Below are 44,688 nucleotides of genomic sequence, written 5' to 3' on the forward strand. Positions count from 1 at the left end.
TGCGGGTGCGGGTGCCTTCCACGACTTTCGTTTCCACGCGGATGGTGTCGCCGGGGCGGAACTCGGGGGCGTCGGTCTTGATGTGGGGCTGCTCGACGGCGCGCAGAATGGCGCCACGGTTCGCTTTGATTGCGTGCTGCATGATTGACTCCTTCGGGCAGCGGACCGTCCCACCATCCCACTGTCTGCGGGCAGAGACGTTCATGCTCCTGGGTGAACAGGTCGCCGCCAGGGGCAGTCGACCGGACCGTAAGAGTATAGCAGGTGCCAGGCCACTCCGGGCAAGTGAGGGGCCGCTCACCTTATGAGAATGGGGGGCGGGTCAGTCTGCCTTTGATATGGATCACGTGAAGGAAACGTTAGGCAGCGCGCTGGTTGATGTCCGCGAGGATTCTCTGAGGCAGCGCCGCCGCGTGTCGGAATTCCGGGCGCGTGAGCATGTCGGCGCGGCCGGGTGGGCACAGACCAGCGCGCTGGAAGCCATGATCCGCGCGGGCCGTGAGGGACTGGCCGCCACGGACGCGCTGCGGCAGGTCGTGCACCTGACGACAGAACAGTTGCGCACACTACCGCTGAATGCGTCAGGCCCGGAGAGAAGTGCGCAGTCTGAGGCGCTAGGGGATATCCTGCAGAGCAGCCAGGCACAGTTCACGGCGGCGCAGGCGATGGACGTACTGGTCAGCGAGGCGCTGGACGCCGTGGCGCACACGCCCGTCGATGACCTGAGCGTGGCACGCCTGAAAGCCATTCATGGGCGCGTGCGCGAACAGGTGGCGACCCTGGAGACGATCATCCAGTCGGCGCAGGTGCAGGCCCGGACGCTGGATCAGATTGGTGAATTGGACCGCGTGAGCGCCGAATTCCACGACCGCGTGGTGGGTCTGAAGCGCCTCAGCGAGCAGGAACAGGTGCAGACCCTGGCCGAGGAAGGAGAGCATGTCGTGGAACTCATCGGGGCACTGGACGGCGCCGCCCCGCAGCAGGTGGATGCCCTGAGCCGCATCGGGGAAGCTGTGGCCGAGGAGATGACCGGCACGGGTGCGTCACCCGAAACCCAGGCGCAGGCGCTGGAGGAACTCGCGCACCTGATGGCGGAGAAGGCGCAGGGGGTGCGTCAGGACTGATCGTCCCGGCCCCGTCCAGGCGGGCCGGACGCGCCTGACCAGCACGGAGCGTAGGATTCACCACGTTTACTGGTCAATTCGGCCCGAACACCCGCCTGCGACACGATAAAAGGCCAGCTGCGCAGCGTACAATCCCCGCATGACGCACGCCCCCTTCGACGTTCTGGACCTCGGCGTCACGCCGTACCGGGACGCCTGGGACCTTCAGAAACGACACCACGAGCGGGTCGTGGCCGGGAGCCGCCCGGCGCTGCTGCTCGTGGAACACCCCCCCGTCCTCACGCTGGGCCGCAAGGCCCGTGAGGGAACCAACATCATCGTCACGCGCGACTACCTGAAGGCGCAGGGCATCGAGGTGCTGGAAGTCGAACGCGGCGGCGACGTCACGTACCACGGTCCCGGCCAGCTGGTCGCGTACGCCATCTTCCCCGTTGGTCGCCGCGTCGCGGACTTCCTGCGCCTGCTGGAAGGAGCGACCATCAGCGCCCTGCACGACCTGGGCCTCCCGGACGCGCGCCCCAACCCCGGGTACGCTGGCGTGTACGTCTCGGAACGGGACGTGAACGGCCTGACGTACGACCAGAAGATCGCGTCGTTCGGCGTCGCCGTGCAGCGCAACGTCGCCCTGCACGGCCTCGCGCTGAACGTGAATCCGAACCTCGGGCACTTCGACCTGATCGTGCCGTGCGGCCTCACGCAGACGCACATGACCAGCGTGCAACGCGAGTACGACCTGCGCGGCCTGGACAGAACGCCCAGCATGCAAGACGCCCGGGCCGCCCTGACGCGCGCCTTCCACACCACCTTCGCCCAGTACGACTGGACGCTGCCCACGACCGCCGCAGCAGGGAGCTGAGCATGACCCAGGAGAACACCCCCAAGGAACCCAAGTTCATCAAGAACGGCATCTACCGCAAGGGGAGCGTGCCGGTCCGCGAGAAGAAACCCGAGTGGCTGAAAGTCACCATCCCCACCGGACAGGTCTTCACGGAAGTCCGCAAGATCGTCAAGGAACACCGCCTGCACACCGTGTGCGAGGAAGCCATGTGCCCCAACATCGGGGAATGCTGGAGCCGCGGCACCGCCACCTTCATGCTGATGGGCCACATCTGCACCCGCGCCTGCCGCTTCTGCGCCGTGGACACCGGCAACCCCATGGGCAAACTCGACCTCGACGAACCCCAGGGCGTCGCCGAGAGCGTGCAACTCATGGGCCTGAAGTACGTCGTGCTGACCAGCGTTGACCGCGACGACCTGCCCGACGGCGGCGCGTACCACTTTGCCAAGACCGTGCAGGCCATCAAAAAACTCAACCCCGAAACACGCGTCGAGGCCCTCACCCCCGACTTCAGTGGTAACACCCACTGCGTGGACCTCGTGCTCGACAGCGGCGTGGACACCTACGCCCAGAACCTCGAAACCGTGCGCCGCCTCACGCATCCCGTCCGCGACATCCGCGCCGACTACGACCAGACCCTGAAAGTCCTGGCGCACGCGAAACAGGTCCGCCCGGACGTCATCACCAAGACCAGCATCATGCTCGGCCTGGGCGAAACCCGCGAGGAACTCACCCAGACCATGCGCGACTGCCGCGCCGCCGGCGTGGACGTCCTGACCTTCGGGCAGTACCTGCGCCCCACCATGCACCACCTGCCCGTCGAACGCTACGTCTCCCCCGCCGAATTCGACGAACTGCGCGGCCAGGCCATGGCCATGGGCTTCCTGGAAGTCGTCAGCGGCCCCCTGGTGCGCTCCTCCTACAAGGCCGAGCAGATCGTCATGGACCGCCCCGGCAACCTGCCCGACCACCTCGCGCACCTGGGCGAAGGCAGCGAACTCAGCCTGATCTGATCCGGACCCGGAGAGCTACGCCGACCAGCGAGCAGCAGAGGAACGGAGGTTGGCACAAGGCATACTCTGTCTATTCCCACCCGCTCTGCGGGACAGGTCATACGGATTCCGCTCCACTGCGCCACAGTCGGAAAAGCGCCGCCTGTGGCTCCATACCGCGAAACCCGTCTGCTATTCCTACTCGCGTCCGCTCGGATTGATTCAGAACTGCACCGAATCAATCGGAATCCGTATCAGATTGTAGAACAGCTCTCATGAACAGCCGGGGCCAGTGCGTGCCCCGGCCGCTTGCAGACCGTAACGCCCCGCTAATCCGCTCGGCGCACGCTGCGGGCAGGAGGTTTGACCACATGCCGGAACCCAGACTCGTGCAGGATGCCATGCACCGCCCCGCCGTGACCATCGGCGCGCATGAACCACTCAGCGCCGCCGTGGTCGCCATGCAGGAACTCGGCGTGAAACGCCTGCCGGTCGTGCAGGACGGCCGGGTGGTGGGCATCGTGACGGACGGCGAGGTGCGCCGCGCCCTGCCCGCCCTGAGCGAGGGCCTGAGCCCCTGGGCGTTCACGGACCGCGTGGGTCGCGTGCGCGTCGGCCAGACTATGCGGCAGCCCGCGCTGACCACCACGCCCGGCACGCCCCTGACGGCCGCGATCCGCGTGATGCTGGACCGCCGGGTGGGCGGGCTGCCGGTCGTGGACCCCGACACGGATGAACTGCTCGGCATGCTGACCCTGACAGACGTGCTACGCAGCGAGGCGCACCGACCCCGGTTGCAGTGGGGGTCGGCCGATCAGCACATGACCCGGAATGTGATGACCGTAGGCGCCGATGACCCCCTCAGTGACGGCGTGGACCGGCTGCACAGGGCGCGGCTGCGGGTCCTGCCGGTCATGGACGGCACGACCCTGGTGGGCGTGCTGCACGAAACCGATGTGGCAGCGGCCCTGGACCGCGCAGCGGGAGCGCAGGCATCCACCGTACTGGGCACGCAGTTGCTGGTGCCAGAACAGAAAGTCCGTGACCTGATGCGGCCTCCCAGCGGTTACCTGCTCGAGGGAACGCCCATGCGTGACGCCCTGACCCGCATGCTGGAAACCGACGTGCACGGCCTGCCGATCATCGACAGCGGCGGTGAACTGCTCGGCGTGATCACCATCAGCGACGTTCTGAGAACCCTTCTGGGCGAGAGACCGCCCGCCTGATCTCACGCTCTAGCCAACACGCTGGCGGATGCATATCATACGGATTCCGCTCCACTGCGCCACAGTCGAAAAAGCGCCGCCTGCGGCTCCATACCGCCCAATCCGTACATTGTTCCCACTCACGTCCGCTCGGATTGATTCGGAACTGCACCGAGTCAATCGGAATCCGTATCAGCACGCCCCGCAGGTAGAACGAGAGAACCCCGTCAGTGACGGGGTTTCTGTCTTTGGTGCGGATGCCCAGACTTGAACTGGGGACCTCACGCTTATCAGGCGTGCGCTCTAACCAGCTGAGCTACACCCGCGCACCAGTATTGACGTTGCGCTGCCCTCTCAGGCAGGCGGGCATAAATGTATCAGGGGGCCGGGAAGCTGTCAACTGGCGGGGTGTGGTGCGGTCAGCGGGGCCAGGTGGTGGGGGTGCCGGTGCCAGTCAGGGCGGCGTGCATTTCGAGGGCGTAGCGGTCGGTCATGCCGGCCAGGTAGTCGCAGATGGCGCGCGGCACGCCGCTCGTCTGGGCAAGGTCGCGGTAGCTGGGGGGCAGCATGCTGGGGCGCTGCTGGAGGGCGGTGAACAGGGCGGCAAGGACGCGGGTGGCCCGCTCGACCTGCATTTCGACCCGCCAGTGGCGGTACAGGTTGTCGCGCAGGAAGGTGCGGGCGCCGCTCAGGAGCGCCTGCGTGGCGGGGCTGTAGGTGATCAGGCCGCCGGGGTGGGCACGGACCCCGGCAGCGGTGCTGACGCCGCTCGCGGTGATGGCGTGGTCGCTGGCGTGGGTCAGGTCGCGGATCAGCCAGCCGAGCAGGTGGCGGTGCAGGGTGCGGCGGCCCTGTTCGGTCAGGGGGTGCGGGTGAACGCGGGTGGTGGTCAGGAGTTCCTGCCAGAGAGGCAAACCTGAGAGCTGGTCGGGGGTAATCAGGCCGCTGCGCAGGCCGTCGTCGAGGTCGTGGGCGGTGTACGCCAGGGCGTCGGCGGCGTCCACGAGTTGCGCTTCGAGGCTGGGCTGGCCCAGGCCGCCTCGGTGGTGTTTGTTCAGGCCGTCGAGGGTATCCAGGGTCAGGTTCAGGCCCGCGTACTCGCTTTTGGGGTGTTCGAGCAGCGTGACGATGCGCCGCGCCTGGAGGTTGTGGTTAAAGCCACCGTCGCCTTGCATCAGGGTGTTCAGCACGCGTTCTCCGGCGTGCCCGAAGGGAGGGTGCCCCAGGTCGTGGGCCAGGGCGATGGTTTCGGCCAGGGTTTCGTTCAACCCGAGGCTCAGGGCGACGCTGCGGGCGACCTGCTGCACTTCCAGGGTGTGGGTCAGGCGGGTGCGGTAGTGGTCCCCGGCGGCCGAGAGGAACACCTGCGTCTTGGCTTCTAGGCGGCGGAACGCGGTGGTGTGCAGCACGCGGTCCCGGTCGCGCTGGAAGCCGGTGCGGGTGTCGCTCTCGGCTTCCGGGTGCTCGCGGCCGCGGTGGTCTCGGCTCAGGGTGGCGTGGGGGGCCAGGGTGCTGGCCTCGCGGGCTTCCAGGTCGCGGCGCGTGATCATGCGGTCAGTGTGGCAGACGGCGCGGGGGCGCGGGGTGCGGGTTGGGAGCAGGTGCTTTACAGTCTGGGCATGAGCGGAAGTCAGGACGGGCCGGGCGCGGCGGGCACGCGGGTGGTGTTCGACGGGCACATCGTGCGCCTGGAAATCATGGACGGCAAATGGGAGATCGTGCGGCACGCGAGCGCCGTGGCGGTCCTGGCCCTGAACGGGCGCGGCGAGATGCTGTTGGTGCGTCAGGCGCGGCGGGCAGTGGGCGCCGTGACGGTAGAGGCTCCGGCGGGCCTGATCGACGCGGGCGAGGACCCGGTGGGCGCGGCGCGGCGGGAGCTTCAGGAGGAAGCGAAACTGGACGGGGACATGGAACTCCTGACGCGCTTTTACTCCAGTCCCGGCTTTTGCGATGAGGAACTGTTCGTGTTCCACGCGACGAACCTGCGGCAGAGTAAGTTGCCGCACGACGAGGACGAGGAAGGCATCGAGGTGCTGTGGCTGCCGCCCTCGCAGGTACTGTCGGGCCTGCGGGACGGGTCGCTGATCGGAAGCGCCTCGACGGTAACGGCGGCCCTGTACGGCCTTCAGGTGCTGGCCGGGGGCGCCGGGCAGGAGCTGTCGTGAAGACGTACGTCTCCCCTACCCAGCGCCCGGACACGGCGACGGTCGTGGCAATCGGGTCGTTCGACGGCGTGCACCTGGGTCATCAGGCGCTGATCGCGCAGTTGAAAGCCAAGGCGCGCGAGCACCGCGTGCCGAGCGTGGTGTACACCTTCGACCCGCCCACGCGGGTGCTGACGCAGGGCGTGGAGTTCCTGTCCACCCTGCCCGAGAAACTGGACCTGCTGGACCGCTACGGGATCGACGAGACGATCGCGGCGTCGTTCACGCCGGAGTTCGCGTCCCGGCCCAAGGAGGCGTTCCTGGACGACCTGCGGCAACTGCGGCCGCGCACGGTCGTGGTCGGCGAGGACTTTCATTTCGGGCGGGGCCGGGCGGGCGGCGTGGACGATCTGCGCCGGGTCGCGCCGGAGGTGGTGACGCTCCCGATGCATCAGCTGGGCGGTGAGGACATCAAGAGCACCCGCATCCGCGAGTACCTGCGGGCCGGGGACGTGGTGGGCGCGGGCCGCCTGCTGGGCCGCCACTACGACGCGCAGGGCGTGGTCGTGCAGGGCGACCGCCTGGGGCGCACCATCGGCTGGCCCACCGCGAACATCCGCGTGCCGGACGGCAAGGCCCTGCCGCTGGGCGTGTTCGCAGTGGTGGCGGTCGGGGACCCGGCATTGGAAGGCGGGGGACGCTGGCACGGCGTGGCGAACGTGGGCTTCCGCCCGACCGTGAACGGCGTGGACCGGCGCTTCGAGGTGCACCTGTTCGGGTACAGCGGCGACCTGTACGGGCAGGAGTTGCAGGTGAAGTTCTTCACGCACCTGCGCGGCGAACAGAAGTTCAGTGGACTGGACGAACTGAAAGCCCAGATCGCCCGCGACGCCGACGCCGCGCGCCACGCCCTGAAAGACGTGCGCTAAGTTCACTGCGTTTATCTTGCGGATAAACCGCGCGGAGCGCGGAGCAGAAGAAAGTACGTTGGAGCGGGAATGGAGAGGTTCCGGCGCTTTCCCGCTCCAACGTATTTAAGCGGCGCCCGCGACCCTCTTCCCCAAGGGGCGGCCGTCCATCGCCGCAGAAGGCGGGACGGTATATGGCGGGCGGGAGGGTAGCTGGGCTCGCGTTCCGCGTGGGCAGCCGGGCGTACCCTGGGCGGCATGAGTCAGGCTGCCCCCTCTCCCCTAAGTGACCTGCCGGCGGTGCTGGACCTGGGGTACTCGCTGTGCCCGAACGACACGTTCATCTTCCACGCGCTTCACGCGGGCCTGGTACAGGGGCCGCTGCCGGTGCGCGAGGTCCTGGAGGACGTGCAGACCCTGAACGACTGGGCCACGCAGGGCCGCCTGCCCATGACGAAAATCAGTTACCGCGCGTACTTCGGCGTGATGGACCGGTACGTGGCGCTGCGCTCTGGCGGGGCGCTGGGCCGGGGTGTGGGCCCGCTGATCGTGACGCGCGGGGACGTGCAGGACCTGAACGGCCGCACGGTCGCCTCGCCGGGCGCGCTGACCACGGCGGAACTGCTGTTAAGGCTGGTCTTCCCGCGCGTGAACGTGATCCGCATGCGCTACGACGAAGTTATGCCCGCTGTGCAGCGCGGCGAGTACGGCGGGCAGCCTATCGACGCGGGTCTGATCATTCACGAGTCCCGCTTCACCTTCCATGAGCACGGGTTGACCCGCCTGCTGGACCTGGGTGCGTGGTGGGAGCGGGACACCGGGCTGCCCCTGCCGCTGGGCGCGATCCTGGTGCGCCGTGATCTGCCGCTGGCCGCGCAGCGCGGTCTGAATGCGGCGGTGCGCGGCAGCCTGGAGTACGCGTACACGCACCCGGAAGCGTCACGCGGGTACATCCGGCAGCACGCGCTGGAAATGTCGGACGAGGTCATGCAGGCGCACATCGACCTGTACGTGAATTCCTTCAGCCTGGACGTGGGCGAGGAGGGCGAGCGGGCCGTGCGGGAACTGCACCGCCGGGCGGTGGCGGTGGGCGCGGTTGCCGATTCCGCCCAGCCGTTGTTCGTGCCGCTGGCCTGAATTCCACCCACATGACCCCGCCCGGGCCACGCAGGTAGGAGTCCCCTGAAGCGTTCCTGAAGGCGCTCTTGGCCCGGCCGGAAGCGAGTTCTCAGATGGTGACGGACGCCAGCTTTGGTGGGGGACTCTGTGCGGATGCTTTCAGGCGGAGGATTCACCCGATGCCCCATACCCCCCTGTCCGTGTTCACGGCGGTCCTGACGGCCGCCCTGACATCTGCCCTGGCGTCCGCGTCCCTCGCCCAGACTGCGGTGCCCACTCCCCGACCGATCGTGCCGGGAGAGCCCCCGGTGACGGTCACCGCGACCCGCAACGAGCCCACGCCGCTGGAATTCACCCCGGATAAGTTACAGCGTCTGAAAGTTCCGGCCGGATTCACGCTGAAGGTCATGGCGACCGGGCTGGGCAACGCGCGCATGCTTCACGTCATGCCGGACGGCGGGATCTACCTGTCGCGCCGCGCGCAGGGTGACGTGTGGTACCTCAAGGACACCAACCGCGACGGGCAGATCAGCGCCACCGAGCGGCGTCCGGTCGCGCAGAACCTCAAGCTCGCGCACGGCATGGACGTCAGGGACGGCCGGTTGTTCGTGGTGGGCGAGAAGACCATCTGGGTGATGGACATCGCCCGCAACGGGTCGCTGAGCGTGCCGCGCGTGTTCGCGGATGGCTTTCCGGACGCCGGGCAGCACCCGGCCCGCACCCTGAAATGGGGCCCGGACGGGTATCTGTACGCCACCTTCGGCGCCACGAACAACGACGCCCCCACCCCCAACCCCGAGGAGGCGACCATGCTGCGCATCAGCCCGGACGGCAAGACCCGTGAGATCTTCGCGCGCGGCCTGCGGCACACCATCGGTTTCGGGTGGCATCCGGTCAGCGGCGTGCTGTACGGCGCGGATCAGGGCAGCGACTGGCACGGCGACAACATCCCGCCCGAGGAACTAAACGTGATCGAACGCGGCAAAAACTACGGCTGGCCGTTTTGCTACGGTGACCGGCAACCCGACCCGTACGTGAACGTCGGCAACATTCCCGGCAAGATCACCAAGGCCGAGTACTGCGCGGGCACGCAGGGCAGCGTCCTGAACTACACGGCGCACGCGGCGGCCATCGCCATGAACTACTACACCGGCACCCAGTTCCCGGCCGAGTACCGCAACGACGCGTTCATCGCCTACCGCGGTTCCTGGAACCGCAGCGAACCCAGCGGGTACCAGATCGCGCGGGTGGTGTTCGACGCGCAGAACAAACCCGAGCGGATCGAGCCCTTCATCACGGGCTTCGTGTACCAGGACGGGGACGTGTGGAAGCAGTTCGGGCGGGTGGCGGGCGTCGCCACGTACACGGACGGCAGTCTGCTGTTCACGGACGACCAGAGCGGCGTCCTATACCGCGTGCTGTACACCGGGGGGAACTGACATGCAGCGCAGCGGAGCAGGGCAGGGCAGGACAGGAAAGCGCACGCGGATCACGGCGGCGCTGCTGGGCAGCGTGGTCCTGACAGGCGCGGCACTCGCGGGCGCGGGAATGGCGGGTAGCGCTGGCGTGCCCATGCCCGCTCCTGCCACCACGCCCCTGAAGGCCACGGCGGCCCTGCGTGACCCAGCTGGTCAGGTGCTGGGCACGGCCACCTTCGAGCAGCGGGGTGCGGGCGTGCGGGTCACGGTGGACGTGACTGGCCTGGCGCCCGGCCAGCACGGCCTGCACGTTCACGAGTTCGGCCGCTGCACGCCGGGCGTGGACGCCGCCACGAACACTGTTGTGCCCTTCGGCGGGGCTGGGGGTCACTTCGACCCCGGCATGAGCCGCAACCACGATGGCCCCCAGACGGACAACCGCCTGGGTCACGGCGGCGACCTGCCCATGCTGAACGTCGCCGCCGACGGCCGGGGCCGCGCGACCTTCACCACCACGAAACTCAGCCTGACCGGCGTGACCGGCATCCTGAACCGCTCGCTGGTCGTGCATGCCCGGCCGGACGATTACAAGAGTGATCCGGCCGGCATGACCGGCGCGCGGGAACGCTGCGGGATCGTCACGCGTGACAACTTCAGCGTGCGCGACTACCCGCTGCCCGGCGCGCAGACCTTCCCGGAAGGCGTGGCGGTCGATGCCGCCCGTGGCGTGGCGTACACAGGGAGCGCCGCGACGGGCACCATCTACGCCGTGAACCTGAACAGTGGGGCCGTGTCCACCTTCGCCGAGGGTGGCGCTCAGGTCCGCACCGCCGCGCTGGGCCTGAAGGTGGACTCGCAGGGCCGCGTGTGGGCGGCAGGCGGCGCGAGCGGCACCGTCAGCGTCCTGCGGCCTGACGGGTTCCCGCTCGCGATCCTCAACACCCCCAAATCCCCGAACGCGTACGTGAACGACCTGAGTCCCGCGCCGGACGGGAACGTGTACGTCACCGATTCCACCCGGCCCGTCATCTTCCGGGTCACGCCGGACCTGAAGCTCAGCGCGTGGCTGGACCTGAACGCCACGCCCATCCGCTACGCGCCGGGGGTCAACCTGAACGGCATCGTCGCCACGCCGGACGGCCGCGCGCTGCTGACCGTCCAGCTGAACACCGGTGAGCTGTGGCGCATCGACCTGCGCACGAAGGCCGTGCGGCGCGTCATGACCGGCCTGACGCGCGGCGACGGCCTGCTGCTCGACGGCCACACCCTGTACGTGGCCCGCAACGCCGAGCAGGTCATCACGAAAGTCAACCTGAACGCGGAGTACACGGGCGGGCAGATCGTGGCCCAGGAGCCCCTGGCGGGCCTGCGCTTCCCGACGACCCTGGCTGCCGTGGGCGGCGACCTGATCGTTGCACAGGGCCAGCTGGACAAACTGCAGGGCGGCACGCCCGAAACACCGTTCCGCCTGACCCGCTTCAAGAAATTCTGATCCCCACGGCGCGCGCAGCGGCCCTCCAGGGCCAGGAGAAGAGAAGAGCCAGGAGAAGAGGCACGGGCAGCCGGACGCAGAGTTGGCGACCCCGCGTGTCTCCGGGTTGGCCACTCCACGTCCGGAACCGGCCCTGCTCCCACTCGCTTCGCTCGGATTGAATGCTCCTTGCAGCCCACTCAACCCGGGGTCCGTGTAATACGTCCGTATAGATGCGTGGGTTAGGCTGTGCAGGTGACGAAGCAAGGTGCGCCAGCTATTCCGGCCATTGAGGTCCGGGGGCTGTACAAGAAATACGGCCAGAACAGTGTCCTGGAAGACGTGTACCTGACCGTAAAGCCTGGTGAGGTGTACGCGTTGACCGGGCCGAACGGTGCAGGTAAAACCACCCTGATCCGGACCATGACCGGCCTTGCCTTCCCCACGGACGGCGAGGTACGGCTCCTGGGCCGGGACGTACATACCGACGGGCAGCGCGCCCGCGCCTACCTGGGCGCGGTCGTTGAGGCCCCCGCGAAGTTCTATCCGCAGTTCACGGGCACGCAGAACCTGCAGGTGCACGCGAACCTCTCTGCCATGGCGCCGGGCGGCCGCAAGATCAGCCGTGACCGCATCCGCGAGGTGCTGGCCCTGCTGGAACTGACCCGCATGGCTGACCGGCGCGTTCAGGAGTACTCGCTGGGGCAGCGGCAACGGCTGGGCGTGGCGAGCGCCATGCTGGCCGAACCCAGGGTCCTGATCCTGGACGAACCCACCAACGGCCTCGACCCGCTGGGTATCGGGCTGATCCACCGGATCGTGACCAGTCTCGCCACCGGCGGCTGCGCGGTCGTGCTGAGCACCCACCACCTGCGGGAGATCGCCACGTACGCCCACACGGTCGGCATCCTGACAGGTGGGCGACTGGTGGACACCGTGGACCTGCGCGCCCGGCAGGCCGCGTACCGCTTCCGGGTGGACGACCCGCTCGGCGCGGCCGCCGTACTTGAGCGCCTGCCGTTCGTGCGCCGCGTCAGCACCCGCACCCCGTACGCCATCGCGCACCTGGGCGGCGAATCCCGCGTGCCCGACGCCCTGTCGCATCTGAGTGCCGAAGGCATCCGGGTGTTCGAGGCCAGCCCGGACCACTTCGACCTGTACGAGTACTACCGCGAACGCGTGGAGCAAGCCTGATGATCCCTGACCTGACCCATGACCGCAGCGGCCGGGGGAGCGCATGCTGACCCTGCTGTCCCTGGAGTTGCGCAAGCTGTTCGGGGCGCGCAGCGTCCACCTGGCGCTGCTGGTCACGTTCCTGATGCCGCTGCTGTGGGCGTTTGCGCCGCGCCTGAGTGCCCTGATTCAGGTGAATCTGGTCAGCGGGTGGCAACTGCCGGCCGTGAGTATCGGCGTGACCATCGGGTACCTGCTCCCGCTGTTCATTGCCGTGACCGTCGCCGAGATGATCGGTGCGGAAGTCGCGCAGGGCACCCTGGCCCCGCTGCTGCTGCGCCCCGTGGACCGGACCAAGGTCATTGCCAGCAAGCTGATCACGGCCCTGACCTACCCCTTCTTGCTGATCCTGACCACGGTGCTGGGATCGCTGCTGGCCGGCATTCCACTGGGCTTTGGGACGTTCACGGGCGGCACCGGGCTGGGACCGGGCCTGTTCGTGGGTGTGGGGCAGCTGAGCAGCGACGCCGCCTTCGCCGAGGTGCTGCGAGGCTCCCTACTATCGGGCGTGGTCCTGATGCCCATCGCGGCGCTCTCGCTGCTGTTCGGGGTGCTGTACCTGAACACCGCCGCCGCCGCCCTGGCGACCTTCGCGGCGCTGATCGTCATGCGCCTGCTGGTCGTGTTGCCCGAAACCATTCAGCGCATCCTGCTGACCAGCCACCTGGGCCTGTACGTGCAGCAGGGCGACATCACGCAGTCACTCGTGCTGCTGCTGATCTACACCGCCGGTTTCGGCCTGATGAGCATCTTCGCCTTCGACCGCCGCGACGTGTGATACGGACTGCGATTGATTCGCTGCAGTTCTGAATCCATCCGAGCGGACGCGAGCAGGAAGGGCAGACGCCCCTTCCCGCCTGCGGCGCAGTGGAGCGGCAGTCCGTATAAGCCGGTTGATTCGGTGTAGTTCTGAATCAACCGAAGTCCGGATCACAGGGACGAGGACCCTGCGCCGGTCGCGTTGAGGCGCTACTGTGCGGGCATGACGGCTCCCCTCTCGCTGACCACGGGCGGCAGCCTGTATGACCGGATCGGGCCGGAGGCGCTGGCCGCACTGGTGTCGCGCTTCTACGACCTTGTGGCCCGGGAGCCGCTGCTGAGGCCGATCTTCCCGGCGGACCTGACCCTGACGGCCGAGAAGCAACTGGCGTTCCTGAGCGGCTTTCTGGGCGGCCCGCCGCTGTACCACCAGCGGTTCGGACATCCGCGCTTGCGGGCGCGCCACCTGCCATTCCCGATCACTCCGGAGCGCGCGCAGGCGTGGCTGGCGTGCATGCGGGCCGCGCTGGACGCCACGCCCGCGATCAGTGAGGCCGACGGGCAGGAGTTGTTCACGGCGCTGTCGCGGGTGGCGGCGCACATGGTGAACACGCCGGCGCAGGCGGGCGCGGCAGAGGCCTGACCGGCGGCTTGGGGAGCAGTGCCGGGAGCCGCAAACTGGACAACTCTTTGCAATTGACTAGTAGGGTTCGTGCGCGTTCATGGGCCCGTTTTCTACACTGCGCAGCATGACCCAGTCGCAACCCAACATCGAAACCCTCCGCGCCGAGGTCGATTCGATCAACCGTGAACTCTTGACCCTGCTGTCCCGCCGGGGCGCCGTCGTCGCGCAGATCGGTCACGCCAAGACGCAAGAAGGCCGCCCCAACCACTACGACCCGGCCCGCGAGGAACAGCAGCTCAAGGAAATCGAGTCCCTGAACCCCGGCCCGTTCACCGGCGCGGCCGTGAAGGCGATCTTCAAGGAGATCTTCAAGGCCAGCCTGGCGCTGGAGGAAAGCAACGACAAAAAGCAGCTGCTGGTCTCCCGCAAGGTCAAGAGCGACGACACCGTGCTGGACATCGACGGCGTGCGCATCGGCGGGAACGCCGCACCCGTGATCATCGCCGGGCCGTGCAGCATCGAGAGTGAAGAGCAGATGGAACAGACGGCCACGTACCTGGCGGGCAAAGGGATCAAGATCCTTCGCGGCGGCGCGTACAAGCCCCGCACCAGCCCCTACGGCTTTCAGGGCATGGGCGTGGACGGCCTGATCATCGGGAACCACGTGGCAAAAGAACACGGCATGCTGTTCATCACGGAAGTCATGGACACCCGCGACGTGGAGATCGTCGCCGAGTACGCCGACATCCTTCAGGTCGGGGCGCGCAACATGCATAACTTCGCGCTGCTGCGCGAGGTGGGCCGCGCCCGCCGCCCGGTTCTGCTCAAGCGTGGCCTGAGCGCCACCATCGAGGAGTGGCTGTACGCCGCCGAGTACATCCTCTCGGAAGGCAACAACGAGGTCATCCTGTGCGAGCGCGGCATCCGCACGTACGAGAAGTGGACCCGCAACACCCTGGACCTGAGCGCCGTGGCCATCGCCAAGCAGGAAACGCACCTGCCCGTGATCGTGGATGTCACGCACGCTGCCGGCCGCCGTGACCTGCTGATCCCCCTGGCAAAAGCCGCGCTGGCCGTGGGCGCCGACGGCATTCACGTCGAAGTGCACCCCAACCCCGCCACCGCCCTGAGCGACAACGAGCAGCAGCTAGACTTCGCCGGCTACGACAAGTTCAGCGACGCGCTGGCCAGCATGCTGAAACTGCCTACTACCGTCTGATACACCTTCCAGGCTGATACGGACTCCGGTGAAATGGTTTGACACACCATCGCACCGGAGTCCGTATCAGCTGGGTGCGACTTCGCGGGCGTGGCGGGTGTCGGTGGAAGGGCCGGCCAGCGGGAAGGTGTGGAGTTCCTGCACCTCGCCGCGTTCCTCGCGGGTCAGACTCAGGGCCTGCACGGTGAAACTGGTCAGGGGCGGCTCGAACTGCTGCACCTCGTTCCACAGGTACCCGGCCGCCCAGGGCAGCACGCCCAACGCCAGGGTCAGGTGCGGGCGGTACAGGTCGCCGTCGTACTGGGCGCGGCTGGACGGCCCGACCTGCATGCAGCGCTCGTGCAGGTCTCGCAGGTCGCTGCTCAGGTGGCACTCCAGGAAGATCACGCCCTGCAACTGTTTCCAGCCCTTGATCTGCACGGTCAGTTCGCTCTGGCCCCGCAGCGCCTCCCGGCATGCCCGGACGAGTTCCGGGCCGCTCAGGGGCGTCTGGAAGGGCGCGCGGAGGTTCAGGTGCGGGAGGCCGAACCCGCTGACGTTCAGGCGTTTCTGGGTGCGGCGCATCCAGGTGTCCAGCGCTTCGGGAGGCCACGCGACGATGGAGTGCAGCGCGCCGGGTGCGGGGTCGGCCCTGGGCGTGGTCATGGGGTGGGCGAACCGACCCGGTAGCGGCAGTTACCCTGCCCGCAGGCCATGCGGGTCTCGCGTTCCACCGGGACGCCCAGCAGCGCGGCGTACAGGGTCTGCTCGGCCGCGCACAGCTGCGCGTACTGCCGCGCGACGGTCAGGTTCGGGCAGTTGCGCTGCGTGAAGTACCACTGCTCGCCTTCCTGGTGGACCACGGCGTCGAAGCCGTGCCGGTTCAGGCGGGTCACGAGGCCCTGGATGCGCTCACCCAGCGGCAGGTGGGCCGGGACGTCCTGCACGAAGTGCGAGATGATCTCACTGTTGCGGGCGTCCAGAACTTTCAAGACGGCGCCCTCGCCGAACAGGCGCTCGATGTGCCGCAGGACGTCCACGCACAGGCTGGAGTACGTTTTCGGGAAGGCGGCCTCGCCGCGCTCGGTCAGGACGAACACGTGCTGGGGTCGGCCCCGCCCGCCGGGACGCTCGGTGCGCGCCTCGATCAGGCCCTGCTCCTGCAGGTCGCACAGGTGCCGGCGGGCTGCCGGGACGCTGACCTCCAGTCCCTGCGCGAGGTCCTGCGCGGTCTGCGGACCGTGACGTTTCACGAGTTCCAGCAGGCGGGTCTTGGTGCGTTCCGGCGGGGCGGGTGGGGGGGCGGCCAGGGCGGTCATACGACGGTGAGTTGATCGGGCAGCTCAGCCAGGGACTGCGACAGGGCGCGGACACTGACCTGCCCGGCGAGATTGCGGGCCACCTGGATCAGGGCCTGGGCGGCCACCGATTCCGGGTGGGCCAGGACGGCCGGGGTGCCGCGGTCGCTGTCCTGACGCACGTCGATGTCGATGGGCACCTCGCCCAGCAGCAGGTACTCCTCGCCCAGCTTGCGGCTGCCGCCCCGGCCGAACAGGTCGTAGGTGTGCCCGGTGTCGGGCGCCACGAAGTAACTCATGTTCTCCACGACCCCCAGCACGGGCACGCTGGCCTTGCGGAACATGTCGATGGCGCGGGCCGCGTCGATCAGCGCGACGTCCTGCGGGGTGGTGACGATCACGGCGCCCGTGACCTGAATGGTCTGGGTGAGCGAGAGCTGCACGTCCCCGGTGCCCGGGGGCAGGTCCACGATCAGGTAATCGAGTTCGCCCCAAGCGGCGTCCTTCAGGAACTGCTGCACGGCCGAGTGCAGCATTGGGCCGCGCCACACCAGCGCCTGACCGGCCGGCGAGAGGTTGGCCATGGACACGAATTTCACGCCGTGCGCCTCGATGGGCTGCATCTTGCGCTCCGCATTCGCGGTGACTTTCGCGCCGCCCTGACCCATCATGTGCGCCACGCTGGGGCCGTACACGTCGGCGTCCAGCAGGCCCACGCGCGCGCCGTCCCGGGCGAGGCTGGCAGCGACGTTCACGGAGACGCTGCTCTTGCCCACGCCGCCCTTCCCGCTGCCGATCAGCAGGACGTGTTTCACACCGGGCAGGGCAGGCTGGGCGGGGGGGCGAACCATGGCCCCGAACGTCACATTGACGCCCGTGACGCCGGGGACGGCCATGACGGCCTCGCGGACGTCGCCCTCGATCTTGCCTTTCAGGGGGCAGGCGGGCGTGGTGAGGTTGACCTTCACGCTGGCCACACCCGCCTCGACACTGACCTGCTCGATCATGCCGAGGGAAACGAGGTCACGGTGGAGTTCCGGATCATTCACGGTGCTCAGGGCGGCCATCACGGCTTCACGCATATCCCGCAATTAGTACCGCATACGCGGGAGCGCGGCAAGCCACGCCGTCACAGTACGCTCATATGATACGGACTACCGCTGCATTCCACCACAGTCGGAAAAGCGCCGCCTGCGGCTCCATACCGCGAAGGGGCGTCTTCCCTTCCTCCTCGCGTCCGCTCGGATTGATTCAGAACTGCAGCGAATCAATCGCAGTCCGTATGACCGGCTCCTGCAGGCTCGCGGGGCGGCCGGTGGGGCGCGCGTGGAGGCGGGCACAGCGGCCCTTATAATGACCGGCGTGAAGCCCATAGGCCCTTACGTGGCCGCCCGCGAACTGCCGGGCCGGACAGGCAGTCCGGTCCGCACGCTGCGCGCCACCGACCGACTGACGGGAATGCCGGTGCTGCTGCACGTGCTGCCCTACCCGCTGACCCTGCCGGACCTGCCGGACCACCCGGCCCTGCTGAGCGTCGTGGACAGCGGCATGGACGGTGATCAGGCGTACGTGGTGACGGAATTGCCGCTTCAGGCGCGCCCCGCCGACGACGCCCTTCTGACGGCGCGCGGCGCGCTGGCCGCCCTGAGTGCCCTGCACGAGCGCGGCCTGACGCACGGCGGCCTGCACGCCGCGCAACTCTGGAGCGTGGACGGGCGCGTGCTGCTGGCCGGGGCTGGCCTGCCCTGGGGCGGCGACCCGCTGCCCAGCGACGACCTGTACGCGCTGGGTGTGCTGCTGGCCGGGATGGGCAGCCTACCGGCCGCGCTGCGCCCCCTGACCGAGCAGCCGGGTTACCTGAGCGCCGCCGCCGCACTGGCCCGCCTGAACAGCGAGGCCGACCACCCGCCCACGCCACAGGCAGTGCAGGAGCAGGGACCGGCAGAGCAGGAAGCCGGACCCTCACAGGCGTGGCCGCAGAGGCCCGCCATCAGCACGGTCAGCCCTGCCAGCGCGGCCACGCCTGAACCGCAGCCGCCATTGGGGGACGGTGCGGGGAACTTCAGGCGCGGACAGGGCCAGGATACGGATGCGGACGCGCCTCTTCCCCCTGCCCCGGTCAGTCCTGCCACGCCGTCGCCCGCGCCGGAACGACCCGAGGCGGGCGGGCGCGGCACCGCGACGGCTGACGACGTACCCGCCGAGCTGGCTCCCGTGACGCCGGACGAGGTCCTCCCCGGTCCAGTCGCGCCTGACCCGGTCACTCCTGCTCCCGAGGCCGCTGCTCCTGCCGCGCCTGACCCGGTCACGCCCAACCCAGTCACACCTAGCCCAGTCACGCCCAGCCCGGCGGGGGACGGGGCGGCCATGACGGCTCCGGGTACGCCTGAAACCCCCCAGGAGCGGCGGCGACGGCAGAACGAGGAGCGGCGCGCGCAGGCGATCCTGGACGCGCAGGCGGCGGCGGCGCGCAAGGCCGAACGGCTGCGGGCCGAGCGTGCCCAGCGACTGGCTGACGGTGGCGGTCAGGATACCCCCATTCAGATCGGGGGCGGACCGGTGGGTGCCGGGGCGGCTGTCGCCCTGGGTGGGGATGACCTGCCCGCCTGGGACGGCCCTTCCGTGGACGGTGAGGCCGCGCCGCGCCCGACGCTGCGGATGCGGGACGTGGACCGCCTGCCGCCGGGCCTGCGCCGCGAGCCTCTGCCGGAACCCGACCCGGAACCGAGCCCGCGTCTCCCGGCCCGCCGAGCGCCAGGTGATCCGATCCGGATCGGCTGGGACGAGGATGAATCCTGGCGGGTGGTGCGCGAGGCTCCCGCCACACCACAGCGCACGCGGCCCCGCCTGCCCCGCTGGACGCTGCTGGTCATGGCGGCCGCGCTGCTGGGCGGGGTGTGGTGGGCGCTGGCTGCCCTGCCGGACCGTGCGCCAGCCCAGCAGGGCAGCCCGCAGCGGGTCACGCCCGCAGTGGAAAGCGCCGCGCAGACCGCCAGCGGAACTGACACTGTGGCGGGCAAGGCGGTGGGCAAGGCGGCGGGCACTGCGGCTCGGAACACGTCAGGCAGCGCAGACGGTTCCGGGTGCTGCCGGGTCGAGTTCCGGTTGCGGGGCGCGCAGGGGCGCACGGTGGGCCTGACGGTGGAGGCCGCGCCGCCCGGAGCGAACCTCGCGCCGGGCGAGGTGCTGGGCCGCGCGCCGGGCACCGTGCAGTTTCCGCTGCCGGGCACGTACCGCCTGCGCGCCAGCGTCAGCGGGTATACGCCAGCCACCCTGAGTGTCACGGTCCCCACGACCAAGCCGCAGATCATCGATCTGGAAAATTGATACGGACTCCGATTGAATGGACTGCAAAGACCGTTCAATCTGAGCGAAGCGAGTGGGAGCGGGGCGGGTTCCGGTCGTGGAGCTGGCAACCTGGTGACGTTCCGGGTTGTCAGTGAAACAAACGGAGCCCGTATGAGACAATCGGTGTGATGAGCGTTGTCATTCTGGATTTCGGCAGTCAATTCACGCGCCTGATCGCGCGGCGGTTCCGTGAACTCGGGGCGTACAGCGTGATCCTTCCCGGCAGTGCGCCGCTGGAACGCATCCTGAGGGAGAACCCGCAGGGAATCGTTCTGTCGGGCGGGCCGAGCAGTGTCTACGACGAGAACGCCCCGAAGCCCGCGCCGGGCGTGCTGGACCTGAACGTGCCGGTGCTGGGCGTGTGTTACGGCATGCAGTTCCTGGCGCAGCAGGCGGGCGGCGACGTGAAACGCGCCGGGAAACGCGAGTACGGCAAGGCCGACCTGACCGAGTACGGCGGTCAGCTGTTCGCCGGGATTCAGGGGGAGTTCGTCGCGTGGATGAGCCACAGTGACTCGGTCACGAACCTCCCAGACGGGTACGAGGTCGTCGCCCGGACCGCCGACACGCCTGTCACGGCCATCGAGAACGCGGTCGCACGCCGCTACGGCGTGCAGTTCCACCCGGAAGTAGTGCACACGCCCAAGGGCGGGCAACTGCTGGGCAACTTCCTGGAGATCTGCGGCGTCACGCGCGACTGGAACGCCGAGCACATCATTGACGAACTGATCGGCGGTGTGCGCACGCAGGTCGGGGACGGCCGGGTGCTGCTGGCTATCAGCGGCGGCGTGGACTCCAGCACGCTGGGCCTGCTGCTGGCCAGGGCGGTGGGCGAGCGCCTGACCGCCGTGTTCATCGACCACGGCCTGCTGCGCCTGGGTGAACGCGAGCAGGTCGAGGCGGCCCTGCGTCCCCTGGGCGTGAACCTGATCACCGTGGACGCCCGCACCGAATTCATGGCGGCGCTCAGTGGCGTGTCGGACCCCGAGCAGAAACGCAAGATCATCGGCCGGGAATTCATCCGCGCCTTTGAACGTGAGGCCCGCACGCACGGCCCGTTCGACTTCCTGGCGCAGGGCACCCTGTACCCGGACGTGATCGAGTCCGCCGGGGGCGAGGGTGCCGCGAACATCAAGAGCCACCACAACGTGGGCGGCCTGCCCGACGACCTGGCGTTCAAGCTGGTCGAGCCGTTCCGCACGCTGTTCAAGGACGAGGTCCGCGAGATCGCGCGCCTGCTGGGCCTGCCGGACGCCGTGCGCATGCGCCACCCCTTCCCGGGACCGGGCCTGGCGATCCGCTGCCTGGGCGCGATCAGCGAGGAGAAACTGGACATCCTGCGCCGCGTGGACGACATCTTCATCAGCGGACTGCGCGAGTTCGGGCTGTACGACGGCTGTTCCCAGGCGCTGGCGATCCTCACGCCGATCAGGTCGGTGGGCGTGATGGGCGACGAGCGCACGTACTCGTTCACGGCGGCGCTGCGGGCCGTTACCACCGACGACTTCATGACCGCCGAGTGGGCCAGACTGCCGTACGACTTCCTGGCGACCATGAGTAACCGCATCGTGAATCAGGTGCACGAGATCAACCGCGTGGTGTACGACATCACAGGCAAGCCCCCGGCGACCATCGAGTGGGAATGATACGGATTCCGATTGATTGGGCGCAGTTCTGAAGCAATCCGAGCGGATGCGAGTAGGAACAGCATACCGATTGGGCGGTATGGAGCCGCAGTCCGTATGACACGAACCCTGGTGTACTGATAGGGACTGCGGTTGAATGGTCTGCAAAACCATTCAACCCGAGCGGACTCTGAGGGCTGCGCCGCAGAGCGGGCACGAGAAGAGCGGGTTCTGGCGGTGGAGCGGGCCACAGCACCGGCCTTGCCTGCGACTGTAAGGAACTGCTCGTCATCGGCCGCGGAACCGCAACGCCCCAACGGGCGCCGGTGCCCGTCCGGGGAACTGCGGTAAACTCTCAGGGTTGCCCCGCGCCTGGCTGGCGGGTGAAGGAGTCGAAATCATGGGTCTTGCTATTGGAATTGTGGGTCTGCCGAACGTCGGGAAAAGCACGCTGTTCAACGCCATCACGCGCGCCGGGGCGCTCGCCGCGAACTATCCGTTTGCGACCATCGAACCGAACGTGGGCCGGGTCACGGTGCCTGACGAGCGTCTGGCCGCGCTGAGCCGCGTGTTCACCAAGGGTGATCGCGTGCCGCCCATCGTCCCGACCTTCGTGGAGTTCGTGGATATCGCCGGACTGGTCAAGGGCGCCAGTCAGGGCGAGGGCCTGGGCAACCAGTTCCTGGCGAACATCCGCGAGGCGGACGCCATCGCGCACGTCGTGCGCTGCTTCGAGGACGGAAACGTCATTCACGTGGCGGGCCGCGTGGATCCCATCGACGACATCGAGACCATCAACACCGAACTGATCCTCGCGGACCTCGGCGGTCTGGAAAAACGCCTCCAGAACCTCCAGAAGAAAGCCAAGAGTAACGATAAGGAAGCCAAGGAACAGGCGGCGCTGGCCGAGCAGATCCTCGCCGTGCTGGGCGACGGCAAACCCGCCCGCGCCGGCACGTACGACGCGCCCATCCCCAAGGAATTCGGCCTGATCACCACCAAACCCGTCATCTACGTGGCGAACGTCGGCGAGGACGACCTGACCCGGGACAACGAGCACGTCCTGAAGGTCCGCGAGTACGCCGCCGCCGAGGGAGCGCAGGTCGTGAAGATCAGCGCGCAGATCGAGGGTGAACTTGCCGAGATGCCCGAAGAGGACGCCCGCATGTTCCTCGATGAACTGGGCGTGCAGGAAAGTGGCCTGGACCAGCTCGTGAAGGTCGGGTACGAGACGCTGGGCCTGATGACCTTCATCACCAGCGGCGAGAAGGAAGTCCGTGCCTGGACCATCCGCCGCGGCGAGACCGCCCCCGAAGCGGCCGGCGAGATCCACAGTGACCTGCAACGCGGCTTTATTCGCGCCGAGGTTATCGAGTGGGAAAAGATGGTCGAAGCCGGAGGTTGGGCCGCCGCGAAAAGCAAAGGCTGGGTGCGTACCGAAGGCAAGGACTACGTCATGAAAGACGGCGACATCATGAACGTCCTGCACAACATGTGAGACGGACTCCGGTTGATTCGGTGCAGTTCCGAAGCAATCCGAGCGAATGCGAGGAGGAACAGCATACGTCCCTTCGCGGTATGGAGCCGCAGGCGGCGCTGTTCCGACCCCGGCGCAGTGGAGCGGAATCCGGATGAGACAAAGAGAACAGCTGAAGGTGGAGCGCTCCGGGCAGGTTGGAGCGCTCCACTTTCATCTTCTCGTTGTTCCCACCGCCTACCGCTTACGTCGCACTTACTTGCCGACGCAGAAGTTACGGAACACGGCGTCCACGATGTCTTCCTGCACGTCGCGGCCGGTCAGTTCGGCCAGGGCGCGCAGGGCTTCTTCCAGTTCGTAGCTGGCGAGGTCGTCCGGGGCGTGTTCGGCGGCGTGGATGTGGTCCAGGGCGCGGCGGGCGGCGTCGGCCTGCCGTTCGGTGGTCAGCCACGCCTCGCCGCGTGCGGCGTCGCCGAGCAGGGCTTCACGGATGGCCCCGCGCAGGTCGTTCAGGCCGGTGCCCTTCACGGCGCTGACGTCCAGGGCGCCGGGGTCAGTCCAGGCGGGGTTCAGGTCGGCCTTGGTGCGCACGCGGATGACGCGGGGGCCACTGCCCGGGTCCAGGGGAAGGGGTTCGCGGGGGGCGCTGCCGTCTTCGAGGGCGAGGATCAGGTCGGCGGCCCCGGCGAGGCTCAGGGCCTGGCGCACGCCGGCCGCTTCGATGGCGTCGGCGGTGTCGCGGATGCCCGCCGTATCGACCAGCGTGACCGGTACGCCCGCGAGTTCCAGGCCTTCTTCGAGGTAGTCGCGGGTGGTCCCGGCCAGGGGCGTGACGATGCTGCGCTCAAAACCCACCAGGGCGTTCAGGAGGCTGCTCTTGCCAGCGTTGGGTCGGCCGATCAGGGCCAGTCGGGCGCCGCGCGTGGCGACCTGCCCGGCACGGGCGGTGCGCAGCAGTTCAGTCAGGTCGTGCGCGGCGGCCGTGAGCGGCTGGGCGCGGTCCTCGTCGGGCACGCCTTCTTCCGGGTAGTCCAGCATGGCCTGCAGGGCGGCCAGGGTGCGGGTGACGTTCACGGCGATCCCCTCCACCCGCCCTGCGAGCGCGCCGGTCAGGCCCAGGGTGGCCTGACGCCGCGCAGCGTCGGTCTGCGCTTCGATCAGGTTCAGCACGGCCTCGGCCTGGGCGAGGTCCAGGCGGCCGCTCAGGTAGGCGCGTAACGTGAACTCGCCGGGGCGGGCGGGGCGGGCGCCGAGTTCCAGGGTGCGGGCCAGCACGCGGGCCAGGACGGCGGGGCTGCCGTGCGTCTGGAGTTCCGCGACGTCCTCGCCGGTGTAACTGCGCGGGCCCCTGAAGATCAGGCACAGGCCCTCGTCGAGGATCTCGCCGTGGTCGCCGGTCAGGTGCCCGAACAGGAAGCGGCCGCCGGGCGTGCGGGACGGGGCGCGCCGTCCCCGGAACAGCCCGTCCGCGACGCGCAGGGCGTCCGGGCCGCTGACACGCACGATGCCCACACCGGCGCTGCCCGGCGCAGTGGCAATGGCGGCGATGGTGTCGGACAGTCCGGAACGCGTCACCCGCGCAGGCTAGCACCGCGCTGGCAGGCGTCACCAGAGCCGCGTGCATGGAGGGGGATGCACGGCGCCTCCGCGTGCAGGTGCCTCCGCGTGCAGCTGCCGCCGCGTGCAGGGGACTGTTCGGCCCTCACCGGGATTCCTTCAGCGGGGTTCCCGGGGGTTCATAGTCGCCCCTCATGGTGTGGCCCTAGCATGCGGTCATGCGTTCAACCGTGCCTTCTGCCCCGCGTCCGGGGCTGCCGTCCAAGCTGTCTGCGCCTCGTGTGTCTGCGCCTTGTGTGTTCCCGCGCGCCGCGCTGCTGGGCGCGCTGCTGTGCGCTCCTGCACTGGCCCAGACCACCCCGGCCGCCACCCCGGCGGCCCCGGCCGCCACTCCGGCCGCTCCGGTCAAGGGCGCGTCGTCGGCGGCCACCAACCGCCCGGTCAGCGCCCTGGCGGTCGAGGTCAGCGCGGTCGTGGGCGGCCGCATCGTGTCCTGCCCGGCGGCGTTGAAGCTCAGCGTGAACGCCGTGTGCCTGTACTCGCAGTCCGGCGCGGCCACGCTGCGCCCCCTGCTGAAAGGCAAACTGGCGGGGCGCGCCGGCGACTGGAAAACCACCGGGAAATCCAGCCTCCTCAGGGCCGCTCCGGCCGCCGGGGGCGCCGCGAACGCCTTCGTGCTGCTCAGCCCCATGAGCGACAAGGAAACGCTGGTCGTGGTGGATAGCCTGAACGTCGTCGCTGCGAGCCCCGCGAAGCTCACGGTACCGGCCGGCGTCACGAAGGGTCAACCGTACGTGCTGGGCAGCGACCTGCTGGGCGTGGTGAAGGTCACGCCGCTGGGCGGCGGAAAGTACCGCCTGAGCACCGAGGACGACGGCCTGCTGACCGTCACGGTCGGGCAGAAGGCCGCGCAGGCCGCCGCTGGCACAGTGGAACTGCCTCTGGCGCCCGCCACGGACGGCAAGAACCTGATCTTCCCACTGGCCGGACTGCGCGCGCTGGGATGCACGGTGACGCCGGAAGGCACCAACCTGACGGTCACCTGCGGGGCCGACAGCGTGGGCCTGCGGCCTATCGTGTTCTGAACCCATACCGGCCCCACGGTGCCGGGTCTCCAGCAACCGTTCAATCCGGGTGCCGGCAGGCCGGATGACCGGCGGATGCAGCCAAACGGGCCGCGTTTACACCCCCTTCATATCCAGCGGGATGGGGGTGTCACCTGCTCCCGCTGGGGGCCTGAAAGCGTCATGATAGGCGGCGAGCCCACACCAACCGGCCCGAGCCCCGGACCGCTTGCGGCGAGCGCCGGGCCGAACTCCCAGGAGGAACCACCATGAGCATCCTTGACCGACTGTCCCGACTGCTGCGCGCCAACGTGAACGACCTGATCTCCCGCGCCGAGGATCCCGGCCTGATCATCGAGCAGGCCCTGCGTGACATGCGCGCCGCGTACGCCGAGGCCCGCAGCGAAGTGGCCGACGCCATGAGCCAGAACGCCAAGCTGGACCGTGAGGCGGGCAGCAACCGCCGCATGGCCGCCGAGTACGAGAAGAAAGCCGAGGAAGCCCTGCGCGGCGGCAGCGAGGACCTGGCCCGTGAGGCGCTGAGGCGCGCCCAGAACGCCAAGGACCTCGCGGCGGGCTTCGAGGAGCAACTCTCGCTCCAGAGCAGCACGGTCGAGCAACTGAAAACGCAGTTGCGCGCCCTGGAAGCCAAGATCGACGAACTGGAAAGCAAGAAGAGCCTGCTGGCCGCGCGTCAGAAGACCGCGCAGGCCAGCGCGACCCTGGACCGCGTGTCGGGCTTCGACAAGGCGGGCGGCGCGGTGGACGCCTTCGAGGAGATGGAAGCGAAGGTGTCGGGCATGGAAGACCGCAACCGCGCCATGGGTGAACTGCGTAAGGACAATGACTTCGACGCGCAACTCAAGGACCTGGGCCGCACCCAGGCGCTGGACGACGCCATGGCGGCCCTGAAGGCCAAGGTGTCGGCCGACAAGAGCTGACCCCCCCATGAAGGGGCAGGCGGGGCGGCGGCCCTGGCCCCCCTGCCCCTGCTGCTGCCGCCCGCCGCCTTGCCGGGTGGTGAAGGAGGCGGGCGGCTCCCTTCGCGTGCCGATCCATGATCGCCTGCTCCTTTCCCTCTGATGGCGCTGGTGCCAGTCCAGGTTGCTTGCTGCACGGGCTGTCTCCGCACCGGGAATGCCGGGCACGGTTCGGGCGCAATCGGCGTTATCAGGCAGATGTCATGTTTCCTGACAGAATAGGTCGGATGAAGCGGTTTACCCTGAAGGACATGCGCGGCCTCCTCCGTTCCCGACCTACCCCTGCCCCGCGCCGGTTCCCGAAACCGGGGGCGTGGGTGTCGTCCCTTCTGGTCCCGGGGTTCCTGCTGCCAGTCCTGCTGGGAGCCTGTGCTCCGGCCACCACGTCGCCGGGCACGGTGCAGGCGAGTACTCCCGTGGCCGACGTGTCGTTCTACCCGCTGGAAAGCGGCCTGGCGTGGTCGTATCTGCTGGAGGGCGAGGTGACAGGCACGGCGCCGTACGTGCTGCGCTCGCTGGGGCCCACCGTGTTCGCGGGTCAGAAGGTCCTGTCGTTTCAGTTGACGGGGCGCGGCGCGGACCAGACGTGGTTCCGCACGGTCAGCGCGGGCGGCGTGCAGCTGCTGGGCCTGCGCAAGCCCGGCGTGAACGTCCGGCTGGACCCGCCGTGGCAGGAATTCCCGGCCGAGGGCGCGTGGCGGCCGGGGCTGACCTGGCAGGGCCAGAGCGAGATCACCATCAGCGGCGATGACGGCGCAGTACAGAAAAAGGGCGTGCTGACCTACAGTTACGTGGTGCAGGAACGGCGGACCGTGCAGACGCCGGGCGGGAAGTTCGACGTGTGGGCCGTGACCCGGCAGATCAGCGATACGGTGGGCGGCCTGTTTCCCGCCACGCAGCAGCTGTGGTTCGCGCCGTTCGTGGGTGAGGTCCGAACGCCCGAGGGCCTGCTGCTGACCGCCCGTAATTTCGCTGCTCGCCCAGGAGGTCAGTAAATGAGCCCCGAGTTCATCCTTCCGTCTGCTTCCAGTACCCCCCTGCTCGACCGCGTGAATAGCCCGGCCGACCTCAAGCGTCTGTCGCGTGAGCAGTTGCCCGCGCTGTCGCAGGAACTGCGCGACGAGATCGTGCGGGTCTGCTCGGTGGGCGGCCTGCATCTCGCCTCCTCGCTGGGCGCCACGGACCTGATCGTGGCGCTGCACTACGTGCTGAATTCCCCGCGTGACCGGATTCTGTTCGACGTGGGGCATCAGGCGTACGCGCACAAGATCCTCACGGGCCGCCGTGACCAGATGGCGACCATCAAGAAAGAGGGGGGCCTGAGCGGCTTTACCAAGGTCAGCGAGAACCCGCACGACGCGATCACCGTCGGGCACGCCAGCACCAGTCTGGCCAATGCGCTGGGTATGGTCATGGCGCGTGACGCGCTGGGCCAGGATTACAAGGTCGCGGCCGTGATCGGTGACGGCAGCCTGACCGGCGGCATGGCCCTGGCGGCACTGAACACCATCGGGGACATGGACCGCCGCATGCTGATCATCCTGAACGACAACGAGATGAGCATCAGCGAGAACGTCGGCGCGATGAACAAGTTCATGCGGGGCCTGCAGGTGCAGAAGTGGTTCCAGGAAGGCGAGGGCGCGGGCAAGAAAGCCATGGAGGCCGTCAGCAAACCGCTGGCCAGTTTCATGAGCCGCGCCAAGAGCTCCACGCGGCACTTCTTCGATCCGGCCAGCGTGAACCCCTTCGCGGCGATGGGCGTGCGCTACGTCGGCCCGGTTGACGGGCATGACGTGCAGGAACTCGTGTGGCTCATGGAACGCCTCGTGGATCTCGACGGGCCGACCATCCTGCACGTCGTGACCACCAAGGGCAAGGGCCTGAGTTACGCCGAGGCCGACCCGATCTACTGGCACGGCCCCGGCAAGTTCGACCCGGGCACCGGCGAGTTCAGCGCCAGCAAGGCGTACTCGTGGAGCGCCGCGTTCGGGGACGCCGTGACGGAACTGGCCGCGCGCGACCCCCGCACCTTCGTGATCACGCCCGCCATGCGCGAGGGCAGCGGTCTGGTCGGGTACTCGAAGGCGCACCCGCACCGTTACCTGGACGTCGGGATTGCCGAGGAGGTCGCCGTGACCGCCGCCGCCGGGATGGCCCTGCAGGGGCTGCGGCCGGTCGTGGCGATCTACTCGACGTTCCTGCAACGCGCCTACGATCAGGTGCTGCACGACGTGGCCATCGAGAACCTGAACGTAACGTTCGCCATCGACCGGGCCGGGATCGTCGGCGCGGACGGCGCGACGCACAACGGCGTGTTCGACCTGAGTTTCCTGCGCTCCATTCCCGGCGTGCGCGTGGGCCTGCCGAGGAACGCGGCGGAACTGCGCGGCATGCTGCAGTACGCGCAGACGCACGACGGTCCCTTCGCCATCCGCTACCCGCGCGGCAACACCGAACCCGTCCCCGAAGGCCACTGGCCGGACCTGGAGTGGGGCACCTGGGAGCGCGTGCAGGCCGGGACCGACGTCGTCATCCTGGCGGGCGGCAAGGGCCTGGAGTACGCGCTCAAGGCCGCCGCCGATCTAGACGGCGTGGGCGTCGTGAACGCCCGCTTTGTCAAGCCGCTCGACGAGACCATGCTGCGAGCGGTGGCCCGCAGCGCCCGCGCGATCATCACGGTCGAGGACAACACCGTGGTGGGCGGCTTCGGCAGCGCCGTCCTGGAATTCCTGAACGCCGAGGGTATCAAGACCCCCGTGCGCGTCCTGGGCATCCCCGACGAATTCCAGGAACACGCGACCGTCGAGAGCGTCCATGCCCGCAGCGGCATCGACGCGCAGGCCATCCGGACCGTCCTCGCCGAGCTTGGCATGGACGTCCCGCTCGGGGTGTAGCAGGTTGATGGTCGATAGTTGATGGAAGGGAGCCGACCCTCTATCAACCATCAACTTTCAACCATCTACTCCCTGACCTCGCCGTTGCCTTCCACGACCCATTTGGTGGTCGTCAGTTCACGCAGGCCCATGGGGCCGCGGGCGTGGAGTTTCTGGGTGCTGATGGCGACCTCGGCGCCCAGGCCGAGCTGTCCGCCGTCGTTGAAGCGGGGGCTGGCGTTCACGACCACGGCGGCCGAGTCCACGTCCTGCACGAAGCGCCGGGCCTGCGCGTCGTCGCGGGTAAGGATCACGTCGGTGTGGTTGCCGTGCGTGGCGATGAAGTCCAGCGCCTCGTCCAGGCTGGCCACGGTGCGGACGCTGGCGGTCAGGGCCAGGAATTCCGTGCCGAAATCGGCGTCTGTGGCGGGCTCGGCGGTGATTCCGGCGGCGCTGAGCACGGCGTGGGCGGGCGGGTCGGCGCGCAGTGTGACGCCGCTGGCGTGCAGCTCGCGGGCAATGGCGGGCAGGGCGTCCAGGGCCTGCTCGTGGATCAGCAGGGTGTCCAGGGCGTTGCAGGCGCTGGGTTTCTGCGCCTTGGCGTTGTGGATGATCGCGGCGGCGCGCGCCCGGTCGGCCGGGTCACGCGTGAAGCTGGGGTCCAGGTAGATGTGCACCACGCCGATGCCGCCCACGATGACGGGCACCGTGGCGTTCTCGACGCAGTAGCGGTGCAGGCCCGCCCCGCCGCGCGGGATGATCGCGTCGACCAGATCATCGAGTTTCAGGAGTTCGAGCATGCGTTCGCGGGCCGGGTCGCGGATGACCTGCGCGGCGTGCGCCGGGAGGTTCTGTTCGCGCAGCGCCGCGTGGATAACTTCTTCCAGCGCGGCGTTGCTGCGCACGGTTTCCCGTCCGCCGCGCAGGATCACGGCGTTCCCGCTCATGATGGCCAGCGCGGCCACGTCCACCGTCACGTTCGGTCGGCTCTCGTAGATGACGCCCAGGACACCCAGCGGCACGCGGCGGGTGCTGACGCGGATACCGCTGGGTTGCGTGCTGGGCGGGGTGGTCTCGCCGACCGGGTCAGGCAGGCGCGACACGGCCTGTACGTCGGCGGCCACGGCGTCCAGGGCGCGCTCGTCCAGGCGCAGTCGGGCCACCATCGCCTCCGGCAGTCCGCTGGCCTGGGCGGCCTGTACGTCCTGCGCGTTGGCCGCCAGAATCGCGCCCGCATGGGCGCGCAGTCCGGCCGCGATGGCCTGCAGGGCCGCGACCTTGCGGTGCGTGGGCAGGGACCGCAGCACGCGCGCGGCGGCGCGGGCCTGCACGCCCATCAGACGGACACTGGTGGGCTGCGCTCCGGTGGACTGTGAATCGTGCGGGAGGCTGGACGGCTGCGCGGCGCTCATACCCCCGAGGGTAGCAGCGTGGCCCGGCCCGCGTGACGGCGCGGAGTAGGCAGCCGCCGCGCCGGTTCAGCCGACCGTACGGCGGGGCGCGACATGCAGCAGAGCCTGCGCCAGCGCGTGCGGGTCGTGGCGGGCCTGACCGTGTTGCAGGAGCGGGCGCGGCACGCAGCGGCCCCGCAGGTCCCAGCTGGCACCTTGCAGCGTCAGCAGGTGCGCGCCCTGTGCGGCGTACCGGTCCAGCACGTCGCTGGGCGGCGTGGCGCTATTCACCAGAACGCAGTCCGGCGTGCGGCCCAGGTGCCGCGTGATGGCCTGCACGTGCCCTTCGAGGCTCAGGTTGTCGGTCTCGCCGGGTTCGGTCATCAGGCTCGCCACGTACACCAGCGGAGCGCCGGACTCGCGCACGGCGCGGGCGATGCCGGGGACCAGCAACGCCGGAATGATGCTGGTGTACAGGCTGCCGGGTCCCAGGATGATCTGCTCGGCGCTGTGAATGGCGGCCAGGACCTCGGGCAGGGTCGGCAGGTCCGGTGGGTCCAGGGTGACCCGGGTGATGGTGGCCTCTCCCACCTGCGGCGCGAACTGACTTTCACCGCGTATCACGCGCCCGTCACTGAGGTGGGCGACCAGCGTGGCGGGGCGCGTGGTGGCCGGGTAGACCTTCCCGCGAATGCGCAGCACCTCGTGAATGTCCTTCATGGCGGCGCTCAGGCCGCCCTGCTCCTCGCTGAGCGTGGCCAGCATCAGGTTCCCGAAGGTGTGCCCTTCGAGGCCCTCGCCGCGCCGGAAGCGGTGCAGCAGCAGGCGGGCCATGACGGGGCTGTCGCTCAGGGCGGCGTAGCAGTCGGTCAGGTCGCCGGGCGCGACCATGTCCAGCGCCTCGCGCAGGCGGCCGCTGCTGCCCCCGTCGTCCGAGACGGTCACGATGGCCGTGGTGTTCCCGGTGTGGGCGCGCAGGCCAGAAAGCAGGTTGGACAGGCCCGTCCCGCCGCCCAGCGTGACCAGGTGCGGGCCGCGCGCCAGGTTGCGGCGTTCGTACAGCACGTCCACCGTGGTTTCCGGGGCGGTGCCCATGCCCCGCAGGACCGAGCGGTTAAGCATCATGATGCTCCACAGCGCCCCGGTCAGTGCCAGCAGCATGATGGCCGCGCCGCCCATGTACAGCGGCATCCGTTCCGGCGTGACCAGGGCGTTCACCCAGAGGATCCAGCGGGTCGCCGTGAAGTGCAGCGGGCCGGTCCAGGTGAAGTGCAGCACGCCCACCCCGCCCACGAGCGTGCAGATCACGAACAGGGTCAGCCAGCGCTTCACGCCGATGCCGGGGGCCATCCACATGCGGGCGCGGCGGCTGCGGCGGTACAGTCCCGGTTTCAGGCGCTCACGGCGCGACAGGGTCGGTTCGGCCGGGGCGGGGTCTGGCACGCGGGCGTCCCGTTGTGGGGGCGGCTGAGTCACCCGTGCGCGCCGACCTTCATGTCGCGGTGGTCCATGACGTCCACGTTCAGGTCCCTGAGGTCCTGGGCCAGGCGGGCAGTGACCGCCACGCTGCGGTGCTGCCCGCCGGTGCAGCCGATCCCGACCGTGTAGCCGTGACGGCCCGTGGCGCGGGCGCGCTCGGCGGCGATCCGCACGAAGTCCCGCAGCTCCGCGTAGAACGTCTCGGCGTCCTGCCCGGCGAAGGCGTAGGCGGCCACCTCGGCGTCCAGGCCGGTCTTGGGACGCAGGGCGGGGTCGTAGTAGGGGTTGGGCAGCGAGCGCACGTCGAGGATCATGTCCACGTCTCGGGGGGGCGCGTGCTTGAAACCAAACGACATCAGGCGCAGGTGAAAATCGTGTTCCAGTCTGAACAGTTGCAGCACGCGGCCGCCCAGGTCCTTGGCACTCAGGTCGGTGGTGTCGATGACGGTGTCGGCAATGGCGCGCAGCGGGGCCAGCAGCTCACGTTCCCGCGCAAAGTCCAGCATCAGGTTCTCGCCCAGCGGGTGCTCGCGGCGCGTGAAGTTGTACCGCTTGAGCAGCACGTCCGCGTTCGCCTCGAGGAACAGCACGCGCAGGTCCTCGCGGCGGCGCGACAGGCGCGTGTAACTGGCTTCCAGGGCGTCCAGGAAGTGGCGGGTGCGGGCGTCGGTACTGATCGCCACGCGGTCCAGGCCGCGCGCCTCCACGAGGTCGTGCATGGCCCCCCACAGTTCCGGGGGCAGGTTGTCCGTGATGAAAAACCCGGCGTCCTCCAGGGTGCGCAGAACGGTGCTTTTTCCACTTCCGGACAGGCCAGAGACCACGACAAACGGCATGTGGTCAGTCTAGCCTGCCCCGGTGCAAATACTGGCCCGGTGCGAGTACTGGCCCGGTGCGAGTACTGGCCCGGTGCGAGTACTGGCCCGCTGAGGGGGTCGGTCGGCCTCTGCCCGGTTCAACAGCGACCCCGCCGGGCAGGGGGCCGGGCGGGGTCGGGGGCTGGGGCTGGGGCGGGGCAGGTCGGGAGGGCGGGGCGGTGGGTCAGCGGACGCGGGTGCCGCTGGGCAGGTCCAGGCCGGTGCCGATCAGGTCCAGGTTGCCCTGGTCGTCCTCGGCGGCGAGGATCATGCCCTGCGACTCGATGCCGCGCAGCTTGGCGGGCTTCAGGTTGGCGACCAGGATAACCTTGCGGCCCACGAGCGCCTCGGGTTCAAACCACTGCCGGATGCCACTGACGACCGTGCGGGTTTCATCACCGAGTTTGACCGTGAGTTTCAGGAGCTTGTCGGCCTTGGCGACGGCCTCGGCCGCCAGCACCTCCGCGACGCGCAGGTCAATGCGGGCGAAATCTTCGATGCCGATCAGCGTATTGCTCGTCTCGGTCGCCTGGGGGGCCGGGCTGGGGGCGGCGGCGGTGGGGGCCGGAGCGGTCGTGACCGTTTCAGGAGCAGTCTGGGTCATGGGTTTCTCTTTCCTGGCGGGCTTCGGGGCGCTCGCGGCGGGGGTGGGGACTACCCTGGGTTCGGGTTTCGGGAACAGGACCGGGCCGCCCACCACGCGCGTACCGGCGGGCGTCAGGCCCCAGGCGGGCGCCAGGGCGTAGGTCTGACCGGCCAGTCCCAGCTGGGCTCGCAGTTCGCGGGCCTTGGCGGGAATCACGGCTTCCAGGGCGACGCTGGCCACGCGCAGGCCCTCGGCGGCCGTGTACAGCACGGTATCCAGTTGGCGCTGGGTGTCGTCACTCTTGGCCAGGTTCCACGGGGCACTCTCGGCAATGTAGCGGTTGAGGTCCCGAACGAAGTTCATGGCGGCCTCGATGGCCATGTTGATCTTCAGGTCGTTCACCAGCGCCAGGATCTGGCCGGGCAGAGCCAGCGCGGCCGCCTCGATGCTCCGGTCGCGGTCCGTGAGGTCCTGCGCGGCGGGGACGACGCCACCCCGGTACTTCTGGATCATGCTGATGGTGCGTGAGAGCAGGTTGCCCAGGTCGTTGGCGAGGTCGCTGTTCAGGCGCGAGATCAGGATGCCCTCGCCGTAGGGGCTGTCCGCGCTGAGGGTCGCCTCGCGCAGCAGGGTGTAGCGGATCGCGTCCACAGAGTACTCCGCGACGAGCGCTTCGGGGTCGATGGCGTTCCCGAGGCTCTTGCCCATCTTGCGGCCGTCCTCGGCGAGGATGTGGCTGTGCACGACCAGCCGGCGGTACATGGGCAGCCCGGCGGCGCGCAGCATGGTGGGCCAGAACACCGCGTGCGGCTTGAGGATGTCCTTGCCGATCACGTGCCAGGCGGTCCCGCTGACGCTGGCGTCCTGGCCGTTACTGACGAGCGGCGTGAGGTAACTGAGCAGCGCGTCGAACCACACGTACGTGACGTGATCGGCGTCCCAGGGCAGTTCGACGCCCCACGGCACGCGGTTTTTCGGGCGGCTGATGCTGAGCGGCCCGATGGGTTCTTTCAGCATTTCCAGGACTTCGTTCCGGTACCCGGCGGGCTGGATCAGGTCGGGGTGCGTCTGGAGGTAGTCCAGCAGCCACGGCTGGTACTTTTCCATGTTGAAAAAGTAGTTCGCCTCGCGCCGCAGTTCCGGGGGGTCCTTGTCGCCGGGGAAGCGGCGGACACCGTCGGGGTTCTCGACGAGTTCCTTCTCGGTGACGTAGCGTTCCGCGCCCACCGAGTACAGGCCCTCGTACTCGGCGAAGTAGATGTCCCCGGCGTCGTACACGCGCTGGAGGATTTCCTGCACGAAGCGCTTGTGCCGCGCGGAGGTCGTGCGCACGAACTCGTCGTAGCTGATGCCCAGGTTCTTCCACAGGCCCTGAAAGGCGCGCTCGGAGAGGTCGTCCACGAGCTCCTGCGGGGTCACGCCAGCCTTGGCGGCGGCCTTGCTGATCTTCTCGCCGTGCTCGTCGGTACCCATCACGAACGTCACAGGCAGGCCCGCGAGGCGCTGGTAGCGGGCGATGGCGTCGGTCAGGATCTTCTCGTACACGTGCCCGATATGCGGGGCGCCGTTGGCGTAATCGATGGCGGCCGTGATGAAAAACGGGGTGGATGGTGCTTGACTCATGAGTTCCCTTCCTTCCCGACCGGCACCCTGATGAGAGGAGGGTCGGGCAACCCTGCCAGAATACGGAATTTTACGGGTCGGTCATGCCCTTCGGTCCACCATCCCTGCGGCTGCGCCAGTCCGCCCGGCCCGGAGGCTGCGTGGATACGGACTCCACTGGACCGGCGTGCAACACCCCTGCCGTCCAAGTGGACACGCAGAACTGCGCCGCCCAGCGGGTACGAGCAGAGCAGGCGGTCGTGGGCTGGTCACCCCGTTCGTGGGCAGGTTGTGAACGGCACAGTCGGCAGTCCGTATCAGGCGGCGTGATCCGGCATTCGCCGTCCGGGGATCGGCGAGGAGCTGGGGGCGGCGCAGCAGGGTCGGTGCGTCATGGGTTCACTGTACCGGGCGGGCACGGGAAAACGGACAGGCCATCTGGCCTGCCGGAACCCCACCTGATAGGGATTCCGCTCCATACCGCCCAATCCGTATCTTGCTCCCTCTCGCATCCGCTCGGATTAAGTACGTTGAAGCGGGAAAGCGCCGGAACCTCTCCATTCCCGCTTCAACGCACCTGCCTGACCGACCGGAGAAGCGCCGCGCGCGTGGCTTTCAGTCGGCGCTGCGCTGCCAGACTCGGGGGAACCTTCAGTTCAGCCGTAACCCGAACGTCATGGCGCCCGGCGAGCTGGACAGTTCCGTGCAGGTCAGTTCCGTGCGGGCCAATTCCGTTCGGTTCAGTTGCCTGAAACCCAGGTGCCGGTAAAAGCCCTGGGCGTTCACGTTGCGCGCCCCGACGCCCAGGTGCACGCCGGGGGACCCGGCGCCGCGCAGCGCCCCCAGCAGGGTGTGCATCAGGGCGCGGCCCCGCCCGCCTCCCTGAACGCGGGGCAGCAGGTTGATGTGCAGGTGCGAGGGGTACGCGGTCAGCAGCTCGCGCGGCGCGTGGGGCGGGTGGTGGATCAGGTGCGCGATTCGCTGGTCCGGGGTGCGCCCGGGTGGCGGCGTGGTAGCCGGGTCGGGGTATGCGCTGCGCAGCGCGGGCCACCACGCGCGTTCCAGGGTGTCCTCGAAGGCGGCGGTGTCCGGCGCGCCCAGCACGTACCCGCCCACGCCCAGGTCGTCTTCCAGCACGAAGGCGAAGTCTGGCGCGAAGCTCAGGTACGGCGCGGCGTACACCCTCCCCAGCAGCAGCGGGTCGCGGTACAGGTGGGTGGCGTCCTGGCCGCTGTCCCCGGTGTGCAGGCAGACCGCGTTCAGGGCGGCGCGGTCGGATTCGCGGGCGGGGCGCAGGGTGACCATGCTCCGTAGTGCAGCACACCAGCGGGCCGGGTGGGGCGCGGGGTGGTACGAACCGGTCGCTTCCCGCTGTTTCTGTTCAGAGCGGAATGTACACTGGGAGGGATGATTGCTTACCTGTCCGGCGTGGTCCGGGAAGTGCGGGATACCAGCGCCGTGGTCGTGACGGGCGGCGTGGGCTACGAGGTGCAGTGCCCGGCGGGCACGCTCGCGAAGATGACGGTCGGGCAACCCACCGAACTGAACACCCGCTTCGTGGTGCGCGAGGACGCCCAGATGCTGTTCGGCTTCGCGGACGCCGACAGCGTGCGCCTGTTCGACTTGCTGACTGGCGTGAGCGGCGTGGGGCCGCGCATGGGACTGGCGATGCTGTCGGCCATGCCGGTCAGTGCGCTGGCAGCCGGACTGCTGGGCGGCGACGTGAAACTCCTGAGCAGCGTGAGCGGCGTGGGCAAGAAGACCGCCGAGCGGCTGGTGCTGGAATTGCAGAACAAGGTGCCCGAGCATCTGGCGGCCCCGGCAGCGGGCGGCGCGGGTGCCAGACCGGCGCGGGTGGTCACCACGGCCGGGCGTGACGCGGTGGACGCGCTGCTGGCGCTGGGCTTCCGGGAAGCGCAGGTGCGGGCGGTCGTGGCCGAACTGGTGGCGGCCGACGCGGACCTGAGTGCCGACAGCCTGATCCGCCGGGCGCTTGGTCGCCTGCGGTGACTTCCGGGGATCAAGAAGCGCCCTTGCCCGGTGGCGCGCAGCCGCACGCCACCGGGGCAGGCGCCGCGAGTCCGACCCGCGGGGACGGTGCACAGGGCGCTCCGGACGAGCCGACGCAGCGGGTCACGTGGCTGGAACTGTTCTACGACCTGATCTTCGTGGTGGCGTTCGATCAGCTCGCGCTGCGGCTGGGCGACGCGCACACCCCCAAGAACCTGCTGGTGTTCGGCCTGACCTTCACGGCGGTCTGGTGGGCCTGGGCGAACAACACGCTGTTCGCGGCACGCTACGGCAACGAGCGGCTCACCTACCGGCTGGTGACGCTGGCGCAACTGCTGACCCTGACCCTGCTGGCCGTGACGCTGCGCGGCGACCTGAGCGACACCGGCGTGTGGTTCGCCGTGACGTACGGCTTGAATCACCTGTTGCAGGCGGGCCTGTACCTGCGGGCGTCCCGAACGAACACGGCCGATCAGGGCTCGCCGGGCGCTGATCGGGGAACGGGGGACGACCGCGTGGAGGGACGGGCGGTGTTCGCACGGCACATGGCGGGCCTGTTCGCGCTGGCGGCCGCCGTGTGGTTCGCCTCGGCGCTCCTGCCGGGTGGCGGGACCGCGCAGCTGAGCGTGTGGGTGGCTGCCCTGCTGACCGAGGTGGGGCGCGCCCCGCTGATCCGCAGTGGCCAGCAGCACGCCCCGCCGCACGCCGCTCACCTGCCCGAGCGCGTGGGCCTGCTTCAGATCATCGCCCTGGGCGCCATCGTGACCGAGATCGTCACCGGGGGCCGCCAGCAGGCCCTGACTTCTGCCACGCTGCTGCCCGCCATGGGAGGCGTCCTGACCGTCGTGGCGCTGTGGCAGCTGTACTTCTCGCAGGCGCGTGCGCTGCCGCTCCTCGAGACCCGCCGCGCCGGGCAGATCCGGCACCTGCAGGCGTGGCTGTACTCGCACCTGCCGTTCACGCTGAGCGTGGTCACGCTGGGCGTGGGCCTGGGCCACACCCTCAGCAGCGCCGACGCGGCCGAGGACGCCGCGTACCAGAAACTGGTGACGCTCCCGCTGGCCGGGGTCTTCCTGTCGCTGGCCTTCTTGCGACTGAACGCCCTGCGCATCACGCAGCGCACCCGGCGCGACCGCAGCCTGCTGGCCCTGCTGCTGGGCGGGGTATTCGCGGCGGCCCTGGCGTACCGGGACCTGGATACGCCGGGGCTGCTGCTGCTGGTCACGGCCCTGAGCGTCACCGTGGCCGTCGTGGTGTCCACCGACCCCGCCACACGGCGCCTGGCCATCATCGAGGAGCGGCAGGTGGAGGCCACCCCGGGCGACGGTCCGCCTGACCCGACCCGCTGAGCGCGGCGGCGCGACCATTCCTCTACCGGCGATGGCCCTCTACCGGCAGTGGCCCTCACCCGTCATACGGACTGCGGCTCCACTGCGCCCAATCCGTATGCTGTTCCTACTCGCATCCGCTCGGACTGATTCGGAATTACGCCGGATCAATCGGAATCCGTATCAGAGGGTGGCCGGGCGCGCAGGTCGTCCAGGCCCGCGTACCCACCGACGAACAGCGCCATCCGCAGTTCGTGAATGAACTGCCGTAACCAGTCCTCGGCGGCGTCCGCGCTGTCCAGGGCGGGTTCCAGCAGCGGGCGGGCCACGGCCACGACCTGCGCGCCGAGGCTCAGGGCGCGCGCGGCGTCCAGGCCCGTGCGAATCCCGCCCGACGCGATCAGCGGCGTGCCCGGCGCGGCCTGGCGGGCGTCACGGATGGCCTGCGCGGTCGGGATGCCCAGGTCGCACAGGTCCGGCGTGCGCACATGCCCGTAGCGAACGAGTTGCTCGACCCGCGCCCAGCTGGTACCGCCCGCGCCCGCCACGTCCAGCGCCGCAAAACCCGCGCCCGCCACGGCCTGCACGGTGCGGCGGTCCAGGCCGTGCCCGACCTCCTTCAGGATCACCGGGAACGGCAGCGTGGGGACCAGCGCCGCCAGCCGCGCGCTCAGGCCAGCCCAGTTCGTGTCGCCGCCCGCCTGTAGCGCCTCCTGAAGCGGGTTGACGTGAATGGCCAGCGCGTCCGCCCCGACCTCCTGCACGGCCCGCGCGGCGTGCGTGCCGTCGTAACCGAGCAGGAACTGCGCGCCGCCCAGGTTCCCGACAAGCAGGATGTCCGGCGCCCACTCGCGCACCAGGAAACTGGCGCGGGCCGCCGGGCGCTCCAGCATCACGCGCTGCGACCCGAGCATCATGCCGAGGCCCACACGCTGCGCGGCCGTGGCGAGGTTCCGGTTGATGCGCCCGGCCGCGTCGGCCCCGCCGGTCATCGCGCCGATCAGGACCGGGGCACTCAGGGAGCGGCCCAGGAAGCCCGTGCGCAGGTCCACGCGGTCCAGGTCGAGTTCCGGCAGCGCGTGGTACGGCCAGGGCACCCCGTGCAGGCCGGTGCTGCGCGCGGCGTACTGGCTGTCCGGGCGCAGGCACGCCTCGATGTGCCGCAGTTTGCGCTGCTCGATGCCGCCGCCGGCAGTGGTGTCCGGGGCGGCTGGTGGGGTGGACGGGGCGTCGGTCACGCGGTTCAGGGTAACGGGCGCGGCGGGCGCCGGGGGTGGGATTCCCCCCGAACAGAGCCGGCCGACGCGTGCGTGACCGGACCGGCGTGCAGCACGGCAATAACGTGTAGCGTGACACAATGTTGACAGTTCCCGAAACCCGAGGTACTATTCCTGAGCGCTGAGAACGGCAACGAAAGAAACCGCGACTCAGACGCAGAAAGTTCAACCAGAGTAACGCAGGGTAGAGCAGTCTGGTAGCTCGTCGGGCTCATAACCCGGAGGTCGCAGGTTCAAATCCTGTCCCTGCAACCAAACGCCCCCACTCCGGTGGGGGTCTTTCATTGCCTGCCCAGCCCGTTGCTGCCCGCCCCGTTCCTGGCACGGGAACGGTGACGTGCAGCGCGGCGTACTGTACGGCGTGAGTCTCGCCTTCCTGATCTTTCTGGCTGCCTGGGTGACCGGCATGATCGGTACGTTCGTGCCGGCTGTGCCCGCCACCATCATCATCTTCCTGGGGTCCGTCGCCGCGACCCTGGTCGATGGATTCCAGCCGTGGCCGGACCTGCCGTTTCTGCTGACCTTCCTGCTGATCACGGTGGCCATCAGCATGATCGACAACCTCGCCTCGGCCTGGGGGGCACGCCGGTACGGCGGAAGCCCTCAGGCCGTGTGGGGGGCCCTGATCGGCGGTCTGTTCGGTCTGTTCATTCCCTTCGGTCTGATTGTCGGGCCGCTGGCCGGGGCGTTGACCGCGGAACTGCTGCTCGTGCGCAAGCCCCCGCTGGACGCCGCGCGGGCCGCGTTGGGCACCCTGATCGGCCTGCTGGCCGGACTGGCCGCCAAGGTGACCTTGCACCTGCTGATCGGGCTGTACGAACTGTGGCGCCTGTGGGACCCCGCCCACTCCGTTTTCGGCTAAGCGCGGAGCGGAAGCAGCCCGCCCGAGTACCAGGCCCGGGTACGTCACCGTGCCCACTCCGTTTTCGGCTGAGCGCGGAGCGGAAGCAGTACGTCGAAACGGGAATGGAGAGGTTCCGGCGCTTTCCCGGAATCTCGCCCTGTGAGGTTCAAGGTACTTAGCTTCGACCTTCACGTCCCCCCGTACCCCCATTCCATGCCGGGGGCCGTTCCGGTCAACGCTGGAACAGCAGTGGGGCCAGCGCGATGAACCCCACGGCCAGCGCCGGCAGGAGTGGCAGCAGTGCCCCCAGCAGCGCCCGGCCGGGCTGCCCGGTCAACTCACGGAACGCCGGGAAGCTCAGGGCGCACTGCGCGGCCGTGCCCAGCATCGTCACGGCCAGCAGCAGGAACGCGGCGGGCGTGCGGGCCAGTCCCGCCAGTGCCAGCCGCTGCACCGCCTGACTGTCAGTCCCCGCCTGCGCCAGGGCGCCCGCATCCGGCAGCCACGCCTGCCGGGAAGGAGAGAGTGCCACGACCGTCACGAGCAGGTACAGCGGCGCCAGCAGCGCGAAACTCGCGCCGTACACCTCGGCCGCGCGGCCCGCACGACCCGCGCCCAGCCAGCCCAGCAGCCACATCAGCAGGAACGTGAACATCGCCAGGAATGCCCCGCCGATAGCGTTCGTCACATGCACCAGCAGTGGGGAGGCGCCGCCCGCCACCTCGGCCGCCAGGATCACGGAGGGGCGCACCAGCGCCGCGTACGCCACGCCGGACAGGACCGCGCTGAGGACCACCACGCCCAGGTAGCGCCACACGACCGGGTCGGTCGGGGCCAGCCGCCGCGCGAACACGCGTGGGCCGGTCAGGAACTCGGTGGGAAGCGGCGCGGAAGGGCCGGGCGGGGCGCCGGGCGGGCGGGCCGTCCCCTTCGGGCGGCGGGAGGAGCGGGAATCAGGACGGGCCATAAGCACCGCCATGGTAGCCCCACTCATGGTAGCCCCACTCATGGTAGCCCCACCACCATGCGCACCCCCCGCGCGGGCCGCCTCAGCGCACCCGGAGGGCGGCGCGGACCGTGCCCAGCCACTCGGCCACGGACGGGAACGTCAGCAGCAGCGCGCTCAGGCCGAACAGCAGCACCGCCAGGTACGCCCCGCTGAGCCACGGGCCCGGCGCGGACGCTGCCTGCGGGTCGGGTTTCGGGCGCAGCCACAAATGCAGCACGACCAGCACGACCGTTCCGAACAGGGCCGCGCCGATTGCCAGCGGCACCTTCAGGGCCGGGTTGGAGAGCATCTCGGTCGCCTGCGCCGGGTCGGTCGGGAGTCGCCCGGCCAGGAACGCGCCTAGGCTCAGCGCGACAGTGTTGTTCAGCACGTGAATGATCACGGCGTTCCACACGCTGCCCGTATGCTGCGCCACGCGCGCCAGCACGTACGCCAGCGGCAGGATGCCGACCACGCTGACCGGCGCGCCGTGCGCCAGCGAGAACGCCAGCGACGACGTGACCGCCGCCACCCCGAACCCTGCGGCGCGCTCGTGCCCGCGCATCATCAGGCCCCGGAACGCGATCTCCTCGGCGACCGGGACGAGCACGCCTGCCGCCAGCAGGAGCACCCACAGGTCCACGCCGGTACTCAGGAACTGCGGGGTGCTGCCCGCTGTCTCCGGGAACAGCGTCACGAACGCCAGCACGAACGCCCTTGACGCCAGGAACGCCAGCACGAAGGCCGCCACCGCCACGCCCCACGCGGGCGGCGTGCGCCAGCGCACATCCCGCAGCAGCGCGTCCATCGGCCCCCGGAACACGGTCAGGCCCACCAGCACCACCACCGCGAACGCCCCCAGCAGCGACACACCGAGCGGCGCTTTCAGGGACAGCAGCGCCGCCGACACCACGTTCTGAATGATCAGCAGCGCCAGCGCCGCCCGGTTCCCGTCCACGGCCCGCACCCCACGCGGCGCGGGCACGTCAGGCGGGTCGGCAATCGCTGGCACGGAATCCGGAACGGTCATGCCCCCGAGCCTACCCCGGCCCGGCCCACACGCGCATCAACGAAAGGATGAGGCAGTGGTGTGGGGAGTGATACGGATTCCGATTGATTCGGACGTACGCCGAATCAATCCGAGCGGATGCGAGTGGGAGACGAAACGGGTGGCGGACGTGAAGCTGGCAATCCGGTGAAGTTCCGGATTGTCAGCGAAACAAACGGAATCCATCAGGCAGTCAGAACGGCGATCGCGCCGGCCAGGGCCTCGTCGCCGATCTGGTGGTGCAGCACGAATCGCACGCTGTCCGGCCCCAGTGCGCTGCACAGCACGCCCCGCTGCGCCCAGCGCCCGGCGTGCGCGGCGGCGTCCGGCACGGCCGCGTAGATGATGTTCGTCTGCACAGCGGCCATGTTCACGTCAAAGCCCGCGTTCACGAGCGCCCCGGCCAGCTCACGGGTGCGGCGGTGATCCTCCGCCAGCCGGGCCGGACCTTCCCGCAGGGCCACCAGCGCCGCCGCCGCCGCCAGCACGCCCGCCTGCCGCATGCCGCCGCCCATCATCTTCCGGTACCGGTGCGCCTGGCGCATGTGAGCGGCGCTGCCGACCAGCACGCTGCCCACGGGCGCCCCCAGGCCCTTGCTGAGGCACACGCTGACCGTGTCGAAACGGGCCGTGATGTCACTCAGCGGAACGCCCAGAGAGACCGCCGCGTTCAGCACGCGCGCGCCGTCCAGGTGCAGCGGCAGGCCCTCTTCGGTCGCCACCTCACGGATACCGTCGAGCACCGCCAGCGGAATCACGGTCCCGCCCGCCTTGTTGTGGGTGTTCTCCAGGCTGATCATCCCGCTCGGGGACTGGTGAACGCTGCGCCGCACCGCCGAGCGCACGTCCTGCGGGGCCGGCACGCCCAGCGGCGCCGGCACGAAACGCGGCACCACGCCGCTGAACGCCGCCATCATGCCCAGTTCCCACTCGTAGATGTGCGACCCCTCCGCGCAGATGACCTCCTCGCCCCGGCGCGTGTGCAGCGCAATCGCCACCTGATTCGTCATGGTGCCCGACGGCATGAACAGCCCCGCCTCATGCCCGGTCAGGCGCGCCACCTCGACCTGCAACTCGTTCATGGTGGGGTCCTCGCCGTACACGTCATCCCCCACCCGCGCCTGCGCCATGGCCTCTCGCATGGCGGGCGTGGGGGTCGTGACGGTATCGGACCGCAGATCGGCAATCACAGGCGCAGGCAAGGTCATGACCCGGATGCTACGCCGCGCCGCGACCAAAGTGGGACGCCCAGACTGGACGCCCCGCGCCCCCAGCCTCATGACACCGCCCCCCCAGCGCTGGCCCTCCCGTATCGTGGGGGGCGATGCCGAACGACGCCTCTCCCCTGCCCACCCGCCCTGACGATGCGCCCGGCGGGATTGTGCTCACGCCGGACGGGTCGCGCACGGCGCACAACGCCCGTTTTGGTGAGGCGTACGGGTCGCGGCACGGCGCCGCGTCGCAGGCACGGCATGTCTTTGTGGAGGGCACGGGAACGCACCTGCACCCGGCCCCGCGCGTGCTGGAGGTGGGCTTCGGGCTGGGCGTGAATTTCCGCGCGACCGTGGCGGACGCGGCGGCGCGCGGCGTGGCCCTGGCGTACCACGCCTTCGAGTTCGACCCGGCTCCCCGGGCCCTGCTGCGCGAGGTGGCAAGCGGCGCTCAGGGGGCGGCGCACCCGGTCTGGGAGGCGCTGCTGAGCGTGTGGCCGGAGGCGGGTCGGTGCCCGGAGGCGGGGCTGAGCCCGCAGGACCTGCCGCAGGAACTACAGGTGCAGGCGGGCGGCGTGAGTGTGACCGTCACCTTCGCGGACGTACTGAGCTCTCCCCTGCCGGGCGCGTGGGCCAGCGCACTGTACCTGGACGGATTCTCGCCTTCACGCAACCCGGAGGTCTGGACGCCGGAGTTCGTGGCGCGGCTGGCGCACGCGCTCGCGCCGGGCGGGGTGCTGGGCACGTACAGCGCCGCCGGGCACGTGCGCCGCGCGCTGGAGGCGGCCGGGCTGCGCGTGGAACGCCGTCC

39 protein-coding genes and 2 tRNA genes (1 of these 41 running past the window's edge) are annotated in these 44,688 nt (G+C 69.3%); 25 read left to right on the plus strand and 16 right to left on the minus strand.

All coding sequences use genetic code 11. The features are described 5' to 3' along the window. Positions 1-142, minus strand: partial view of a 50S ribosomal protein L19 gene (gene rplS, locus QZ271_RS00900; protein WP_291428084.1) — the beginning only. Its footprint begins 341 nt before the window's first position; the window shows 142 of its 483 coding nt (coding positions 1-142); its start codon is at positions 140-142; its stop codon lies beyond the left edge, outside the window. A 205-nt stretch (positions 143-347) separates the two neighbouring features. Between rplS and QZ271_RS00905 the strand changes: the two genes are divergently transcribed. From QZ271_RS00905 to QZ271_RS00920, 4 genes are all read left to right on the plus strand, one after another. Further along, the gene (locus tag QZ271_RS00905; RefSeq protein ID WP_291428086.1) at positions 348-1,124 is read left to right on the plus strand and encodes a hypothetical protein; all 777 of its coding nucleotides are present in this window, start codon (positions 348-350) and stop codon (positions 1,122-1,124) included. Between the two features lie 139 nt (positions 1,125-1,263). After that, complete coding sequence (gene lipB / locus QZ271_RS00910; RefSeq protein ID WP_291428088.1) at positions 1,264-1,980, plus strand: lipoyl(octanoyl) transferase LipB; 717 nt, start codon at positions 1,264-1,266, stop codon at positions 1,978-1,980. A gap of 2 nt (positions 1,981-1,982) precedes the next feature. Next, a complete protein-coding gene (lipA, locus tag QZ271_RS00915; RefSeq protein ID WP_291428090.1) occupies positions 1,983-2,975 on the plus strand; it encodes a lipoyl synthase in 993 nt (330 codons plus the stop codon). 350 nt (positions 2,976-3,325) lie between these two features. Continuing rightward, positions 3,326-4,180 carry a CBS domain-containing protein gene (locus QZ271_RS00920; protein ID WP_291428093.1) on the plus strand — a complete coding sequence of 285 codons (855 nt, stop codon included), beginning with the start codon at positions 3,326-3,328 and terminating at the stop codon, positions 4,178-4,180. Between the two features lie 228 nt (positions 4,181-4,408). Here QZ271_RS00920 and QZ271_RS00925 read toward each other — a convergent pair. Together QZ271_RS00925 and dgt are read right to left on the minus strand one after the other, a co-directional pair. Further along, positions 4,409-4,485: transfer RNA gene (locus QZ271_RS00925), tRNA-Ile, on the minus strand. Between the two features lie 93 nt (positions 4,486-4,578). Beyond that, complete coding sequence (gene dgt, locus QZ271_RS00930) at positions 4,579-5,709, minus strand: dGTP triphosphohydrolase (protein WP_291428095.1); 1,131 nt, start codon at positions 5,707-5,709, stop codon at positions 4,579-4,581. Between the two features lie 69 nt (positions 5,710-5,778). Here dgt and QZ271_RS00935 point away from each other — a divergent pair, with 69 nt between their 5' ends. From QZ271_RS00935 to QZ271_RS00975, 9 genes are all read left to right on the plus strand, one after another. After that, on the plus strand, positions 5,779-6,324 hold the full coding sequence (locus QZ271_RS00935; protein WP_291428097.1) for an NUDIX hydrolase: 546 nt from the start codon (positions 5,779-5,781) through the stop codon (positions 6,322-6,324). Next, positions 6,321-7,232 (plus strand): riboflavin biosynthesis protein RibF, encoded by a 912-nt coding sequence (gene ribF, locus QZ271_RS00940; RefSeq protein ID WP_291428099.1) that lies wholly within the window; start codon positions 6,321-6,323, stop codon positions 7,230-7,232. The genes QZ271_RS00935 and ribF overlap by 4 nt, the downstream gene beginning before the upstream one ends. A 237-nt stretch (positions 7,233-7,469) precedes the next feature. After that, positions 7,470-8,348, plus strand: coding sequence for a 1,4-dihydroxy-6-naphthoate synthase (locus QZ271_RS00945; RefSeq protein ID WP_291428102.1), 879 nt, complete (start codon positions 7,470-7,472; stop codon positions 8,346-8,348). 161 nt (positions 8,349-8,509) lie between these two features. After that, a complete protein-coding gene (locus QZ271_RS00950) occupies positions 8,510-9,769 on the plus strand; it encodes a sorbosone dehydrogenase family protein (RefSeq protein WP_291428104.1) in 1,260 nt (419 codons plus the stop codon). A gap of 109 nt (positions 9,770-9,878) precedes the next feature. Further along, a complete protein-coding gene (locus tag QZ271_RS00955; protein ID WP_291428158.1) occupies positions 9,879-11,240 on the plus strand; it encodes a superoxide dismutase family protein in 1,362 nt (453 codons plus the stop codon). A gap of 234 nt (positions 11,241-11,474) precedes the next feature. Then, a complete protein-coding gene (locus QZ271_RS00960; RefSeq protein WP_291428106.1) occupies positions 11,475-12,413 on the plus strand; it encodes an ABC transporter ATP-binding protein in 939 nt (312 codons plus the stop codon). Positions 12,414-12,456: 43 nt separating this feature from the next. Then, on the plus strand, positions 12,457-13,230 hold the full coding sequence (locus QZ271_RS00965; protein ID WP_291428107.1) for an ABC transporter permease: 774 nt from the start codon (positions 12,457-12,459) through the stop codon (positions 13,228-13,230). Between the two features lie 204 nt (positions 13,231-13,434). Further along, positions 13,435-13,854: a globin gene (locus tag QZ271_RS00970; RefSeq protein ID WP_291428109.1), complete on the plus strand. Its 420-nt coding sequence runs from the start codon at positions 13,435-13,437 to the stop codon at positions 13,852-13,854. A 106-nt stretch (positions 13,855-13,960) separates the two neighbouring features. Next, positions 13,961-15,055, plus strand: a complete 1,095-nt coding sequence (locus QZ271_RS00975; protein ID WP_291428110.1) for a bifunctional 3-deoxy-7-phosphoheptulonate synthase/chorismate mutase — start codon at positions 13,961-13,963, stop codon at positions 15,053-15,055. Positions 15,056-15,121: 66 nt separating this feature from the next. Here the strand turns inward: QZ271_RS00975 and QZ271_RS00980 are convergent, their stop codons facing one another. Genes QZ271_RS00980 through QZ271_RS00990 form a run of 3 tightly spaced genes read right to left on the minus strand, consistent with a single transcriptional unit; the run spans position 15,122 to position 17,414 of the window. Further along, positions 15,122-15,700 (minus strand): 2'-5' RNA ligase family protein, encoded by a 579-nt coding sequence (locus tag QZ271_RS00980; RefSeq protein WP_291428111.1) that lies wholly within the window; start codon positions 15,698-15,700, stop codon positions 15,122-15,124. Then, on the minus strand, positions 15,697-16,353 hold the full coding sequence (locus tag QZ271_RS00985) for a metalloregulator ArsR/SmtB family transcription factor (RefSeq protein ID WP_291428113.1): 657 nt from the start codon (positions 16,351-16,353) through the stop codon (positions 15,697-15,699). The genes QZ271_RS00980 and QZ271_RS00985 overlap by 4 nt, the downstream gene beginning before the upstream one ends. Further along, entirely contained in the window at positions 16,350-17,414 is a 1,065-nt protein-coding gene (locus QZ271_RS00990; protein ID WP_291428114.1) for an Mrp/NBP35 family ATP-binding protein, read from the minus strand. Before QZ271_RS00990 ends, QZ271_RS00985 begins: the two co-directional genes overlap by 4 nt. 280 nt (positions 17,415-17,694) lie before the next feature. Here QZ271_RS00990 and QZ271_RS00995 point away from each other — a divergent pair, with 280 nt between their 5' ends. The 3 genes from QZ271_RS00995 (at position 17,695) to ychF (ending at position 22,803) form a co-directional block, all read left to right on the plus strand. After that, a complete protein-coding gene (locus tag QZ271_RS00995) occupies positions 17,695-19,659 on the plus strand; it encodes a hypothetical protein (protein ID WP_291428117.1) in 1,965 nt (654 codons plus the stop codon). Positions 19,660-19,808: 149 nt separating this feature from the next. After that, entirely contained in the window at positions 19,809-21,326 is a 1,518-nt protein-coding gene (gene guaA / locus QZ271_RS01000; protein WP_291428119.1) for a glutamine-hydrolyzing GMP synthase, read from the plus strand. Positions 21,327-21,705: 379 nt separating this feature from the next. Continuing rightward, positions 21,706-22,803 carry a redox-regulated ATPase YchF gene (gene ychF / locus QZ271_RS01005; protein ID WP_291428121.1) on the plus strand — a complete coding sequence of 366 codons (1,098 nt, stop codon included), beginning with the start codon at positions 21,706-21,708 and terminating at the stop codon, positions 22,801-22,803. Positions 22,804-23,037: 234 nt separating this feature from the next. Here ychF and mnmE read toward each other — a convergent pair whose 3' ends face one another. Further along, positions 23,038-24,357, minus strand: coding sequence for a tRNA uridine-5-carboxymethylaminomethyl(34) synthesis GTPase MnmE (gene mnmE / locus QZ271_RS01010; RefSeq protein WP_291428122.1), 1,320 nt, complete (start codon positions 24,355-24,357; stop codon positions 23,038-23,040). Positions 24,358-24,620: 263 nt separating this feature from the next. Between mnmE and QZ271_RS01015 the strand changes: the two genes are divergently transcribed. The 4 genes from QZ271_RS01015 (at position 24,621) to dxs (ending at position 29,277) form a co-directional block, all read left to right on the plus strand. Further along, entirely contained in the window at positions 24,621-25,424 is an 804-nt protein-coding gene (locus tag QZ271_RS01015; RefSeq protein WP_291428124.1) for a hypothetical protein, read from the plus strand. A 248-nt stretch (positions 25,425-25,672) separates the two neighbouring features. Continuing rightward, positions 25,673-26,344 carry a PspA/IM30 family protein gene (locus tag QZ271_RS01020; RefSeq protein WP_291428126.1) on the plus strand — a complete coding sequence of 224 codons (672 nt, stop codon included), beginning with the start codon at positions 25,673-25,675 and terminating at the stop codon, positions 26,342-26,344. A 290-nt stretch (positions 26,345-26,634) separates the two neighbouring features. Further along, positions 26,635-27,378 (plus strand): hypothetical protein, encoded by a 744-nt coding sequence (locus QZ271_RS01025; protein ID WP_291428128.1) that lies wholly within the window; start codon positions 26,635-26,637, stop codon positions 27,376-27,378. Beyond that, positions 27,379-29,277 (plus strand): 1-deoxy-D-xylulose-5-phosphate synthase, encoded by a 1,899-nt coding sequence (gene dxs / locus QZ271_RS01030; RefSeq protein WP_291428130.1) that lies wholly within the window; start codon positions 27,379-27,381, stop codon positions 29,275-29,277. Between the two features lie 65 nt (positions 29,278-29,342). On the opposite strand, the gene QZ271_RS01035 is transcribed toward dxs, so the two are convergent. From QZ271_RS01035 to QZ271_RS01055, 5 genes are all read right to left on the minus strand, one after another. Continuing rightward, positions 29,343-30,668 (minus strand): glutamate-5-semialdehyde dehydrogenase, encoded by a 1,326-nt coding sequence (locus tag QZ271_RS01035; protein WP_291428132.1) that lies wholly within the window; start codon positions 30,666-30,668, stop codon positions 29,343-29,345. 66 nt (positions 30,669-30,734) lie between these two features. Then, a complete protein-coding gene (gene yvcK, locus QZ271_RS01040; protein ID WP_367114284.1) occupies positions 30,735-32,090 on the minus strand; it encodes a uridine diphosphate-N-acetylglucosamine-binding protein YvcK in 1,356 nt (451 codons plus the stop codon). Positions 32,091-32,119: 29 nt separating this feature from the next. Then, positions 32,120-32,962, minus strand: a complete 843-nt coding sequence (gene rapZ / locus QZ271_RS01045) for an RNase adapter RapZ (protein ID WP_291428134.1) — start codon at positions 32,960-32,962, stop codon at positions 32,120-32,122. Positions 32,963-33,167: 205 nt separating this feature from the next. Next, the gene (gene metG, locus QZ271_RS01050) at positions 33,168-35,192 is read right to left on the minus strand and encodes a methionine--tRNA ligase (RefSeq protein ID WP_291428136.1); all 2,025 of its coding nucleotides are present in this window, start codon (positions 35,190-35,192) and stop codon (positions 33,168-33,170) included. A 630-nt stretch (positions 35,193-35,822) separates the two neighbouring features. Beyond that, positions 35,823-36,476: an N-acetyltransferase gene (locus QZ271_RS01055; RefSeq protein ID WP_291428137.1), complete on the minus strand. Its 654-nt coding sequence runs from the start codon at positions 36,474-36,476 to the stop codon at positions 35,823-35,825. Between the two features lie 102 nt (positions 36,477-36,578). On the opposite strand from QZ271_RS01055, the gene ruvA reads away from it, so the two are divergent. Next, entirely contained in the window at positions 36,579-37,181 is a 603-nt protein-coding gene (ruvA, locus tag QZ271_RS01060) for a Holliday junction branch migration protein RuvA (protein WP_291428140.1), read from the plus strand. Continuing rightward, the gene (locus tag QZ271_RS01065) at positions 37,178-38,530 is read left to right on the plus strand and encodes a low temperature requirement protein A (RefSeq protein ID WP_291428141.1); all 1,353 of its coding nucleotides are present in this window, start codon (positions 37,178-37,180) and stop codon (positions 38,528-38,530) included. Before ruvA ends, QZ271_RS01065 begins: the two co-directional genes overlap by 4 nt. 146 nt (positions 38,531-38,676) lie before the next feature. Here QZ271_RS01065 and fni read toward each other — a convergent pair whose 3' ends face one another. Further along, positions 38,677-39,747 (minus strand): type 2 isopentenyl-diphosphate Delta-isomerase, encoded by a 1,071-nt coding sequence (fni, locus tag QZ271_RS01070; RefSeq protein ID WP_291428142.1) that lies wholly within the window; start codon positions 39,745-39,747, stop codon positions 38,677-38,679. Between the two features lie 217 nt (positions 39,748-39,964). On the opposite strand from fni, the gene QZ271_RS01075 reads away from it, so the two are divergent. Then, positions 39,965-40,041 (plus strand) — tRNA-Met (locus QZ271_RS01075). A gap of 106 nt (positions 40,042-40,147) precedes the next feature. After that, the gene (locus QZ271_RS01080) at positions 40,148-40,648 is read left to right on the plus strand and encodes a DUF456 domain-containing protein (protein WP_291428162.1); all 501 of its coding nucleotides are present in this window, start codon (positions 40,148-40,150) and stop codon (positions 40,646-40,648) included. Between the two features lie 214 nt (positions 40,649-40,862). On the opposite strand, the gene QZ271_RS01085 is transcribed toward QZ271_RS01080, so the two are convergent. The 3 genes from QZ271_RS01085 to QZ271_RS01095 form a co-directional block, all read right to left on the minus strand. Continuing rightward, a complete protein-coding gene (locus tag QZ271_RS01085; RefSeq protein WP_291428144.1) occupies positions 40,863-41,597 on the minus strand; it encodes a hypothetical protein in 735 nt (244 codons plus the stop codon). 82 nt (positions 41,598-41,679) lie between these two features. Next, positions 41,680-42,648: a type II CAAX endopeptidase family protein gene (locus QZ271_RS01090; protein WP_291428146.1), complete on the minus strand. Its 969-nt coding sequence runs from the start codon at positions 42,646-42,648 to the stop codon at positions 41,680-41,682. A gap of 203 nt (positions 42,649-42,851) precedes the next feature. Beyond that, complete coding sequence (locus QZ271_RS01095; RefSeq protein ID WP_291428147.1) at positions 42,852-43,874, minus strand: low specificity L-threonine aldolase; 1,023 nt, start codon at positions 43,872-43,874, stop codon at positions 42,852-42,854. Between the two features lie 116 nt (positions 43,875-43,990). On the opposite strand from QZ271_RS01095, the gene mnmD reads away from it, so the two are divergent. Further along, positions 43,991-44,688 (plus strand): tRNA (5-methylaminomethyl-2-thiouridine)(34)-methyltransferase MnmD (mnmD, locus tag QZ271_RS01100; RefSeq protein ID WP_291428148.1); only part of this gene is annotated, 698 nt, incomplete at its 3' end.

Origin of the sequence: Deinococcus sp., from assembly GCF_018260555.1 — a bacterium.
Lineage (GTDB): Bacteria > Deinococcota > Deinococci > Deinococcales > Deinococcaceae > Deinococcus.

Excerpts from the sequence above, each read along its gene's own strand:
- lipA (WP_291428090.1), top strand. The coding sequence starts at position 1,983 with ATGACCCAGGAGAACACCCCCAAGGAACCCAAGTTCATCAAGAACGGC.
- QZ271_RS00945 (WP_291428102.1), top strand. The coding sequence starts at position 7,470 with ATGAGTCAGGCTGCCCCCTCTCCCCTAAGTGACCTGCCGGCGGTGCTG.
- QZ271_RS00980 (WP_291428111.1), bottom strand. The coding sequence starts at position 15,700 with ATGACCACGCCCAGGGCCGACCCCGCACCCGGCGCGCTGCACTCCATC.
- QZ271_RS00985 (WP_291428113.1), bottom strand. The coding sequence starts at position 16,353 with ATGACCGCCCTGGCCGCCCCCCCACCCGCCCCGCCGGAACGCACCAAG.
- QZ271_RS00935 (WP_291428097.1), top strand. The coding sequence starts at position 5,779 with ATGAGCGGAAGTCAGGACGGGCCGGGCGCGGCGGGCACGCGGGTGGTG.
- ruvA (WP_291428140.1), top strand. The coding sequence starts at position 36,579 with ATGATTGCTTACCTGTCCGGCGTGGTCCGGGAAGTGCGGGATACCAGC.
- QZ271_RS00975 (WP_291428110.1), top strand. The coding sequence starts at position 13,961 with ATGACCCAGTCGCAACCCAACATCGAAACCCTCCGCGCCGAGGTCGAT.
- QZ271_RS01090 (WP_291428146.1), bottom strand. The coding sequence starts at position 42,648 with ATGACCGTTCCGGATTCCGTGCCAGCGATTGCCGACCCGCCTGACGTG.
- QZ271_RS00955 (WP_291428158.1), top strand. The coding sequence starts at position 9,879 with ATGGCGGGTAGCGCTGGCGTGCCCATGCCCGCTCCTGCCACCACGCCC.
- QZ271_RS01055 (WP_291428137.1), bottom strand. The coding sequence starts at position 36,476 with ATGGTCACCCTGCGCCCCGCCCGCGAATCCGACCGCGCCGCCCTGAAC.
- QZ271_RS01095 (WP_291428147.1), bottom strand. The coding sequence starts at position 43,874 with ATGACCTTGCCTGCGCCTGTGATTGCCGATCTGCGGTCCGATACCGTC.
- QZ271_RS01035 (WP_291428132.1), bottom strand. The coding sequence starts at position 30,668 with ATGAGCGCCGCGCAGCCGTCCAGCCTCCCGCACGATTCACAGTCCACC.
- rapZ (WP_291428134.1), bottom strand. The coding sequence starts at position 32,962 with ATGCCGTTTGTCGTGGTCTCTGGCCTGTCCGGAAGTGGAAAAAGCACC.
- dxs (WP_291428130.1), top strand. The coding sequence starts at position 27,379 with ATGAGCCCCGAGTTCATCCTTCCGTCTGCTTCCAGTACCCCCCTGCTC.
- QZ271_RS00965 (WP_291428107.1), top strand. The coding sequence starts at position 12,457 with ATGCTGACCCTGCTGTCCCTGGAGTTGCGCAAGCTGTTCGGGGCGCGC.
- QZ271_RS01020 (WP_291428126.1), top strand. The coding sequence starts at position 25,673 with ATGAGCATCCTTGACCGACTGTCCCGACTGCTGCGCGCCAACGTGAAC.
- QZ271_RS00990 (WP_291428114.1), bottom strand. The coding sequence starts at position 17,414 with ATGCGTGAAGCCGTGATGGCCGCCCTGAGCACCGTGAATGATCCGGAA.
- QZ271_RS00950 (WP_291428104.1), top strand. The coding sequence starts at position 8,510 with ATGCCCCATACCCCCCTGTCCGTGTTCACGGCGGTCCTGACGGCCGCC.
- guaA (WP_291428119.1), top strand. The coding sequence starts at position 19,809 with ATGAGCGTTGTCATTCTGGATTTCGGCAGTCAATTCACGCGCCTGATC.
- dgt (WP_291428095.1), bottom strand. The coding sequence starts at position 5,709 with ATGATCACGCGCCGCGACCTGGAAGCCCGCGAGGCCAGCACCCTGGCC.
- ychF (WP_291428121.1), top strand. The coding sequence starts at position 21,706 with ATGGGTCTTGCTATTGGAATTGTGGGTCTGCCGAACGTCGGGAAAAGC.
- QZ271_RS01085 (WP_291428144.1), bottom strand. The coding sequence starts at position 41,597 with ATGGCCCGTCCTGATTCCCGCTCCTCCCGCCGCCCGAAGGGGACGGCC.
- QZ271_RS00970 (WP_291428109.1), top strand. The coding sequence starts at position 13,435 with ATGACGGCTCCCCTCTCGCTGACCACGGGCGGCAGCCTGTATGACCGG.
- QZ271_RS01025 (WP_291428128.1), top strand. The coding sequence starts at position 26,635 with ATGCGCGGCCTCCTCCGTTCCCGACCTACCCCTGCCCCGCGCCGGTTC.
- QZ271_RS00920 (WP_291428093.1), top strand. The coding sequence starts at position 3,326 with ATGCCGGAACCCAGACTCGTGCAGGATGCCATGCACCGCCCCGCCGTG.
- metG (WP_291428136.1), bottom strand. The coding sequence starts at position 35,192 with ATGAGTCAAGCACCATCCACCCCGTTTTTCATCACGGCCGCCATCGAT.
- lipB (WP_291428088.1), top strand. The coding sequence starts at position 1,264 with ATGACGCACGCCCCCTTCGACGTTCTGGACCTCGGCGTCACGCCGTAC.